53 protein-coding genes (2 of these 53 running past the window's edge) are annotated in these 56,636 nt (G+C 65.9%); 37 read left to right on the forward strand and 16 right to left on the reverse strand.

What is annotated here, in order from left to right; all coding sequences use genetic code 11:
• The 7 genes from pilQ to ACM14_RS05285 all read left to right on the forward strand — a co-directional run.
• Positions 1-224, forward strand: the final stretch of a protein-coding gene (pilQ, locus tag ACM14_RS05255) for a type IV pilus secretin PilQ (protein ID WP_084027318.1). 1,930 nt of this gene lie to the left of the window's left edge; the window shows 224 of its 2,154 coding nt (coding positions 1,931-2,154); its start codon lies off the left edge, out of view; it ends in the stop codon at positions 222-224.
• Between the two features lie 22 nt (positions 225-246).
• Positions 247-1,665: an Ig domain-containing protein gene (locus ACM14_RS05260; RefSeq protein WP_065345553.1), complete on the forward strand. Its 1,419-nt coding sequence runs from the start codon at positions 247-249 to the stop codon at positions 1,663-1,665.
• Positions 1,666-1,730: 65 nt separating this feature from the next.
• Positions 1,731-2,261, forward strand: coding sequence for a shikimate kinase (locus tag ACM14_RS05265; RefSeq protein WP_065345554.1), 531 nt, complete (start codon positions 1,731-1,733; stop codon positions 2,259-2,261).
• A 130-nt stretch (positions 2,262-2,391) separates the two neighbouring features.
• Positions 2,392-3,510 (forward strand): 3-dehydroquinate synthase, encoded by a 1,119-nt coding sequence (gene aroB, locus ACM14_RS05270; RefSeq protein ID WP_065345555.1) that lies wholly within the window; start codon positions 2,392-2,394, stop codon positions 3,508-3,510.
• Positions 3,511-3,574: 64 nt separating this feature from the next.
• Positions 3,575-4,753 (forward strand): deoxyguanosinetriphosphate triphosphohydrolase, encoded by a 1,179-nt coding sequence (locus tag ACM14_RS05275; RefSeq protein ID WP_065345556.1) that lies wholly within the window; start codon positions 3,575-3,577, stop codon positions 4,751-4,753.
• Between the two features lie 138 nt (positions 4,754-4,891).
• Positions 4,892-5,512, forward strand: coding sequence for a DUF1415 domain-containing protein (locus tag ACM14_RS05280; protein WP_012207370.1), 621 nt, complete (start codon positions 4,892-4,894; stop codon positions 5,510-5,512).
• Complete coding sequence (locus ACM14_RS05285) at positions 5,509-6,390, forward strand: SAM-dependent methyltransferase (protein WP_065345557.1); 882 nt, start codon at positions 5,509-5,511, stop codon at positions 6,388-6,390. The genes ACM14_RS05280 and ACM14_RS05285 overlap by 4 nt, the downstream gene beginning before the upstream one ends.
• Positions 6,391-6,410: 20 nt before the next feature.
• Here ACM14_RS05285 and ACM14_RS05290 read toward each other — a convergent pair whose 3' ends face one another.
• The gene (locus tag ACM14_RS05290; protein ID WP_065345558.1) at positions 6,411-7,508 is read right to left on the reverse strand and encodes an MBL fold metallo-hydrolase; all 1,098 of its coding nucleotides are present in this window, start codon (positions 7,506-7,508) and stop codon (positions 6,411-6,413) included.
• Positions 7,509-7,700: 192 nt separating this feature from the next.
• Here ACM14_RS05290 and ACM14_RS05295 point away from each other — a divergent pair, with 192 nt between their 5' ends.
• The 3 genes from ACM14_RS05295 (at position 7,701) to ACM14_RS05305 (ending at position 11,562) form a co-directional block, all read left to right on the forward strand.
• Positions 7,701-9,113 carry an alkaline phosphatase gene (locus ACM14_RS05295; RefSeq protein WP_012207366.1) on the forward strand — a complete coding sequence of 471 codons (1,413 nt, stop codon included), beginning with the start codon at positions 7,701-7,703 and terminating at the stop codon, positions 9,111-9,113.
• A 38-nt stretch (positions 9,114-9,151) separates the two neighbouring features.
• Positions 9,152-10,669 carry an alkaline phosphatase gene (locus tag ACM14_RS05300; protein WP_063328266.1) on the forward strand — a complete coding sequence of 506 codons (1,518 nt, stop codon included), beginning with the start codon at positions 9,152-9,154 and terminating at the stop codon, positions 10,667-10,669.
• Between the two features lie 95 nt (positions 10,670-10,764).
• The gene (locus tag ACM14_RS05305) at positions 10,765-11,562 is read left to right on the forward strand and encodes a hypothetical protein (protein ID WP_065345559.1); all 798 of its coding nucleotides are present in this window, start codon (positions 10,765-10,767) and stop codon (positions 11,560-11,562) included.
• Between the two features lie 186 nt (positions 11,563-11,748).
• On the opposite strand, the gene ACM14_RS05310 is transcribed toward ACM14_RS05305, so the two are convergent.
• From ACM14_RS05310 to ACM14_RS05330, 5 genes are all read right to left on the reverse strand, one after another.
• Complete coding sequence (locus ACM14_RS05310) at positions 11,749-12,756, reverse strand: tripartite tricarboxylate transporter substrate binding protein (RefSeq protein WP_012207363.1); 1,008 nt, start codon at positions 12,754-12,756, stop codon at positions 11,749-11,751.
• 163 nt (positions 12,757-12,919) lie between these two features.
• Positions 12,920-13,660, reverse strand: coding sequence for an SDR family NAD(P)-dependent oxidoreductase (locus ACM14_RS05315; protein WP_016450985.1), 741 nt, complete (start codon positions 13,658-13,660; stop codon positions 12,920-12,922).
• A gap of 7 nt (positions 13,661-13,667) precedes the next feature.
• Positions 13,668-14,879 carry a 3-oxoadipyl-CoA thiolase gene (pcaF, locus tag ACM14_RS05320; protein WP_065345560.1) on the reverse strand — a complete coding sequence of 404 codons (1,212 nt, stop codon included), beginning with the start codon at positions 14,877-14,879 and terminating at the stop codon, positions 13,668-13,670.
• 74 nt (positions 14,880-14,953) lie between these two features.
• Positions 14,954-15,613 carry a 3-oxoacid CoA-transferase subunit B gene (locus tag ACM14_RS05325; protein ID WP_026062883.1) on the reverse strand — a complete coding sequence of 220 codons (660 nt, stop codon included), beginning with the start codon at positions 15,611-15,613 and terminating at the stop codon, positions 14,954-14,956.
• 26 nt (positions 15,614-15,639) lie between these two features.
• Positions 15,640-16,341 (reverse strand): 3-oxoacid CoA-transferase subunit A, encoded by a 702-nt coding sequence (locus ACM14_RS05330; RefSeq protein ID WP_065345561.1) that lies wholly within the window; start codon positions 16,339-16,341, stop codon positions 15,640-15,642.
• An 86-nt stretch (positions 16,342-16,427) separates the two neighbouring features.
• Between ACM14_RS05330 and ACM14_RS05335 the strand changes: the two genes are divergently transcribed.
• The 4 genes from ACM14_RS05335 to ACM14_RS05350 all read left to right on the forward strand — a co-directional run bounded on the left by ACM14_RS05335 (position 16,428) and on the right by ACM14_RS05350 (position 24,497).
• A complete protein-coding gene (locus tag ACM14_RS05335; RefSeq protein WP_065345562.1) occupies positions 16,428-17,267 on the forward strand; it encodes an IclR family transcriptional regulator C-terminal domain-containing protein in 840 nt (279 codons plus the stop codon).
• Positions 17,268-17,322: 55 nt separating this feature from the next.
• Complete coding sequence (locus ACM14_RS05340) at positions 17,323-18,033, forward strand: transposase (RefSeq protein WP_043822249.1); 711 nt, start codon at positions 17,323-17,325, stop codon at positions 18,031-18,033.
• 188 nt (positions 18,034-18,221) lie between these two features.
• Positions 18,222-22,952: a glutamate synthase-related protein gene (locus tag ACM14_RS05345; protein ID WP_013800777.1), complete on the forward strand. Its 4,731-nt coding sequence runs from the start codon at positions 18,222-18,224 to the stop codon at positions 22,950-22,952.
• A 69-nt stretch (positions 22,953-23,021) separates the two neighbouring features.
• The gene (locus ACM14_RS05350) at positions 23,022-24,497 is read left to right on the forward strand and encodes a glutamate synthase subunit beta (RefSeq protein ID WP_043822251.1); all 1,476 of its coding nucleotides are present in this window, start codon (positions 23,022-23,024) and stop codon (positions 24,495-24,497) included.
• Between the two features lie 210 nt (positions 24,498-24,707).
• Here the strand turns inward: ACM14_RS05350 and tatC are convergent, their stop codons facing one another.
• The 10 genes from tatC to galE all read right to left on the reverse strand — a co-directional run bounded on the left by tatC (position 24,708) and on the right by galE (position 31,419).
• Complete coding sequence (gene tatC, locus ACM14_RS05355) at positions 24,708-25,532, reverse strand: twin-arginine translocase subunit TatC (protein ID WP_013800779.1); 825 nt, start codon at positions 25,530-25,532, stop codon at positions 24,708-24,710.
• A 150-nt stretch (positions 25,533-25,682) separates the two neighbouring features.
• The gene (gene tatB / locus ACM14_RS05360) at positions 25,683-26,180 is read right to left on the reverse strand and encodes a Sec-independent protein translocase protein TatB (RefSeq protein ID WP_012207353.1); all 498 of its coding nucleotides are present in this window, start codon (positions 26,178-26,180) and stop codon (positions 25,683-25,685) included.
• A gap of 21 nt (positions 26,181-26,201) precedes the next feature.
• On the reverse strand, positions 26,202-26,441 hold the full coding sequence (gene tatA / locus ACM14_RS05365) for a Sec-independent protein translocase subunit TatA (RefSeq protein WP_013800780.1): 240 nt from the start codon (positions 26,439-26,441) through the stop codon (positions 26,202-26,204).
• A gap of 193 nt (positions 26,442-26,634) precedes the next feature.
• Positions 26,635-26,997, reverse strand: coding sequence for a histidine triad nucleotide-binding protein (locus tag ACM14_RS05370; RefSeq protein ID WP_034396985.1), 363 nt, complete (start codon positions 26,995-26,997; stop codon positions 26,635-26,637).
• Between the two features lie 41 nt (positions 26,998-27,038).
• Positions 27,039-28,070, reverse strand: a complete 1,032-nt coding sequence (locus ACM14_RS05375) for a patatin-like phospholipase family protein (protein WP_065345563.1) — start codon at positions 28,068-28,070, stop codon at positions 27,039-27,041.
• Between the two features lie 19 nt (positions 28,071-28,089).
• Positions 28,090-28,482 (reverse strand): hypothetical protein, encoded by a 393-nt coding sequence (locus ACM14_RS05380; protein ID WP_065345564.1) that lies wholly within the window; start codon positions 28,480-28,482, stop codon positions 28,090-28,092.
• Positions 28,479-28,892 carry a phosphoribosyl-ATP diphosphatase gene (locus ACM14_RS05385; protein ID WP_016450992.1) on the reverse strand — a complete coding sequence of 138 codons (414 nt, stop codon included), beginning with the start codon at positions 28,890-28,892 and terminating at the stop codon, positions 28,479-28,481. Before ACM14_RS05385 ends, ACM14_RS05380 begins: the two co-directional genes overlap by 4 nt.
• Positions 28,889-29,287 carry a phosphoribosyl-AMP cyclohydrolase gene (gene hisI / locus ACM14_RS05390; protein WP_013800785.1) on the reverse strand — a complete coding sequence of 133 codons (399 nt, stop codon included), beginning with the start codon at positions 29,285-29,287 and terminating at the stop codon, positions 28,889-28,891. Before hisI ends, ACM14_RS05385 begins: the two co-directional genes overlap by 4 nt.
• Before the next feature lie 244 nt (positions 29,288-29,531).
• On the reverse strand, positions 29,532-30,332 hold the full coding sequence (gene hisF, locus ACM14_RS05395) for an imidazole glycerol phosphate synthase subunit HisF (RefSeq protein WP_065345565.1): 801 nt from the start codon (positions 30,330-30,332) through the stop codon (positions 29,532-29,534).
• 76 nt (positions 30,333-30,408) lie between these two features.
• A complete protein-coding gene (gene galE, locus ACM14_RS05400; protein WP_065345566.1) occupies positions 30,409-31,419 on the reverse strand; it encodes a UDP-glucose 4-epimerase GalE in 1,011 nt (336 codons plus the stop codon).
• Positions 31,420-31,654: 235 nt separating this feature from the next.
• Here galE and ACM14_RS05405 point away from each other — a divergent pair, with 235 nt between their 5' ends.
• From ACM14_RS05405 to hisD, 23 genes are all read left to right on the forward strand, one after another.
• Positions 31,655-34,468 carry a bifunctional glycoside hydrolase 114/ polysaccharide deacetylase family protein gene (locus ACM14_RS05405; protein WP_065345567.1) on the forward strand — a complete coding sequence of 938 codons (2,814 nt, stop codon included), beginning with the start codon at positions 31,655-31,657 and terminating at the stop codon, positions 34,466-34,468.
• Positions 34,434-38,270 carry a tetratricopeptide repeat protein gene (locus tag ACM14_RS05410; protein WP_065345568.1) on the forward strand — a complete coding sequence of 1,279 codons (3,837 nt, stop codon included), beginning with the start codon at positions 34,434-34,436 and terminating at the stop codon, positions 38,268-38,270. Before ACM14_RS05405 ends, ACM14_RS05410 begins: the two co-directional genes overlap by 35 nt.
• Before the next feature lie 25 nt (positions 38,271-38,295).
• Complete coding sequence (locus ACM14_RS05415) at positions 38,296-38,847, forward strand: penicillin-binding protein activator LpoB (RefSeq protein WP_065345569.1); 552 nt, start codon at positions 38,296-38,298, stop codon at positions 38,845-38,847.
• A gap of 23 nt (positions 38,848-38,870) precedes the next feature.
• The gene (locus tag ACM14_RS05420) at positions 38,871-40,250 is read left to right on the forward strand and encodes a PelD GGDEF domain-containing protein (RefSeq protein WP_065345570.1); all 1,380 of its coding nucleotides are present in this window, start codon (positions 38,871-38,873) and stop codon (positions 40,248-40,250) included.
• Positions 40,243-41,265: a hypothetical protein gene (locus ACM14_RS05425; protein ID WP_065345571.1), complete on the forward strand. Its 1,023-nt coding sequence runs from the start codon at positions 40,243-40,245 to the stop codon at positions 41,263-41,265. Before ACM14_RS05420 ends, ACM14_RS05425 begins: the two co-directional genes overlap by 8 nt.
• Complete coding sequence (pelF, locus tag ACM14_RS05430) at positions 41,262-42,818, forward strand: GT4 family glycosyltransferase PelF (protein WP_065345572.1); 1,557 nt, start codon at positions 41,262-41,264, stop codon at positions 42,816-42,818. Before ACM14_RS05425 ends, pelF begins: the two co-directional genes overlap by 4 nt.
• Positions 42,818-44,191: an exopolysaccharide Pel transporter PelG gene (gene pelG, locus ACM14_RS05435; protein ID WP_065345573.1), complete on the forward strand. Its 1,374-nt coding sequence runs from the start codon at positions 42,818-42,820 to the stop codon at positions 44,189-44,191. Before pelF ends, pelG begins: the two co-directional genes overlap by 1 nt.
• A gap of 208 nt (positions 44,192-44,399) precedes the next feature.
• Complete coding sequence (locus ACM14_RS05440) at positions 44,400-45,206, forward strand: amino acid ABC transporter substrate-binding protein (protein WP_012207337.1); 807 nt, start codon at positions 44,400-44,402, stop codon at positions 45,204-45,206.
• A gap of 131 nt (positions 45,207-45,337) precedes the next feature.
• Positions 45,338-45,991, forward strand: a complete 654-nt coding sequence (locus ACM14_RS05445) for an amino acid ABC transporter permease (protein ID WP_065345574.1) — start codon at positions 45,338-45,340, stop codon at positions 45,989-45,991.
• Positions 45,992-46,007: 16 nt separating this feature from the next.
• The gene (locus ACM14_RS05450) at positions 46,008-46,760 is read left to right on the forward strand and encodes an amino acid ABC transporter ATP-binding protein (RefSeq protein WP_034347627.1); all 753 of its coding nucleotides are present in this window, start codon (positions 46,008-46,010) and stop codon (positions 46,758-46,760) included.
• A gap of 218 nt (positions 46,761-46,978) precedes the next feature.
• Positions 46,979-47,818, forward strand: coding sequence for an ABC transporter ATP-binding protein (locus tag ACM14_RS05455; protein WP_013800794.1), 840 nt, complete (start codon positions 46,979-46,981; stop codon positions 47,816-47,818).
• Positions 47,815-48,597, forward strand: a complete 783-nt coding sequence (gene mlaE, locus ACM14_RS05460; protein WP_012207333.1) for a lipid asymmetry maintenance ABC transporter permease subunit MlaE — start codon at positions 47,815-47,817, stop codon at positions 48,595-48,597. Before ACM14_RS05455 ends, mlaE begins: the two co-directional genes overlap by 4 nt.
• A gap of 44 nt (positions 48,598-48,641) precedes the next feature.
• Positions 48,642-49,127, forward strand: coding sequence for an outer membrane lipid asymmetry maintenance protein MlaD (gene mlaD / locus ACM14_RS05465; protein ID WP_012207332.1), 486 nt, complete (start codon positions 48,642-48,644; stop codon positions 49,125-49,127).
• Positions 49,124-49,927: a VacJ family lipoprotein gene (locus ACM14_RS05470; protein WP_013800795.1), complete on the forward strand. Its 804-nt coding sequence runs from the start codon at positions 49,124-49,126 to the stop codon at positions 49,925-49,927. The genes mlaD and ACM14_RS05470 overlap by 4 nt, the downstream gene beginning before the upstream one ends.
• A 116-nt stretch (positions 49,928-50,043) precedes the next feature.
• Positions 50,044-50,685 (forward strand): phospholipid-binding protein MlaC, encoded by a 642-nt coding sequence (locus tag ACM14_RS05475; RefSeq protein ID WP_065345575.1) that lies wholly within the window; start codon positions 50,044-50,046, stop codon positions 50,683-50,685.
• A 20-nt stretch (positions 50,686-50,705) separates the two neighbouring features.
• A complete protein-coding gene (locus ACM14_RS05480; protein WP_043822279.1) occupies positions 50,706-50,987 on the forward strand; it encodes a lipid asymmetry maintenance protein MlaB in 282 nt (93 codons plus the stop codon).
• A gap of 73 nt (positions 50,988-51,060) precedes the next feature.
• Positions 51,061-51,990, forward strand: a complete 930-nt coding sequence (locus ACM14_RS05485; protein ID WP_013800798.1) for an ABC transporter ATP-binding protein — start codon at positions 51,061-51,063, stop codon at positions 51,988-51,990.
• Positions 51,987-52,742, forward strand: coding sequence for an ABC transporter permease (locus tag ACM14_RS05490; protein WP_012207327.1), 756 nt, complete (start codon positions 51,987-51,989; stop codon positions 52,740-52,742). The genes ACM14_RS05485 and ACM14_RS05490 overlap by 4 nt, the downstream gene beginning before the upstream one ends.
• A 127-nt stretch (positions 52,743-52,869) precedes the next feature.
• Positions 52,870-53,118 (forward strand): BolA family protein, encoded by a 249-nt coding sequence (locus tag ACM14_RS05495; RefSeq protein WP_012207326.1) that lies wholly within the window; start codon positions 52,870-52,872, stop codon positions 53,116-53,118.
• Between the two features lie 96 nt (positions 53,119-53,214).
• Complete coding sequence (gene murA / locus ACM14_RS05500) at positions 53,215-54,483, forward strand: UDP-N-acetylglucosamine 1-carboxyvinyltransferase (RefSeq protein WP_065345576.1); 1,269 nt, start codon at positions 53,215-53,217, stop codon at positions 54,481-54,483.
• On the forward strand, positions 54,480-55,130 hold the full coding sequence (gene hisG, locus ACM14_RS05505; protein WP_012207324.1) for an ATP phosphoribosyltransferase: 651 nt from the start codon (positions 54,480-54,482) through the stop codon (positions 55,128-55,130). Before murA ends, hisG begins: the two co-directional genes overlap by 4 nt.
• The gene (locus ACM14_RS05510) at positions 55,114-55,785 is read left to right on the forward strand and encodes a DUF6348 family protein (protein ID WP_013800799.1); all 672 of its coding nucleotides are present in this window, start codon (positions 55,114-55,116) and stop codon (positions 55,783-55,785) included. Before hisG ends, ACM14_RS05510 begins: the two co-directional genes overlap by 17 nt.
• A gap of 17 nt (positions 55,786-55,802) precedes the next feature.
• Positions 55,803-56,636, forward strand: partial view of a histidinol dehydrogenase gene (gene hisD, locus ACM14_RS05515; RefSeq protein WP_013800800.1) — the 5' portion only. The gene runs 483 nt beyond the window's last position; only the first 834 of its 1,317 coding nucleotides appear in the window; it begins with the start codon at positions 55,803-55,805; its stop codon lies beyond the right edge, outside the window.

The following is a 56,636-nucleotide window of genomic DNA, read 5'->3' on the forward strand; positions in this document are numbered from 1 at the left end:
CCAAGCATGTGCGCACCCAGGTTCTTGTCCAGAATGGAGGAACTGTTGTGATTGGCGGCATCTTCGAGATGGAGGAGACCAACACGGAAAACAAGATTCCATTGTTGGGTGATGTTCCTGTGCTGGGATACCTCTTCAAAAGTCGTGTGAGAGAGTCCCAAAAGCGGGAGATGCTGGTATTTATTACACCGAAGATGTTGGCTGACATCCGAAGTGCTCGTTGAATGTAGTAGGAGATTGATAATCATGCAAAAAATCATTTTCGGTGCCATGCTGGCACTCGGTCTGGCCGGGTGTGGTGGTGGAGGAGGGAGTGCTGGTGAGACAAATCAGCCATATACCATTTCGCTGCGCGCAGATAAGACACAGCTTCCGGTGAATATTGCAAGTGCCGGCCCTGGTATTGGTGCTAATGCGGCATATACGACAACAATGTATGTCGAGGCTCGTCAAGGGAATATGCCTATACCTGGCGGGGATGGAATTTTCCAATGTGCGTTGACTGCCGGCCTGGACTCCTCCATGCTCTTTTATCTGGATGGAACGGATAAAAAGGATGACAAGGGTAATATTATGGCGAGCCGTGCCGTCGTGCTCGGATCCAATTCCGGCAGTGCTACCTTCCATCTGCATGCGGATAACAAGGCTGGCTTAGCGACCGTGACCTGCTCGGTCACGGATCCCCGTGACAAGAGGGTTGTCAGTGCCAGTGCCAGCGTCACTATCGGTGGTGCGGCGCAAAACCTGCCTGCCAGCACGCTGACCGTTACTCAGGCCCCTGGCTATCTGGGCTCCCGGGACAACCTCAGCGATCTGCGCAACAACGTGTCCCTGGAAGTAAAGGTCGTTGATGACCGCAACCAGCCCGTCACTGGCGCCAGCCCCAATGTCCAGGTGCGTATCGTTCCCAGTTCCGCCTATGAAGGTGCTCGCTTGATCTCTGGAACAAAGGCGGGTTCTTCGCTGCAGATCAGCTCTCTCAACGGCATTGCACAGCTGTCGCTTTCCAGTGGCCCCGATAGCGGCGCCATCGTGCTGGAAACGACCGTGGACCGACGGGACAATGATGTCAGCAATGGCATTCAGGATCCCATCAGGGCCTATACCGTTGTGGGTGTCTACCATGAGATCGCCAAGACGCCTCTGGCCCTGCCTGATGGCTTGAGCATCTCGGGTGTCAAGGACCAGCCTCTGGTGTACGGCTTTGCAGCAACAGGTGGCATTCCTCCTTATCGCTGGTCGACACTGGGTGGTGTTCCAGACGGTATGCGCCTGAGCAGCGACGGCGTGCTTTCCGGTACGCCAACTGTGGTCGGAACCTTCAACATGCTGGTACGTGTGCAGGACGCACAGGGCACCGTGGTCGACAAGACCGTGACCGTGACCATTGTGGCCAAGGCACCTCTGGCCTTCACTGCACCGACCATCTCTGGCGTACGTGGTGTGGCCCTGGCGTATGCACTGTTGGCAACCGGCGGTACCGCTCCCTACACGTGGGTGAGTCTGGGTGGCACACCCGAAGGGCTGGCGTTGTCCAGCGACGGCATCTTGTCGGGTACTCCGACGGCGGATGGCACCTTCAACATAATCGTGCGCGTCACGGATGCCGACAACACGGTGATCACGAGGAACGTGACCATCACGGTGGCCAAGCCGGCGCCGTAAAGGCGATGCCGTTCGCGGCCATGGGAGATAATTTTGATTTCCCATGGCCCGTGCGGTAACAGCAAATGGATGTTTCAGGCTTGGTAACCCGGGTGGCCCTGATCGGCCTGCCCGGCTCCGGCAAATCGACCATAGGGCGCCAGCTGGCGCGCCTGTGGTCGATGCGTTTTGTGGATGCGGATCATGTGGTCGAGCAGCGCATAGGCTGCAGCATCCGGGAGTTTTTCGAGCGCGAGGGCGAGCAGGCTTTTCGAGACATGGAGTCGCAGGTCATTGATGAGCTGTCCGCCTCCACATCCAGCTTGCTGCTGTCCACGGGCGGTGGCGTGGTGCTGCGCGAGCAAAACCGCCGCCATCTGCATGCGCGCACCCAGGTCTTCTATCTGGATTGCTCGCCAGAGGCCATCGCCGCGCGGCTGCGCAACGATGTGACGCGGCCCTTGCTGCAGGTGGAAGACCCGGCGCTGCGCCTGCGGGAGCTGCTGCTGCAACGCGAGCCGCTTTATCTGGAGACGGCTCACTTCGTGATCCAGACATCGGGTCTGTCTGTGGCGCAGGCCGCCCAGCGCATACGTATGCAGGCGGAACTGGCCTGAGCGGCAGCCCGCTGGAACACCAAAGGCCTCGGCACTTGCCGGGGCCTTTTTCTTTAAGATCGGCGGTTGCCGGGCGCGCTGCCGTGTCGCGCAATTCCTTTCACTCTTTCTGCCTTGGAGCGACACCATCTTGCCCACCGCTTCCTCCTTGCCTGCCGCCCAGGTCGTGACCATCGACCTGGGTGACCGTTCCTATCCGATCACCATCGGCACCGGCCTGCTGGACCAGGCCGCGACCTATGCCGCCCTGCCTTCTGCGGCCCAGGCCGTGATCGTCAGCAATGATGTGGTCGCACCGCTCTATGAGCCCGCACTGCGCCGCGTGCTGGAACAACGCTACCGCAGCGTGCGTACCGTGGTGCTGCCCGATGGCGAGGCCCACAAGGACTGGCAGACGCTGAACCTGATCTTTGACGACCTGCTGTCCGGCGGCTGCGACCGCAAGACCGTGCTGTTCGCGCTGGGCGGTGGCGTCATCGGCGACATGACGGGCTTTGCCGCCGCCAGCTACATGCGCGGCGTGCCCTTCGTGCAGGTGCCCACCACGCTGCTGTCGCAGGTGGACTCATCGGTGGGCGGCAAGACCGCCATCAACCATCCGCTGGGCAAGAACATGATCGGCGCCTTCTACCAGCCGCAGCTGGTGGTTTGCGACCTGGCTTCGCTGGACACGCTGCCCGTGCGCGAGCTGAGCGCCGGCTTGGCCGAGGTCATCAAGTACGGGCCGATCGCCGACATGGACTTCCTGGCCTGGCTGGAAGAGAACATGGACGCCTTGCTTGCCCGTGACCGCACTGCACTGGCGCACGCGATCAAGCGCAGCGTGGAGATCAAGGCCTGGGTGGTGGGGCAGGACGAGAAAGAGGCCGGATTGCGCGCCATTCTCAATTTCGGCCACACCTTCGGGCATGCGATCGAAGCCGGCATGGGCTATGGCAACTGGCTGCACGGCGAAGGCGTGGGCGCCGGCATGGTCATGGCGGCCGAGCTGTCGCAGCGCCTTGGCCTGGTGGATGCTGCCTTCGTGCAGAGGTTGCGTGTGCTGATCGCGCGTGCGGGCCTGCCCGTGCGTGGCGCCGTCCTGGACGAAGCCGACAATGCCGGGCGCTATCTGGAACTGATGCGCGTGGACAAGAAGTCCGAGGCGGGCGAGATCCGCTTCGTGCTCATCGACGGCCCCGGCAAGGCCATCATGCGTTCGGCCCCCGACGCGCTGGTGCGCGAGGTCATCAACGCCTGCTGCGCCTGATCCGCAGCGCAGGGGGCAAGCAGGAACTGCTAGAGTGGCCTCGTCAGCATGATGAGGCGATCGAATGCAGAAACAGGCCCTGGCCCCTTATGCCTGCAACCCGGCGGTCAGCCGGGGGCGGCGTTTCCCGGAGGCGCCTGCGCCCACGCGCAGCGACTTCCAGCGCGACCGGGACCGCATCGTGCATTCCTCGGCCTTCCGGCGGCTGGTCTACAAGACCCAGGTCTTCGTCAACCATGAAGGCGACCTGTTCCGCACACGGCTGACGCACTCGCTGGAAGTCGCCCAGCTGGGCCGCTCGGTGGCCCGGTCGCTGCAACTGGACGAGGATCTGGTCGAAGCCATCTGCCTGGCCCACGATCTGGGCCACACCCCCTTCGGCCATGCGGGCCAGGACGCGCTCAATGCCTGCATGCAGCCGCACGGCGGCTTCGAGCACAACCTGCAAAGCCTGCGCGTGGTGGACCGGCTGGAGGAGCGCTATCCGGCCTTTGACGGCCTGAACCTGAGCTTCGAGACGCGCGAGGGCATTCTCAAGCACTGCTCGCGCACCAATGCCGAGCACCTGGAAGCGCGCGAGCCCGGTGGCGTGGCCCAGCGCTTTTTGCTGGGCCGGCAGCCTTCGCTGGAGGCCCAGCTGTGCAATCTGGCCGATGCCATTGCCTACAACGCCCATGACGTGGACGATGGCGTGCGCTCCGGCCTGATCACCATGGCCCAGCTGCGCGAGGCCGTTCCTTTGTTCGCGCGCTATCACGATGCAACGCTGGCCGAGCATCCCCAGCTGGGCATGCCTTTGGCCGAGCGCCGACTGCTGTACGAAAGCATCCGCCGCATGCTCAGCGACCAGGTCTATGACGTGATCGCCGCCACGCAGCAACGCATTGCTCAGGCACGGCCCTGTTCGGTCGATGAGGTGCGCGCACAGGCTGGCCCCCTGGTGGGCTTCAGCGATACCATGAGGCAGCAGTCGTTGCAGCTCAAGCAGTTCCTGTTCCGCAATCTCTATCGCCATGAACAGGTGATGAAGACCATGGACGGCGCGCAGCAGGTGGTGGCCGAGCTGTTTGCGGCCTACATGGTGGAGCCCGATCGCATGAAGCCGCGTTTCGTGCAGCGGGCCATGCTGGCCGAGGACGTATCGGCGCGTGCGCGGGTGGTGGCCGACTTCATCGCCGGGATGACGGACCGCTACGCGGCCCGGGAGCATGAGCTGCTGACAGGCCTGCGCCTGCTGGGCTGAGAAATCCGAGCACCGGCATCGTCCGGGCGGCGCGGCTAGAATGCGGACCCTGCGTGACAGGGCAGGGAAGGGTTCCTGGACGGTTTCGCAATGTCTGGGGGCGCAGTGCCCCCGTTCGCATTTTTGAAGGGCACAGCCATGACCGATACCAACCACGAGATTCGCGCGGCCGAGTTTCCGCCTGTCACCGTGATCGAGGATACGGTGCACTGGCTCGAAAAGGCCGTGATCGGCCTGAACCTGTGCCCCTTCGCCAAGGGCGTGCACATCAAGGGCCAGATCCACTACACGGTCAGCCAGGCCACCGACGCCGAGGGCGTGGCGGCGGATCTGCACCGCGAGCTGGAAGCGCTGGCCGAGGCCTCGCCCGAGAAGCGCGACACCACGCTGCTGATCCTGCCCCATGCGCTGCAGGAGTTCCTGGACTTCAACGACTTCCTCGAGGTGGCCGACGCCATGGTCGAGGAACTGGACCTGGGAGGCATCCTGCAGGTGGCCTCGTTCCATCCGCAGTTCCAGTTCGAGGGCACCGAAGCCGACGACGTCACCAACTGCACCAACCGCTCGCCCTATCCCACGCTGCACCTGCTGCGCGAGGACAGCATAGACAAGGCGGTCGAAGCATTCCCCGAGGCGGAGTCCATCTACGAGCGCAACATGGAGACGCTGGAGAAGATCGGCATCGAAGGCTGGCTGGACATGGGCGTGGGCGCGCGCTGCCCCGTGGCGCATGCAGCCAAGCCGGGCGCAGCCGAATGAAGGCGCGCCAAGGCAAGCCTGCCGCGAAACCCGAGCAGGATGTGACCGAGCAGCTGGGCCTCAAGCCCGGCCAGTCCATCGAACTGCTCAAGGCGCTGCACATCCTCACGCGCGAAGGCAAGATCAACCAGGACTCGCGGCGCAAGCTCAAGCAGGTCTACCACCTGTACCAGTTCATCGCCCCCATCCTCGAAGAACTGTCGGCCGACGACCATGCGGTCACCCTGGCCGACCACGGCGCCGGCAAGTCCTATCTGGGCTTCATCCTCTACGACCTGTATTTCAAGCCGCTGGGGCGCGGCCATATCTACGGCATAGAGACGCGCGCGCCGCTGGTGGACGCTTCGCAGAAGCTGGCTGCCGAGCTGGGCTTCGAGCGCATGGGCTTCCTCAATATGTCGGTGGCCGAATCCACGCATGCCGACTTCATGCCTGCGCAATTCGACGTGGTCACGGCCTTGCACGCCTGCGACACCGCCACCGACGATGCCATCGCCTTCGGCCTGGAGAAGAAAGCCAAGGCCATGGTGCTGGTGCCCTGCTGCCAGGCCGAGGTCGCTGCCTGCCTGCGCCAGACCAAGGCGCTGAGCCTGACGCGCACGCCGCTGGCAGAACTGTGGCGCCATCCCATACACACGCGAGAGATGGGCAGCCAGCTCACCAACGTGCTGCGCTGCCTGTACCTGGAAGCCTGCGGCTACCAGGTCACCGTGACCGAGCTGGTCGGCTGGGAACACAGCATGAAGAACGAGCTGATCATTGCGCGTTACACGGGGCAGAAAAAGCGCAGTGCGGTCGAGCGCATGCGCGCCATCTTGGCGGAGTTCGGCATGCAGGATGCGATGGCACAGCGCTATCCGCTGCTGCAGGCGGCCTGAGCCGGCTGCCTGCAGCAGTCTCAGACCCCCGCCACGGCGTGGTACCAGGCGATGCCATCGGCATCAATGCTGCGCTCCACCTGCCCTGCATGCATCAGGTGGTTGAGGCAGGCCAGGCTCTCGCCCGTGGCCATGCCCAGCAGGGCGGGGCTGGATTCGCTGATGGGGCGTGAGAACAGAGCGCCGAAGACATCGACGGCGCGACGCGGTTCGGCCAGTGCGGCCAGCAAGCGGGCGTTGGCGCGTTCCTGGCCTGCGGCCAGTGAATCGATGCGTGCATGCAGGCCGCGAAAGCAATCGCCATGCGCGGGCAGGACGAGCACATCGTCGGGCACTTCGCGCCTGACCTTTTCCAGAGAATCCATCCAGTCGGCCATGGGGTTGGCGTCTGGCTCCATGGCATGGACCGAGACGTTGGACGAGATGCGCGGCAGCACCTGGTCGCCCGAGATCAACAGCTTGAGATCGGGGCAGTAGAGGCTGGCGTGCTCGGGCGAGTGGCCGCTGCCGACCACCACGCGCCACAGGTGCTTTCCTATGCGCAGTTCCTCGCCGTCGTGCAGGCGGCGGTAGCTGTCGGGCAGGGCGTGGATGTGCTTGCCGAAGTTGCCGAAGCGGGCGCGGTAGGACTCCAGGGCGCTGTCGCTCCAGCCTGCGCGGCGGTAGAAGGCGATGGCGTCGGGCGGCGCCTCACGGCTGCAGTCTGAGACCACGACGCGGCAGTTGAGGTACTCCAGGCGCGTCATGTACAGCGGCACATGGAACTTGCGCGTCAGCCAGCCGGCCAGGCCCACATGGTCGGGGTGCATGTGGGTGACCAGCACGCGCGTCAGCGAGCGGCCGTCGGTGGATTGGGAGAACAGCGCGCGCCAGGTAGCCACGCCTTCGTCGGTGCGCGCGCCGGTATCGACGATGGCCCAGCCCTGGCCGTCATCGATGGCCCAGAGATTGATGTGATCCAGCGCATAGGGCAGGGGCATGCGTATCCAGAGCACGCCGGGTGCGACCTCCAGCGTCTGCCCGCGCTGCGGTGGCGCCTCGAACGGGTAGTCGAGCACCGGCTTGGGCGGCGCATCCGTGGCGTGCGAGGCGTTCGGGGCTTGGGCTTTCTGGTCCATGGGGTTCCTTGTTCAGTCGCGGGGGTGGCCGGGTGCTCCCCGGCTGGCAGCGCATCCCCGCAACGATACGCCTGCCGCTGCTGCCTTGCTGTCACGGGCTCGTCACAGGCCGCTCCTACAGTGCACGGGTCAATCAACAGGGGGAGGGCGCGGCCGTGCTGCGGGGTCCCCTGCCTACAGAGGGATATCCGCATGAAATTGAAGATGTTGTGCAGCGCGCTGGCTGGTGCCTCGCTGCTGTTGAGCGCCTGTGGCGGCAGCGACGGTTCGTCCGCAGCCGCTCCGACCAAGAACGTGCTGTTCTTCCTGGGTGACGGCATGGGCATCACCACCATGACGGCCGCACGCATCTACAGCGTGGGTGAAGACGGTGAGCTGACCATGGACAAGCTGCCCGAGACGGCCTTCGTCCACACCTTCTCGAACGACGCCCAGGTGACGGACAGCGCGCCCTCGATGGCCGCCTACATGACCGGCGTGAAGATGAACAACGAAGTCATCTCCATGACGCCCGACACCAAGGCCACGGACGCTGCGGGCAAGGCCTATCACACCAACTACGACAGCACCTGCCCCAGCGGCAACGGCCAGGCCGTTCCCACGCTGCTCGAGCAGATGAAGTCCGCCGGCTACGGCACGGGCGTGGTCTCCACCGCGCGCATCACGCATGCCACGCCGGCAACCACCTACTCGCACGTCTGCCACCGCGATGCGGAGAACACCATCGCCGCGGCCCTGGTGCCCGGCGGCTCCGGCTACAACAGCAAGCTCGGTGACGGCGTGGACGTGATCCTGGGTGGCGGCTCCTACTACTTCACGCCCAAGGCCGACGGCGGCCGCCGCAACGACAGCCGCAACCTGATCGCCGAGTTCAAGACGCAGAAGTACAGCTACGCCGCCAACAAGAGCGAGTTCGACAAGCTGCCCGTGGACGGCAGCAAGATCGCCGGCCTGTTCACCAAGGACCACATGGCCTATGACCTGGACCGCGATGCGACCAAGGAACCGAGCCTGGCCGAGATGACGGGCAAGGCCATCGACGCACTGTCGGCCAAGAAGAAGGGCTTCTTCCTGATGGTGGAAGGCGGCCGCATCGACCATGCGCTGCACGCCACCAACGCGCGCCGCGCGCTGCAGGACACGGTGGCCTTCGACAACGCCATCCAGACCGCGCTGGACAAGATGGCCAAGCTCGATCCGGGCCTGAAGAACACGCTGATCGTCGTCACCGCCGACCATGACCACACGCTGCACCTGAACGGCTATGCCGCGCGCACCGGCAAGACCGAGGCCGGCAAGCCCGGCGTGCTGGGCCTGGTCAAGAACTACGTGGACGGCAAGGCCTCCACCGATGTGGACGGCAATCCCTACACCATCCTGGGCTTCGGCAACGGTCCCAAGCGCCTGGCCACGCGGGGTCCCATCGACGCGGCCTCGCTGGAGAGTCCCGACTACCTGCAGGAGGCCGTGGTGCCCCTGGCCTCCGAAACCCACGGCGGCGGCGACGTGTTCCTGGGCGCGCAAGGCATGGGTGCCGATACGTTCTCGGGCGTGATCGACAACACCACCGTCTTCACGCTGATCAAGAAGAGCATCGGCTTGTGATGCCGCACGCTGCAATCAAGGCACTCAAGGAATTCCACATGCATCCGATCCTCCAAAAGACCTCCCTCGCCCTGGCTGCGGCCGGCGCGCTGGCGCTGCTGGCACCTGCCGCCCATGCGGCTGGCGAGGCCAAGAACGTCATCTTCTTCCTCGGCGACGGCATGGGCCCGGTCACCGTGACCGCCGCGCGCATCTACAAGGGTGAGAAGCAGCTGGCTGCCAATCCCACGGCACTGACCAGCAGCGAGCGCGCCACGCTGACCATGCAGTCCCTGCCTTACGCCAGCCGCGTCAAGACCTTCTCGCGCGATGGCCAGACCACGGACAGCGCGCCTTCGATGGCGGCCTACATGACCGGCGTGAAGATGAACAACGAAGTCATCTCCATGTCGGCCGAGACCCTGGCCTATGCGGCCAACGGCCAGCAGTACATCAACGGCGAGGACACCACCTGCCCGGCCGGCAACGGCCAGCCCGCCCAGACCCTGCTGGAACTGTCCAAGGCCAAGGGCCGCGCCGTGGGAGCCATCTCCACCACGCGCGTGGGCCATGCGACGCCTGCGGCCACCTACGCCCACATCTGCAACCGCAATGGCTACAACAGCATTGCCGAGCAGTCCGTGCCCGGCCATGCCAACTACAACGCCAAGCTGGGCGACGGCATCGACGTGCTCATGGGCGGCGGCCAGCGCAACTACCTGCCCAAGTCGGTCAACCCCAGCAGCAAGCGCACGGACACGGCCAACCTCGTGGACATGATGAAGGCCAAGGGCTACGCCTATGTCGCCAAGGGCAGCGAGCTGTCGGCCCTGGACGCGACCAAGGCCCCCAAGCTGCTAGGCCTGTTCACGCAAAGCGAAATGGCCTACGAGCTGGACCGCGTCAAGCAAAAGCTGGACGAGCCCAGCCTGGCCGACATGACCGGCAAGGCGCTGGACGTGCTCAGCCGCAATGACAAGGGCTTCTTCCTGATGGTGGAAGGCGGCCGCATCGACCACGCACTGCACGGCACCAATGCCAAGCGCGCGCTGGAAGACACGCTGGCCTTCGACCGCGCCATCGAGACCGCCATGGCCTATATGGAAAAGAAGGACCCGGGCCTGAAGAACACGCTGATCGTGGTCACTGCCGATCACGACCACAACATGGTGTTCAACGGCTACTCCAAGATCGGCAACCCGATCCTGGGCAAGGTGCAGGACTACCAGACCGGCCAGATGGCCAAGGCCCAGGACGGCAAGCCCTACACCACGCTGGCCTTCGGCAACGGCGGACGTCCCAACGCCACGGCCTCCAGCCAGGTCAATGCCGAAGATGGCAACAAGCCCTGGATCGCTCCCACGCGCGGCGCCTCGCGCGACGACGTGACGGCCGTGGACACCACGGACGACAACTACCTGCAGGAAGTCGGCCTGAACCTGGGCACGCCGGGCTCCGAGACCCATGGCGGCGGCGACGTGATGCTGTTCGCCGGCGGCGCGGGTGCCAAGATCTTCAAGGGCACGATGGACAACACCAAGGTGTTCTCCAAGGTCCGCGAAGCCGCTGGCCTGTAATTGTTTCTTCCTTCGTTGGCTGCTTGCCAACCCCTGGCCGGAGCCGTGGCACATGCGTGTGCCCGGCCCCGGTTTTTTCGCATTGGCTGGATTCCATGACGCTTTCCCTTCCGGCGCCGCGCGCGGCGCGCCACATCTACGCGGCCGCGCTGCTGGCCTGTTCCGTCTCCGCTGCATGGGCCGCCGAGCCGGCCAAGGCGGCGGCATCCGCACCCACGGCCGCAGTCCCCGCTGATTCCGTGGCCCGCACCACGGCCGCCGTGCAGGCCACGCCCGAGGCCGACCTGCGCATCACCTACGAAGCCATGAGCGTGGGCAGCGACGGCGTGCAGCGCAGCAGCGTCTATACCAACCGCGTCTACCGCCGCAAGGCCCAGCTGTGGATAGAGCGCGAAATGCCCGCCGCCCTGCGCCAGAGCCAGGACCACGGCCATGACCATGCCCACGGCCCGCACGCCGGCCATGCCCATGACGAGGCCCGCGCCGCGCCCCTGTCCATCCGCCGCGCCGATGACGGCAAGGTCGGCGTGGAAGTCATCCTGGCCAAGCTGCGCCGCGTCATCAGCGTGGACCTGGCCCACCACGGCAACGTCGGCTACGGCGGCTCCTTCGACAACGTGTACTGGATCGTGCCTCCCACCGCGCTGCAGGGCATGGAGCGCGTGGGCAAGCCGCACAACGGCGTGCAGCGCTACCGCGGCACCGCAGGCGAGCAGACCACCGTCATCGACTGGGACGTGGCCAACCAGTTCGCCCGCCGCGTGGAGCGCAGCGACTCTCACGGCACCGAGCGCATCGTCGTCACCGCCAGCAAGCTGCCCGCCCCGCTGGCCCAGCCCTGGAAGACCATCGAAGGCTATGACAAGGGCGACTACTCCGACTTGCTGGATTGAGCACCTGACACCCCAATGCAAAGAGCTGCCCGGAGGCAGCTCTTTTTTATTCCCCATTTCAATGCTCAAACGCATGGCGCTGGAAACCGGCGCAGCCTAACACCAGGGGCGCCGAGCAAGAGCCGCCTCGCGGCGATGGCGCCGTCCCCCTTCAGGGGGAAGCCGCGCAGCGGCTCAGGGGGTACGTCAGACTTGCGCTCCGGAGTCTTTTACGACCTTGCTCCACTTCGTCGATTCGGCCTTGATATAGGCGAGGAATTCGGCCGGCGTGTCGATCACGACGTCACCGCCCTGGTCGTTGATCTTCTTGACCACGGCCGGGTCCTTGAGCACCTTGGCAATGGCCGTGTACAGGCGCTGCTGCACGGCGGCGGGCGTCTTGGCCTGGGTCCAGAGGCCGAACCACGAAGTGGCCTCGTAGCCGGGCACGCCGGCTTCGGCCACGGTGGGCACATCGGGCAGTTCGGGCGAGCGCTTGGCCGTGGTCACGGCGATGGGACGCAGCTTGCCCGAGCGCACATGCTGGATGGCCGAGGGCATGTTGTCGAACATGATGGCGATCTGGTTGCCCAGCAGGTCGGTGATGGCCGGGGCGCTGCCCTTGTAGGGCACGTGCACCATGTCCAGGCCCGTCATGGAGCGGAACAGCTCGCCCGACAGGTGGATGGAGCTGCCGCTGCCCGAGGAGCCGTAGTTCAGCTTGCCGGGATTGGCGCGCGCGTAGGCGATCATTTCCTTGACGGTCTTGAACGGCTGGCTGGGGTGGGCCACCAGCAGGTTGGGCACGTTGGCCACGCGCGTCAGGGGCGAGAAGTCCTTGATGGGGTCGAAGCCGGGCTTGGCGTAGAGCGCTGCATTGATGGCATGCGTGCCCACGGTGCCCATGAACAGCGTGTAGCCGTCGGCCGGCGCACGCGCGGCGGCCACGGCGCCGATGTTGCCGCCCGCGCCGGGCTTGTTGTCCACGATCACGGTCTGGCCCAGTTCCTGCTGCAGCGCCTGGGCGACGATGCGCGCCAGGATGTCGGTGGTGCCGCCAGCGGCAAAGGGCACGAGGATGGTGATGGGCTTGCTGGGGAAGCCGTCCTGGGCCAGGGCGGCGGTGCCGGACAGGGCGCCGAGGGCGGTCAGGGATGCGGCGGCCAGCGCCTGCAGGCCACGGCGGCGGGTGAAGTGGGTGGTTTGATCGGACATCGAGAGGTCTCCTGATTCGGCAATAAGGTGGATGGCCGGGCCCGGCAACGCCGGGCTGGGCCAGGGCAGGGCCCTGTGTGGCGTCCGCCTGTGCAGGCGGGCGCTTCCAGTGGTTCTTCTTGAAGGGTGTTGTGCCTGGAAAGGCGTTCGGTCAGACGGGTGGTCAGACGGGCGCCACGCCCAGCGTGGTGCCGCCGCAGATATAGAGCACCTGGCCGGTGACGAAGCCGTTGTCGGGCGACAGGAAGAACAGCGCGGCACGGGCCACGTCTTCCGGTGTGCCCATGCGGCCCACGGCAATGCTGTTGAGGATGCGCTGGGTCTGCGGCGCGCCCTCGGGGTTGCTCTTGGTGAACAGCTCGGTGGCGATGGGGCCGGGGCCCAGGGCGTTGACCGTGATGCGGTCGCGGCCCAGTTCCATGGCCAGTGTGCGCGTCAGGCCGATCAGGCCCGCCTTGGTCGCCGAGTAGACGATGCGGTCAGGCTTGCCCAGCGCGGCGCGCGAGGACATGTTCACGATGCGCCCTTCGCCGCAGGCGCGCAGCGTGGGCAGGAAGGCCTGCACCAGCAGCATGGGCGCGCGGAGGTGCAGTCCCACCACGTCGTCGAGATGCTGGGTGCTGGCGTTGTCGATGGTGCCGGGGCGCGTGGCACCCGCGTTGTTGACCAGGGCCACCACGTTGTGCGCGGCGGCAATGCGGGCCGCCGCCTCGGCGGTGGCCTGCTCGCTGGTCAGGTCGGCCTGGTAGCTCACCAGCAGGGGATGGCTCCAATCGGGCAGCACGTAGTCGAGGTTGACCACGGCGCGGCCCTGAGCCAGCAGGGCCTCGGCGATGGCGCGGCCGATGCCGTTGCTGGCGCCGCTGACCACGGTGACGGGTGTCTTGTTATCCACGGTGCTCATCGCAGTCTCAGACCTTTTCCAGGATCACGGCAATGCCCTGGCCCACGCCGATGCACATGGTGCACAGCGCGTAGCGGCCGCCCAGCGTTTGCAGCTGGTTCACGGCCGTGGTGGCCAGGCGGGCACCGGAGGCACCCAGCGGATGGCCCAGCGCAATGGCGCCGCCCCATTGGTTGACGCGGCGGTCGTCGTCGGCAATGCCCAGATCGCGCAGCACGGCCAGGCCCTGCGCGGCGAAGGCTTCGTTCAGCTCGATCACGTCCATCTGCTCCAGCGTCAGGCCGGTCAGGGCCAGCACCTTGTGCACGGCGGGCGCGGGGCCGAAGCCCATGATGCGCGGCGCCACGCCGGCCACGGCCATGCCGACCACGCGGGCGCGGGGCACCAGGTTGTATTGCTTGGCGGCTTCCTCGTTGGCCAGCAGCAGGGCGCAGGCGCCGTCGTTCACGCCGCTGGCATTGCCGGCCGTCACCGTGCCATCCGGGCGCACCACGCCCTTGAGCTTGGCCAGCGCCTCGATGGTGGTGGCGCGCGGATGTTCGTCCTGGCTCACCACGATGGCGTCGCCCTTTTTCTGGGCAATGGACACGGACACGATTTCCTTGGCCAGGTAGCCGGCCGCGATGGCGGCGGCCGCCTTTTGCTGGCTGGCCAGGGCCATGCGGTCCTGGGCTTCGCGCTCGATCTTGAAGTCGTCGGCCACGTTCTCGGCCGTCTCGGGCATGGAGTCCACGCCGTACTGCTGCTTCATCAGCTTGTTGACGAAGCGCCAGCCGATGGTGGTGTCGTACACGGCGTTGCTGCGGCTGAAGGCGCTTTCGGCCTTGGGCATGACGAAGGGCGCACGGCTCATGCTTTCCACGCCGCCCGCGATCATCAGGCGGGCCTCGCCCGCCTTGATGGCGCGCGCGGCCGTGCCCACGGCGTCCAGGCCCGAACCGCACAGGCGGTTGATGGTGGCGCCCGGAACATCGATGGGCAGGCCGGCCAGCAGGGCGGACATGCGCGCCACGTTGCGGTTGTCTTCGCCGGCCTGGTTGGCGCAGCCGTAGAGCACGTCGGCCACGGCCGTCCAGTCCACGCCGGGGTTGCGCTCCATCAGCGCCTTGATCGGCACGGCGCCGAGGTCATCGGCACGCACCGGGGACAGGGCGCCGCCGTAGCGGCCGAAGGGGGTGCGGATGGCGTCGCAGATGAAGGCCTGATTGGACTGGCTCATGGTGTCTCCTGGAAAAAGAATGAAGAGGTGCCGGGGTGCGCCGCAGCGCACCCACTGGGTGGGGAGCTGAGGGATCAGGCCGTGGCCGTCGCGTCCTTGATGGGCAGGCCCACGATGGACTGCAGCTCGGCGTGCGAGAGGCCGGGCACGGTGTCGATCAGGCGCAGGCCCTCGGGCGTGCATTCCAGCGTGCACAGGTCGGTGTAGATGCGCTTGACGCAGGACAGGCCCGTGAGCGGATAGCTGCAGGCCTCGACGACCTTGCATTCGCCGGTCTTGGTCAGCAGGTCCATCATCACCCAGGTCTGGCGTGCACCCACGGCCAGGTCCATGGCGCCGCCCACGGCGGGGATGGCACCGGCCTCGCCCGTGCTCCAGTTGGCCAGGTCGCCGGTGGCCGAGACCTGGAAGGCGCCCAGCACGCAGATGTCCAGGTGGCCGCCGCGCATCATGGCGAAGCTGTCGGCATGGTGGAAGTAGCAGCCGCCCGGCAGCAGGGTGACGGGCTGCTTGCCGGCATTGGTCAGGTCATAGTCCTCCTGGCCTTCGGCGGGCGCCGGGCCCATGCCCAGGATGCCGTTCTCGCTTTGCAGGATGACCTCGCGGCCGGCCGGGATGTGGTTGGCCACCTGGGTGGGCATGCCGATGCCCAGGTTGACGTAGGCGCCGTCGAAGATGTCTTCGGCCACGCGCCGGGCCAGCTCTTGCTTGCTGCGTTTCTGGTAGCTGCTCATGCTCTTGCTTTCGGCGGTTGGGGCGCTCATGCGGTTTTCTTGAAGCCGCCGGCCTGGGTGGCCACACGGTCGATCTTCACGATCTGGCTCACGTAGATGCCGGGCGTGACCACGGCCTCGGGATCCAGCGCGCCCAGCTCCACGATCTCGTGCACGGTGGCGATCGTGTGCTTGGCCGCCGTGGCCATCACGGGCCCGAAGTTGCGGGCCGACATGCGGTAGGTCAGGTTGCCCCAGCGGTCGCCCTTCTCGGCCTTGACCAGTGCCACGTCGCCGTGGATGGGATGCTCCAGCACATAGTGCTTGCCGTTGATCTCGCGCGTTTCCTTGCCGTTGGCCAGCTCCGTGCCATAGGCCGTGGGGCAGAAGAAGCCGCCGATGCCGGCGCCGGCGGCGCGCAGGCGCTCGGCCAGGTTGCCCTGGGGCACGAGTTCCAGCTCGATCTTGCCGCTGCGGTACAGGTCGTCGAACACCCAGCTGTCCACCTGGCGGGGGAAGCTGCAGATGATCTTGCGCACCTGGCCGCTCTTGAGCAGGGCGGCCAGGCCCTGGTCTCCGTTGCCCGCGTTGTTGTTGACCACGGTCAGCTCGCGTGCGCCGTGGGCGATCAGGCCGTCGATGAGTTCGGTGGGATTGCCCGAGGTGCCGAAGCCCCCGATCAGCACGGTGGAGCCGTCCTGGACGCCCGACAACGCCTCGGCGATGGTGTCGGTGATTTTGTTGATCACTTGCTTGTCTCCGGTATGCAGGCCGCTGGCGCTGCGCTAAAATGTTCGTATGTAGAACAAAAGTTCGCAGAAAGAATTATAGAGCCATGGAAAAAAATGCCGCTTCCGTAATTTCCACAGGTGGGACAGAAGAAGAGGGCGGCACGCCGCGCCCCGGCGACAGCTATGTGCAGTCCTTTGCGCGCGGCCTGGGCGTGATCCGCTCGTTCAGCGCCGAGGCGCCCGCGCAGACGCTCAGCGAGGTGGCGGCGCGCACGGGGCTCACGCGCGCCGGGGCCCGGCGCATCCTGCTGACGCTGCAGACGCTGGGCTATGTGAAGAGCGACGGCAAGCTGTTCCAGCTCACGCCGCGCATCATGGAACTGGGCTTTGCCTATCTCAGTTCCACCCCGGTCTGGAACCTGGCCGAGCCCGTGATGGAAAACCTGGTCGACGAGGTCAAGGAGTCCTGCTCGGCCGCCGTGCTCGATGGCGGCGACATCGTCTATGTGCTGCGCGTGCACACCCACAAGATCATGAGCACCAACCTCGGCGTGGGCTCGCGCCTGCCGGCCTGCTGGACCTCGATGGGTCGCGTGCTGCTGGCCGGCGAGAGCGATGAATCCCTGCAGGCCCTGCTGGATGCGCGCGAGCGCCGGCAGTTCACGGCCCTGACCGAGCAGGATGATGACCGCCTGCGCCAGCGCATTCTGGAGGTGCGCGCCCAGGGCTGGGCCCTGGTGGACCAGGAACTGGCCGAAGGCCTGATCTCCATCGCGGCGCCCGTGAAGAACGCGGCCGGGCGCACCGTGGCCGCGCTCAACATCAGCGGCCAGGCCAACCGCAACAGCGCCGAGATGATGCGCGGGCAACTGCTGCCCCGGCTGCTGGCCGCCACGCAACTGGTGAGCCAGCTGCTGCGGGCCTCATCGCGGCTTTCCCTCTAGGGCGGCGGGCGGCGCGGCGCTCCATAATTGCCGATCCACGCCCCGCACTCGCACCATGGCCCGCCTGCCCCGACTCACCCTTGCGGATCTGCCGCACCACATCATCCAGCTCGGCAACAACGGCGGGGACATCTTCATCGATGCCCAGGACCGGGAAACCATGCTGGGGCTGCTGCGCGAGATGGCGCGCAGCTGCGAGCTGGCCGTGCATGCCTACGTGCTGCTGCCCAGCCAGTTCCACCTGCTGGCCACGCCCCGCACCAGCGATGGCCTGCCCAAGTTCATGCAGGCCGTGGGCCGGCGCTATGTGCGCTACTTCAACGACCGACACGGCCGCAGCGGCACGCTGTGGGAAGGCCGCTATCGCGGCACGGTGCTGCAGCCCAGCTGGCTGCTGCCCACCATGGTCTTCATGGACGACAGCCCCGTGCGCGCCGGCCTGGTCCAGCGGCCGGCCGACTGGCCCTGGTCCAGCTACGCGCACAACGCCGGCCTGCGCAGCGACGCGCTGATCCAGCCCCATGCCGTGTTCTGGGAGCTGGGCAACACCCCGTTTGCGCGGGATGCGGCCTATGTGGAAGCCGTGGAAGAGGGGGTTGGCGCCGACGACGCCGAGCGCATCAGCCAGTCGGCGCTGCGGGGCTGGGCGCTGGGCGATGAGCAATTCATTGCCGATTTACAACAGCGCACCGAGCGCCGTGTGACCCGCCAACGTGCCGGCCGTCCGCCCGGACGGACCAATGAGCGCACCACAACAGTGCGTTAGTGCCCACTGATGGCCTGCAAGTGCTTGATTCCTCACTGCAGGTCTTTGTGAAATAAATATGTCCCTTATTAATTTCCGATTTTTTTGTTCTGGAATTAATTGGGATCTGACCCTCATATAAATTTATTGCATGAGGTGATGCCTTGCCTTAATCTTGCGTTCCCTGCGAAAAATTTGAGGATTCCGCCATGACGACGGCTGCCGAGATCAAGCATCTCCAAGACCACGGTCTGTACTCCAAGAGCAACGAGCACGACGCCTGCGGCCTCGGCTTTGTTGCACATATCAAGGGCGTCAAGCGCCATGACATCGTCACCGGCGCGCTCAAGATCCTCGAAAACATCGACCATCGCGGCGCCGTGGGCGCCGACAAGCTCATGGGCGATGGCGCGGGCATTCTGATCCAGATTCCCGACCAGCTCTACCGCGAAGAGATGGCAAAGCAGGGCGTGGCCCTGCCGCCCGCGGGCGAGTACGGCGTGGGCATGATCTTCCTGCCCAAGGAGCATGCCTCGCGCCTGGCCTGCGAGCAGGAGATGGAACGCGCCATCAAGGCCGAAGGCCAGGTCCTGCTGGGCTGGCGCGATGTGCCCGTGAACCGCGACATGCCCATGTCGCCCACGGTCCAGGAAAAGGAGCCCATCCTGCGCCAGGTCTTCATTGGCCGCGGCGCCGACGTGATCGTGCAGGACGCGCTCGAGCGCAAGCTGTACGTGATCCGCAAGACGGCCAGCGCCGCCATCCAGAACCTCAAGCTCAAGCACAGCAAGGAATACTACGTTCCCAGCATGAGCAGCCGCACCGTGGTCTACAAGGGCCTGCTGCTGGCCGACCAGGTGGGCGTGTACTACAACGACCTGTCCGACGAGCGCTGCGTCTCGGCCATCGGCCTGGTGCACCAGCGCTTTTCCACCAACACCTTCCCCGAGTGGCCGCTGGCCCACCCCTACCGCTACGTGGCCCACAACGGTGAAATCAACACCGTGCGCGGCAACTACAACTGGATGCTGGCGCGCGAGGGCGTGATGGCCTCGCCCGTGCTGGCCGAGGACCTCAAGAAGCTCTATCCCATCAGCTTCGCAGGCCAGTCCGACACGGCTACGTTCGACAACTGCCTGGAACTGCTGACCATGGCCGGCTACCCCATCAGCCAGGCCGTGATGATGATGATTCCCGAGCCCTGGGAGCAGCACGAGTCCATGGACGAGCGCCGCCGCGCCTTCTATGAATACCACGCCGCCATGATGGAGCCCTGGGACGGCCCGGCCTCCATCGTGTTCACCGATGGCCGCCAGATCGGCGCCACGCTGGACCGCAACGGCCTGCGCCCCTCGCGCTACGTGATCACCGACGACGACCTGGTCATCCTGGCTTCCGAGGCCGGCGTGCTGCCCGTGCCCGACAGCTCCATCGTGCGCAAGTGGCGCCTGCAGCCCGGCAAGATGCTGCTGATCGACCTGGAGCAGGGCCGCCTGATCGAGGACGACGAGCTCAAGGCCAACATCGTCAACACCAAGCCCTACAAGCAGTGGATCGAGAACCTGCGCATCAAGCTGGGCAGCGTGGGCGGTGACACCCATGCCGGCCCCGAGGCCGCCAGCCTGCCGCTGCTCGAGCGCCAGCAGGCCTTCGGCTTCACGCAGGAAGACATCAAGTTCCTGCTGGCCCCCATGGCGAAGAACGGCGAGGAAGGCATCGGCTCCATGGGCAACGACAGCCCGCTGGCCGTGCTGTCGGACAAGAACAAGCCGCTGTACAACTACTTCCGCCAGATGTTCGCGCAGGTGACCAACCCGCCGATCGACCCCATCCGCGAAGCCATCGTGATGTCGCTGGTGTCCTTCATCGGACCCAAGCCCAACCTGCTGGACATCAACCAGGTCAACCCGCCCATGCGCCTCGAAGTGCACCAGCCCGTGCTGGACTTCGCCGACATGGCCAAGCTGCGCGACATCGAACGCCACACGCAGGGCAAGTTCAAGAGCGCAACGATCGACATCACCTACCCGCTGTCCTGGGGCAAGCAGGGCGTGGAAGCCAAGCTGGCATCGCTGTGCGCGCAGGCCGTGGACGCCATCAAGGGCGGCGCCAACATCCTGATCATCAGCGACCGCCATGTGAGCGCCACCCAGGTGGCCATCCCCGCGCTGCTCGCGCTGTCGGCCATCCACCAGCACCTGGTGCGCGAGGGCCTGCGCACCACGGCCGGCCTGGTCGTGGAAACGGGCACGGCGCGCGAAGTGCACCACTTCGCCGTGCTGGCAGGCTACGGCGCCGAGGCCGTGCATCCCTACCTGGCCATGGAAACCCTGGCCGACATGCACAAGGAGCTGGGCGGCGACCTGTCGGCCGACAAGGCCATCTACAACTACGTCAAGGCCATCGGCAAGGGCCTGTCCAAGATCATGTCCAAGATGGGCGTGTCCACCTACATGTCCTATTGCGGCGCCCAGCTGTTCGAGGTGATCGGCCTGAACAGCGACACCGTGGACAAGTACTTCACCGGCACGGCCAGCCGCGTCGAGGGCATCGGCGTCTTCGAGATCGCCGAGGAAACCATCCGCAACCACCGCGCGGCCTTCGGTGACGATCCCGTGCTGGAGACCATGCTGGACGCCGGTGGCGAATACGCCTGGCGCGCCCGTGGCGAAGAGCACATGTGGTCGCCCGACGCCATCGCCAAGCTGCAGCATTCCACGCGCTCCAACAACTGGAGCACGTACAAGGAATACGCCCAGCTGATCAACGACCAGAGCAAGCGCCACATGACGCTGCGCGGCCTGTTCGAGTTCAAGTTCGACCCGGCCAAGGCCATTGCGCTGGACCAGGTCGAATCGGCCAAGGACATCGTCAAGCGCTTTGCCACGGGCGCCATGTCCCTGGGCTCGATCAGCACCGAGGCCCATGCCACGCTGGCCGTGGCCATGAACCGCATCGGCGGCAAGAGCAACACCGGCGAAGGCGGGGAAGATCCCCAGCGCTACCGCAACGAGCTCAAGGGCATCCCGATCAAGAAGGGTGAGACCCTGGGCTCCATCATCGGCGCCGACAAGGTCGAGGCCGACATCGAACTGCAGGACGGCGACTCGCTGCGCTCCAGGATCAAGCAGGTGGCATCGGGCCGCTTCGGCGTCACGGCCGAGTACCTGTCGTCCTCGGACCAGGTGCAGATCAAGATGGCCCAGGGCGCCAAGCCCGGCGAAGGCGGCCAGCTGCCCGGCGGCAAGGTGTCCGACTACATCGGCAAGCTGCGCCACTCCGTGCCCGGCGTCGGCCTGATCTCGCCCCCGCCCCACCACGACATCTACTCCATCGAGGATCTGGCCCAGCTGATCCACGACCTGAAGAACGTGGCGCCGCACGCCGACATCTCGGTCAAGCTCGTGTCCGAAGTGGGCGTGGGCACCATCGCGGCCGGCGTGGCCAAGTGCAAGAGCGACCACGTGGTGATCGCGGGGCACGACGGCGGCACGGGCGCATCGCCCTGGTCGTCCATCAAGCATGCGGGCTCGCCCTGGGAAATCGGCCTGGCCGAGACCCAGCAGACCCTGGTGCTCAACCGCCTGCGCGGCCGCATCCGCGTTCAGGCCGACGGCCAGATGAAGACCGGCCGCGACGTCGTCATCGGCGCGCTGCTGGGCGCCGACGAGTTCGGCTTCGCCACGGCGCCCCTGGTCGTCGAGGGCTGCATCATGATGCGCAAGTGCCACCTGAACACCTGCCCCGTGGGCGTGGCCACGCAGGACCCGGTGCTGCGCGCCAAGTTCTCGGGCAAGCCCGAGCATGTGGTGAACTACTTCTTCTTCATCGCCGAGGAAGTGCGCCAGATCATGGCCCAGCTGGGCGTTGCCAAGTTCGACGACCTGATCGGCCGTGCCGACCTGCTGGACACCCGCAAGGGCCTGCAGCACTGGAAGGCCCAGGGCCTGGACTTCTCGCGCCTGTTCGCTCAGCCCGAAGTGCCCGCCGACGTGGCGCGCTTCCATGTCGAAAAGCAGGACCACCTGCTGGACAAGGCACTGGACGTGAAGCTCATCGAGCGCTGCAAGCCCGCCATCGAGAACGGCGAGCGCGTGCGCATCATGGAAGTGGCGCGCAACGTCAACCGCTCCGTGGGCGCCATGCTCTCCGGTGCCGTGACGCGCGTGCATCCCGAAGGCCTGCCGGATGACACCATCCGCATCCACTTCGAGGGAACCGGCGGCCAGTCCTTCGGTGCCTTCCTGTGCAACGGCATCACGCTGAACCTGCGCGGCGATGCCAACGACTACACGGGCAAGGGCCTGTCCGGCGGCCGCGTGGTGGTGCATGCCAGCCATGAATTCCGCGGCGACACGACGACCAACACCATCGTCGGCAACACCGTGATGTTCGGTGCCACCAGCGGCGAGGCCTTCTTCGGCGGCGTGGCCGGCGAGCGTTTCGCGGTGCGCCTGTCGGGCGCCACGGCCGTGGTCGAAGGCGTGGGCGACCACGGCTGCGAATACATGACCGGCGGCACCGTGGTGGTGCTGGGCAAGACGGGCCGCAACTTCGCGGCTGGCATGAGCGGCGGCGTGGCCTATGTGTATGACGAGGATGGCCGTTTCGCCGAGCGCTGCAACAAGGCGTCCGTCTCGCTGGACCAGGTGCTGCCCCACGACGAACACCTGGCCCAGGTCTCGCCCGCCGTCTGGCACCGCCGCGAAACCGACGAACGCCAGCTGCGTGCACTGATCGAGGCGCACAGCCGCTGGACCGGCTCCAAGCGCGCCCGCGACCTGCTGGACAACTGGGCGGCGGCCCGCTCCAAGTTCGTCAAGGTCTTCCCCAGCGAGTACAAGCGTGCCCTGTCCGAGATGTACGAGCGCCAGGTGATGGAAGAGCCCGCCACGCCCGAGGTCGAGGAACACGCCAAGGAAGCCGTGGCCGCCAAATAACAAGGAAGCGAAGGATGCGGGCAGCGGCCCGCATCCATCCCTGCACCCCACACATCAGGACAACGAATCATGGGAAAGACCACCGGCTTCATGGAATATGAACGCCTCGAGGAGGGCTACGCGCCCGTCGTCGAGCGCGTGAAGCACTACAAGGAATTCGTCATCGGCCTCGATGACAGCCAGGCCAAGATCCAGGGCGCGCGCTGCATGGACTGCGGCACGCCGTTCTGCAACAGCGGCTGCCCGGTCAACAACATCATTCCGGACTTCAACGACCTGGTCTTCCACGGCGGCTGGAAGAGCGCCAGCGCCGTGCTGCACAGCACCAACAACTTCCCCGAGTTCACCGGCCGCATCTGCCCCGCGCCCTGCGAGGCCGCCTGCACCCTGAACATCAACGACGACGCCGTGGGCATCAAGTCCATCGAGCACGCCATCATCGACCGTGCCTGGGCCGAAGGCTGGGTCAAGCCCCTGCCCAGCAGCCGCAAGACCGGCAAGAAGGTGGCCGTAGTCGGCGCAGGCCCCGCAGGCCTGGCCGCATCGCAGCAACTGGCGCGCGCCGGCCACGATGTCACGCTGTTCGAGAAGAACGACCGCGTGGGCGGCCTGCTGCGCTACGGCATTCCCGACTTCAAGATGGAGAAGTCGCACATCGACCGCCGCGTCGAGCAGCTCGTGGCCGAAGGCGTCAAGATCCGTACCGGCGTGCTGGTGGCGGGCAAGGACGGCCTGGGCGAAGACTCCAAGGTCACCAACTGGGCCAAGGAAACCGTCAGCCCCGAGCAGCTCATGGCCGAGTTCGACGCCGTGCTGCTGACAGGCGGTGCCGAGCAGTCGCGCGACCTGCCCGTGCCCGGCCGCGAACTCAAGGGCATCCATTTCGCCATGGAGTTCCTGCCGCAGCAAAACAAGGTCAACGCCGGCGACAAGCTCAAGGGCCAGCTGCGGGCCGATGGCAAGCACGTCATCGTCATCGGTGGCGGCGACACCGGCTCCGACTGCGTGGGCACCAGCAACCGCCACGGCGCCGTCAGCGTGACCCAGTTCGAGCTGATGCCCATGCCGCCCGAGCAGGAGAACAAGCCCCTGGTCTGGCCCTACTGGCCAATCAAGCTGCGCACCAGCTCCAGCCACGAGGAAGGCTGCGAGCGCGAGTTCGCCATCGCCACCAAGGAGTTCATCGGCGAGAAGGGCCAGGTCACGGCCGTCAAGACCGTGCGCATCGAAATGAAGGACGGCAAGATGGTCGAGGTGCCCGGCAGCGAGCAGGTGCTCAAGGCCGACCTGGTGCTGCTGGCTATGGGCTTCGTCAGCCCTGTGCAGGCCGTGCTCGACGCCTTTGGCGTGGACAAGGACACCCGCGGCAATGCCAAGGCCACCACCGACTTCACGGGCGGCTACGCCACCAGCGTGCCCAAGCTGTTCGCCGCCGGCGACGTGCGCCGCGGCCAGTCCCTGGTCGTCTGGGCCATCCGCGAAGGCCGTCAGGCCGCTCGCTCCATCGATGAATTCTTGATGGGCGCGTCCGACCTGCCTCGGTGAGATGCCAACCCCGGAAGGGGCTTGGCCATAGACAAAGAAAAAGCCCTTGGTGATGAACCAAGGGCTTTTTATTACAGATTCCTCGTGTTTCAGCGTAGGCCCTTGAAACTGGCGCGCCCTAAAGCGAGGGACACCGAGGAAGGGCCTGGGCCGGCCGCGCCGCCCCGCACCGAGGGTGTCGTCCCCCTCTGGGGGAAGGCGCGAAGCGACTCAGGGGGAGGGTTTATCCTCTGCCGGCTTGTCCACTGCGGTGCCGGGTTCGGCTTCTTCTTCCGGTGCCTTGGAGACGCGGCTGAACCAGCCGGCGCCCAGGATGCCTATTTCGTAAAGAATGCACATCGGAATGGCCAGGGCCAGTTGGGAGATCACGTCGGGCGGCGTGACCACGGCGGCGATGATGAAGGCCACCACGATGAAGTAGCCACGGAAGGACTTGAGCTTGGCGATGTCCACCAGGCCGAAGCGCACCAGCAGCATGACCACGATGGGCACCTGGAAGGCCAGGCCAAAGGCCAGGTACAGCGACAGGATGGCCTCCACATACGAGGCGATGTCCGGCGTGGCCGCCACGCTGTCCGGGGTGAAGCCCTGGATGAAGGCGAACATCTTGTCGAGCACGAAGAACTGCACGAAGGCGATGCCGATATAGGCCAGCAGGCTGCCGAAGATGATCAGCGGCAGCGCAAAGCGCTTTTCATGGCTGTACAGGCCGGGCGCCACGAAGGCCCACATCTGGTACATGATCCAGGGCAGCACGGCCAGCACGCCCACCATCATCAGCACCTTGAGCGGTACGAAGAAGGGCGTGAACACGCCCACCGCGATGAGCTTGGCATCGGGCGGCATGTGGGCCTTGATCGGATGGGCGATGAAGTCGATCAGCCCGTTGGGGCCGGGCCACACGGCCAGCACGGCGATCGCCAGACCGATGCCGTAGATGCAATAGAGCAGGCGGTCGCGCAGCTCCATCAGGTGCTGGACGAAAGGCTGCTCGGTGCCTGCCAGCTCGTCGTCTTTAGGTGGAATGTCGGACATGGTGCGAAACCGCGGCGGGCCGCAAGGGCATCCACGGACCTGGGGTGAAAAGCAGAAAGCCCGACGGATCGGGCAGGATTCGGCAATGGCGGGTGCCCGGGTGGCAGAGGCTGGGCTGGTTGCCTCGTGGCCCGCGGCGCGCCGGCATCTTCAGCGGGACTTCTGGGGGCGAAAGCGCGCCACGCGCGCCGCGCCCGACTGCGCCTTGGTGCGCACGCCGGCGCGGGCCTTGTACCACTGGGGCACGGCGGCACGCTTGAGGCGCCAGTTCTTGCCCGGGTGGCGGTAGGCCGGCGCCACGGCGCTGTAGGTATCGCTGTCGGAGCCGTAGGAAGAGGAGTCGTACGAGGAAGACGTGCCGTTGAGCGATGCCGTGGACTCGTTCCAGTCCTTCTCGAAGTTGGCGGCCGAAGTGTGTATGGATTGCTCGACGTCTCGCGCCGCGCCTTCCACCGTGTCCTTCATCTTGCGCAACTCGTCGAGTTCCATCGAACGGTTGACCTCGGCCTTCACATCGGAGACATAGCGCTGGGCCTTGCCCAGTAGGGTGCCGACGGTACGCGCCACGCGCGGCAGCTTCTCGGGACCGATGACCACGAGGGCCACGGCACCGATGAGCGCCATCTTGGAAAGGCCAATATCAAACATGGAAGCTTGGCGTGCGGGCCATCAGCTCTTTTGCTTGGCTTCGACGTCGATGGTGGTCTTGTCGGCAGCCGTCTGGCCGGCGACCTGGCCGGGAGCGGCTGCGGGAGTGTCGGTGGAGGTCGAACCGTCCTTCACGCCGTCCTTGAAGCCCTTGACGGCGCCGCCGAGGTCGGAACCGATGTTCTTCAGCTTCTTGGTGCCGAACACCAGAACCACGATGGCCAGGACGATCAGCCAATGCCAGATGGAAAACGAGCCCATGAGAATCTCTCCTAAGAATTGCAGGTCATTTTAGACGCCGGGCCATGGCGGCAGTTCGCAAGGCCCCACAAAAGCCGTTTGGCCGACGCAAGAAACAGAGGGTGCCTCAAGCAAGAGACGGGCCACCTTGTGCCGGGCGTCAGCCATCTGCCGCAGGCAGCATGGCCGCTGCGGCGTTTTCAGCCCTTGAGTTTCAGCCCTTGAGCCAGGGGCGGGGGCCGCCCATGACGTGGATATGCAGGTGGTGGACTTCCTGGCCGCCTTCGGTGCCCGTGTTGACCACCAGGCGAAAGCCGCCGTCGGGATACGGGTTGCAGCCTTGCTCGGCAGCCAGGCGGGGCGCCAGTGCCATCAGGCGGCCCAGCAGCGGGGCGTCTTCGGCCTGGACCTGGGCCATGGAGGGGATGTGCTTCTTGGGCACCATCAGGAAGTGGATGGGCGCGCCGGGATGGATGTCGTGGAAGGCGAAGACTTCTTCGTCCTCATAGACCTTGCGGGAAGGGATCTCGCCTTTGGTGATGCGGCAAAACAGGCAGTTCGGGTCGTGGTCGTGCATGGCGCTACAGGAATCCTGGGAGGCTGGCGGTAGGTTGGAAATCAGGCCGGATTGTCGTTGATGCGCAGCGTCTGGCGTACGCCGATGTCGCTGCGGTGCTGCTGGAGCCACTGCTGGCCCTGCTCGCGTCCGAGCTCGAACAGCTCGCGCACGAAGCGCATGTCGGAGCGCGTCTTGGTCGAGGCGCCATAACCCTTGAGCACAGAGCCGCCGTCCACGCGGTGCAGCAGCACCTTTTTGTAGCGTGCCGGGTCCAGCTTGCCCTGCTCTAGCAGGCGCTTGACGAACTCGATGGCGCGCAGCTCGGCCAGCAGGCCGGCGTTGAATGTGACCTCGTTCATGCGGTCCATGATGTCGGCCGCCGTGTTGGGCAGATCGGTGTGCTCAATGGGGTTGATCTGCACCAGCAGGATGTCGCTGGACGCCGTGCCGTAGATCAGCGGGTACAGCGCCGGGTTGCCCGAAAAGCCGCCATCCCAGTACGGCTCGCCATCGATTTCCACGGCCTTGAACAGCTGAGGCAGGCAGGCCGAGGCCATGACCGCGTCGGCACTGAGTTTTCTGCCCGAAAAGATGCAGCCCCGGCCCGTGCGCACATTGGTGGCGCAGACAAAGACCTTGGGCACCACGCCTTCCACGGGCGGATGCGTCAGCGCCTCGAAATCCACGACCCGTTCGAGCAGCTTGCGCAGCGGGTTGATGTCCAACGGGTTGGTCTGGTAGGGCGAGAAGAACTGGTTGAGCACGCCCATGAAGGGGCTGCCCGGCAGGGGCGCGCCCCACATCAGGCTGCCCATGGTGCCCACGCCTTCCCACAGTTCGGTCAGCGTGGCGCGGGCCAGCTCGGCCCCCAGCGCCTGGGCGGCCACCGGATCGCTTTCCTGGCGTGCAGCCTTGGCAAAGCCCTGGGCCAGGGCCACGGCATTCATGGCACCGGCGCTGGTACCGCTGATGCCGTCGAAGACAAAGCTGCCGTCTTCCAGCAGCGCATCGAGCACGCCCCAGGTCAGGGCACCGTGCGAGCCCCCGCCCTGCAGGGCGAGGTTGATCTTGCAGGTCGGGGTCGGAGTCATGGCGGTGTGCCCGGGACCTTCAGCGGTCCACGGCCTGGTTGCGGTTCATGGCGACCATGCCGCGCACGATGCGGTAGAGGAACCAGATGGAGATGACGGTCCAGGCGATCCAGCCGGGCACGAAGAACAGCAGCCACAGCGGCGCCGTGACCAGGTACAGGATGCCGGCCCAGATCACGCTGCGGATGCGCCACGAGAAGTGGTTGGCCATCCAGCTGCCTTCGGCGTCGCCGCGCTTGACCAGATCGATGATCAGGGCGATCACCAGCAGCGCAATGCTGGGCTGGGCGCCCGGCACGACGGCGGCCACGGCCACCACCAGGTGCAGCAGGTAGCTGACCCAGCCCCAGGCCTTGAGGCCTTCGATGCGGGACTGGTCCAGGGCACGGACTTCGATGTAATCGTCACTCATGGCAGCGGTCCTTTCTCGTTCACATCACGTTCCTGGGCCTTGCGCAGCGCCTTTTCCTCAATGCCGCTGGTGCCTTCGCGGCGTTCCAGTTCGGCAACGACCTGGGCGGGCGTCAGGCCATAGTGGGCCAGGGCGATCATGCTATGGAACCACAGATCGGCCACTTCGTAGAGGATTTTGCCGGCGTCTCCGCCATGGTCTGCGTCCTTGGCGGCCATGACCACTTCGGTGGCCTCTTCGCCGATCTTCTTCAAAAAGGCATCCGGGCCCTTGTGCAGCAGGCGGGCGACGTAGCTCTTGTCGGGGTCGCCGCCGTTGGCGGGCTTGCGGCTTTCGATGACGGCGGCCAGGCGCGCCAGGGCGTCCAGCGAGGAAGTGCTTGCGGTGTCGTTCATGGTCGTGGAATTCATTTGTAGATCGATTCGGGGTCTTTCAAGACCGGATCGACGGCCTGCCACTGGCCGTTCTGCAGCACGCTGTAGAAGCAGCTGTGGCGCCCCGTGTGGCAGGCAATGCCGGGCTCGTGGCCTGTCTGGGTGATCTTGAGCAGAACCACGTCGTTGTCGCAGTCGATGCGCACCTCGTGCACGGTCTGCACGTGGCCCGATTCCTCGCCCTTGAACCACAGCTTGTTGCGCGAGCGGCTGAAGTAGACGGCGCGGCCGAGCTCGGCCGTCTTGGCCAGGGCCTCGCGGTTCATCCAGGCGAACATCATCACGTCGCCCGTGTCCTTTTCCTGCGCAATCACGGGCACCAGGCCCTGCGCATCCCATTTGACTTGATCTAGCCAGTTCATTGCCTGCATTGTGAATATCCTGGGTGGGCATCCCTGTGACAGGATTGTCAGGAATTGCCTGGATTGAAAATACACCCCCTGAGTCGCTTCGCGCCTTCCCCCTCTCTCGCTGCGCGGGAGGGAGACGACAGCCTTGCTGCGGGGCGGCCCTTGCTCGCTGTCCCTGGTCCCTTGGGCCGCGCCGGTTTCATGGGTTGTGGGCGGCGCGAGCGCCATGGAAAACTGAAATGAAGGAGTCCGCCGACGCGCCGTATCAGAGGCGCACGGGCACGCCGCGCTCGGCCATGCGCTGCTTGGCCTGGCCCACGGTGAATTCGCCGTAGTGGAAGATGCTGGCGGCCAGCACGGCGTCGGCGCCGCCCAGGGTCACGCCATCGGCCAGGTCGTCCAGCGAGCCCACGCCGCCCGAGGCGATCACGGGCACGGGCACGGCGTCGCTGACGGCGCGCGTGAGCTTCAGGTCGAACCCGGACTTGGTGCCGTCGCGGTCCATGCTGGTCAGCAGGATCTCGCCCGCGCCGCGGCGCGCCATTTCGGCGGCCCACTGCACGGCGTCCAGGCCGGTGTTCTTGCGTCCGCCGTGGCTGTACACGTCCCAGCCGGGGCCGGCAGCGCGGCCATCGGTGCCCATGCGCTGCTCGTCCTCGGCCGTGCGCCGCTTGGCATCGATGGCCACGACGATGCATTGCGCGCCGTACTTGTCCGAGGCCGCGTTGATCACATCGGGGTTGGCGATGGCGGCCGAGTTGAAGCTGGTCTTGTCGGCGCCCGCGTTGAGCAGGCGGCGCACGTCCTCGACGGTGCGCACACCGCCGCCCACGGTCAGCGGAATGAAGACCTGGCTGGCCACGGACTCGATGATGGGCAGGATCAGGTCGCGCCCGTCGCTGGTGGCCGTGATGTCCAGGAAGGTCAGCTCGTCCGCGCCCTGGGCGTTGTAGCGCGCGGCGATCTCCACCGGGTCGCCCGCATCGCGCAGTTCCACGAAGTTCACGCCTTTGACGACGCGCCCTCCCGTGACGTCAAGACAGGGGATGATGCGTTTGGCAAGCATGGGCAGACTCGTGGCTAGGGCGTGAAACAAGGGCGAAAAGATACCACGCCCTCGGCGCCCGCATGCGCTGCGGGGTTCAGCGCTTGAGGCCTGCGGCCTGGCTTTGCCAACGCCATGCGTCCTCGCACATGCGATCGATATCCAGCGCAGCCTTCCAGCCCAGCAGGCGCTCGGCCTCGGCGGGGTCGGCCCAGCACTGGGCCACGTCGCCGGGGCGGCGCGCCACGATCTGGTAGGGCACGGGGCGGCCGCTGGCGCGCTCGAAGGCCTTGACCATCTCCAGCACCGAGACCGGGCGCCCCGTGCCCAGGTTCACGGTCAGCAGGCCCTGCCGCTCGCGCAGATAGCGCAGCGCCGCCAGGTGGCCGCGCGCCAGGTCGGTGACGTGGATGTAGTCGCGCACGCCCGTGCCGTCCGGCGTCGCATAGTCATCGCCATAGACACTGAGCTGCTGGCGCTGGCCGATGGCGACCTGCGACACATAGGGCATGAGGTTGTTGGGGATGTCGCGCGGGTCCTCGCCGATCAGGCCGCTTTCATGGGCGCCCACGGGGTTGAAGTAGCGCAGCCGTGCCAGGCTCCACTGGCCGGGCTCGGCCCGGTCCAGGTCGGCCAGCATTTCCTCGATCCACAGCTTGCTGCGGCCGTAGGGGTTGGTGGCGGACAGCGGAAAGTCTTCGCGGATCGGCAGGCTGGCCGGATTGCCGTAGACCGTGGCCGAGGAGGAGAACACCAGGCTGCGCACGCCCGCCGTCCGCATGGCCTGCAGCAGGGCCACCGTGCCGCCCACGTTGTGTTCGTAGTAGCGCAGCGGCTGGGCCACGGACTCGCCCACGGCCTTGAGCGCGGCGAAGTGGATCACCTCGCGGATGGAGTGCTCGGCAAACAGCCGCTCCAGCGCGGCGCGGTCGCGCACGTCGCCCTCGACGCACAGCGGGCGCCGGCCCGTGATGCGTTCCATGCGTTCGAGCACATCGGGGCTGCTGTTGCTGAAGTTGTCGTAGATCAGGTAGGGCTCGCCCGCAGCGGCGAGTTCCACGCAGGTATGCGAGCCGATGAAGCCGGCGCCGCCTGTGACCAGAATCATGAATACCTTTCATTGGTGATTTTTCTGCCTGCCTAGTATCGCCATAACCCAGCTTCCCCCAGGCTTCAAGGGCGCCGAGCACAAAAGTAGGGAGAAGACACGTTTGCAGACAAAAACCGGTATGCTCGCGCCCGCATTTCGTCGGACTGACGATAGCTTTTATCAAATCGACTAGAAATTTGATGTACAAAAACTATGAATTGACCGTGCGTGGCCACACCCCAAGGAGAAGGCCGTGAACGCTTTCCTGCGAACCTGCCTGTTTTGCTGGGGGGTGCTGTGCGGCTGGGCGGTGCAGGCCGCCGAGCCAGCGGTTGCCGTCTATTACGGGAACAAGGCCTCGCTCAGTGAACTGAGCCTCTACGACATCGCCGTCGTGGAGCCGGGCCACGGCTACGACCCCATTCAATTCCGCAAGCAGGCTCCGGGCAGCGAACTCTACGCATATGCCTCCGTGGCCGAGGTGCTGCCCGAGCGCGCCTACTTCAGCAAGATTCCCGAGGCCTGGAAGATGGCGCGCAACGGCGCCTGGCAGTCCATCGTCCTGGACCAGACGCCTGCCCAGTGGCCCGCCTTCTTTGCCGACGAGGTGATCGCGCCGCTGTGGAAGCAGGGCTTTCGCGGCTTCTTCCTGGACACGCTGGACTCCTACCGCCTGGCCGCGAATTTCGACGAAAAGGCCCAGCAGGACGGCCTGGTGCGTGTCATCGAGACGCTGCACCAGCGCTACCCCGGCATCCGCCTGATCCTGAACCGGGGCTTCGAGATCGTGCCGCGCGTGAGGGACAAGGTACAGATGGTGGCGGCCGAGTCGCTGTTGCGGGGCTGGGATGCCAGCCTCAAGCGCTATGTGAACGTGCCCGAGAAAGACCGCGAATGGCTGCTGCAGCAACTGCAGACCATCCGTGAGCGTGACCGCCTGCCGGTGCTGTCCATCGACTACGTGGCCCCGCACGACCGCGATGCCACGCGCGAGACCGCCCGCCGCATTGCGCAGCTGGGCGTCATTCCGTGGGTGTCGGATGCAGGCCTGCAGACCCTGGGCATAGGCCAGGTGGAGGCGGTGGCGCGCAGGGTGTTGATTCTCTACAACGGCGGAGAGTACTCGTCGATCAACAGCGCCTCGGCTCACCGTTTTCTGGAGATGCCGCTCAACTACATGGGCTATATCGCCGACTATGTCGATATGCGCGATGCGCTGCCGCAGGATGTGGTGCGCGACCGTTACGCAGGCGTGATCAGCTGGTTTGGCGGAGCCGTGCCCGGCTCCAGGGCCGGCGCCCTGCGCCAATGGCTGGGCAATCAGGTGCAGCAGGGAATGCCTTTGCTGGTGGTCAATACCCTGGGCGCAACCCAGGACCGCACGCTGTCCCAGTTGCTGGGCACACGCAGCACGGAGGCCACGCCCGCACTCCCCCTGAAACGCGCCGAACTGGCTCCCATGATGGGCTTCGAGTCCAAGGTCGCCGAGCCTGCGCACGATTACGAAGGCTGGGAGCTGACCCCGCAGATGGCCCAGCAAAGCCGCCAGCTTCTCTCGTTTGACGACAGGCAGGGCCGCCGCTTCGTGTCTGCCGCCATCACGCCCTGGGGAGGCTTTGCGCTCATGCCCTATGTGGTGGTGGGTGTGCCAGGAACTGACCAGTCCCGCTGGGTCATCGATCCGTTTGCGCTGTTGCGTGAATCCCTGCGCTTGCCGGATTTTCCGATTCCCGATGTCACGACCGAGAACGGCCGGCGCCTGCTGCTGGCCCATGTGGACGGCGACGGCTTTCCTTCCAAGGCGGAATTGCCGGGGACACCGTTTGCTGGCGAGGTGCTGCGCCGCGACATCCTGGAGCGTTACCGCATTCCGCACACCATCTCGGTGATCGAGGCAGAGGTCTCCCCGCAGGGCCTGTATCCGCAATGGGCTGGCGAGCTTGAGGGCATCGCCAAGCGCATCTTCGCCATGCCCCATGTGGAGGTGGCCAGCCACTCCTACTCCCATCCCTTTATCTGGGACCCCAGCGTGCCCCGGGATCCGGATGACAACAACGAGGTGGATCTGAACCTGCACATTCCCGGCTACACGATGGACCTGAACCGGGAGATCGGCGGTTCTGTCGACTACATCCGCACGCGCCTTGCGCCTGCGGGCAAGCCGGTCAGCGTGTTTCTCTGGTCGGGCAACACCTCGCCCAGCGTCGAGGCCCTGTCGATTTCCGACAGAGCCGGGCTGTTGAACATGAATGGTGGCGATACCTCGATCACCCGCGCCAGCCCCACGTTGACCAAGGTGCGCAGCTGGGGGCTGCGCAAGGGCGGGCGGTTGCAGATCTATGCCCCCATCACCAACGAGAACATCTACACCAATCTCTGGCACGGGCCGTTCTACGGCTTCGAGCGTGTCATCGAAACCTTCGAGATGACCGATGCGCCTCGCCGCCTGAAGGCCGTGGACATCTACTACCACTCCTACTCCACCAGCAAGCAGGCCAGCATCAAGGCATTGCACAAGGTGTACGGATGGGCGCTTTCCCACCAGTTGCACCCGGTGTACAGCTCGGAGTACATCCGCAAGGTCCAGGACTTCTATGACTTTGCCGTGGGCAAGGACGAGCAGGGCTGGCGCCTGGGCGGACCCGGCCGTTTGCGCACGCTGCGCATGCCGCCCTCCCTCGGCGTTCCTGTGCTGTCCGGCAGCAGCGGCATTGCCGGTTATGCCAAGGGCGTGGATGGCCACTATCTGCACTTGGCCACGGGCGCAGCCCGGCTGGCCGCCCGCGATGCGGGCACGCAACCCGCGAGCCGCCCGTATCTGATCGATAGCAACGCCCGCATCACCTCCTGGCAGGAACAGGCCGATGGCAGCGTGCGCTTTGCCCTGCAGGGGCATGTGCCACTGGAGCTGCGCATGTTCCTGCCGCAAGGCTGCACGCTCGGCGCGGTGAAGCCTTCCCAACCCCTTGCCAATGGCGCCGTGGCCAGTTCGGACCTGCCCGGCGTTCGCTCCTACAGAAGTACCCAGACCAGTGCCCAACTACAAGCGCAATGCGGCGCGCGTTGAACGCCCCACCACGGTTCCTGCATGGTTGATCGCACTGCTGGCAGTGCTGATCGGTGGTGCTCTGTGGATGCTGTTTCCCAAGCGCGACCTGGAGCGCCGACTCTCCGATACCAAGGACGATTCAGAGCTTTCGCTCAACTACTTGAACAACCTGCTCAAGAGCGATCCCGGCAATGAGCACCTGCATGACCTGCTCAAGGCCAAGCAGCAGCGCATAGCCGCCATCCGTGAGGCCGAGGAAGAGGCGCGCAAGCAGGCCATCCCCAGTCCGGCCATGCTGGCCTGGGAGCATTGGGAAACGCTGTACCAGCGCTACATGGAAGCCGAAAAGCAAGGCCATCGCTCCTCGAGCGACGCTCAGCAGTTGTCGGCACAAGTCATGGAGGCACTCAAGAGCGTTCCGCGCGACGGACTGAGCAGTGCGCAATCGCTGTACCTTGCCTCCGCAGCGATGGTGCTGGACGACAAAAACCTGGCGCTTTCCATCTACGAGGAGGTCGCGCGACGGCAGGCCGCAGCTGGCCTGAAGTCCGGCGTCTACGAGGCCGCCGCCCGTCAGGCTTTGGGACTGGCCATGTACGAGGATGCAGCCGAGCTTCTGCGCAAGGCCAGTGCCTCGACGGACGATGTTCAGAAGTCGCGTGACTACCTGTGGCAGGCGCTGCAGGTTCTGCAGTCCGGCAATCTCGCCAAGCAGGCGTTGGTACTGGCGCGCGAGCAGCAGGACCTGCTGGGCAGCGACCCCGAAACTCTGCGCCGGCTCATAGGCCTGGCGCGAGCCGCGGGTGATCACGGCGAGGCGGAACGCTACGCCAAGCAACTGCTCAAGCTGTCTTTGCTACAGCAACTGCAGCACATGCAGACGGCTGGCATGGCGGGCCTGCCAGGCGCAGTCGATGACGGCGCCTGGGCGCTGCAGCCCGTGGCCTTCTCCGCACCCGGCTGGCATTGGGTCCGAACGGCCAGTTCCGGCGCAAAGACACCGCCGGGCCTGCCGTTCGACGACAAGACATATCAGCTGGGCTACGAGGTGTTTCTGGAAAGCCGCAATCTGGAAGATGCCTGGCGCGTGGCCTCGGCTGCGGTGCAGCAGTCGCCCCAGGACATGGCCTGGCGCGAACGCCTGGCCAAGGTATCGGAATGGTCAGGCCGCCAGCAATTGGCGCTGGACAACTGGTTGGTGCTGGCCCACACCACAGGGCGCGAGGATGCCTGGCAGACCGTGATGCGATTGGCGCCCGGCCTGTTCGATGACCGTGCGCTGATCGCGGGTCTGCGCCATCAACTGGTCAAACGCCCGCAGGACTTCGCGTTGCAGCAGGCCTTGGTCCAGGCCTATGAACGCCAGGCGGAACCTGCTGCTGCCATCGAGTATCTGCAGGCCCGTGGCATGACGGCCGAATCGCAGATCCTGCTGGCGCAGCTGGCCGAGCGTGCAGGCCGGCCCAAGGATGCGCTCGCCGCCTGGAAGCGCGTGCTGCGCGATCCCGAGCAACGCACCCCCGCCCATGCCATGCCTGCTGCGGTACTTGCGCTGCTGGAGGGTGAGCCCGATCTGGGTCTGCGCTGGCTGGACGATGCGCAGACCCGCGTGCCTGCAGGCATGCAGGATGAAGGTGACTACTGGCGGTTGCTGGGTGACCTGGCCCTGGAGCAGCGCAACGAGGCACTGATGCTTCAGGCGTATCGCCGCTTGCTGCAGACTCCTCATGCAGGCCTGCGTGACTATGACGAACTGATCCAGATGCTGCAGCGCACCAACAAGCGCGAGGCTGCGCAGATGTCGCTGCGCGCCTGGGAGCAGTTCCACGAGGTGCGCCACTTCACACTCGCCTTCTATCTTCTGGAAGACCAGGGTGACTGGTCGCAGATCGGTCGCCAGATCGAGCGCGCTGCCGCAGATCCGGCCCTGATCAAACGCCTGCAACGCGAGCCCACCTTCTACCAGGTGGCGGGCTCGTATTTCCAGCGAACCGGCCAGCCGAAAAAGGCCATGGAAGCCTTTGAAAAGGGCCTTGCGCTGGACCCCACATCCACGGCATTGCGCCAAGCCATGATCTGGCTGTTGATCGATGTGCAGAACGTCTCGGCACTCAAGCTGCTGCTGGCCACGGTGGAGCCGATCTGGGCGCGGGACGCCGACATGCACAGCGCGCTGGCCGCGGCCTACATGACCCTGTCACGTCCTGCCATCGCGCTGCAGCGCTATCTGCAGCCGCATCGTCCGGAGCACAACGACGACTTTCTCTGGCTGATGTTGTATGCCGATGCGCTGGAGCAGAACCAGCAGGCCGATCTGGCCTGGAGCCTGCGCCAGCAGGTATGGCAGCGCCAGGTCGCCCAGACCAGGGCGCGTGAGGGCAGGGCGGCTCTGGCGGCACGCCGCTGGTTGACGGATGAGGGACTGGACGAAGTGCAGCGCCAGGCACGCAATCGGCTGATGCTGTTCCAGACGCAGGGTGACGAGGAACTGGCCTTGCTGCGAGAACTGCTGCGCATGGATCTGGCGGGCGGGCGCCGCGAGCATTCGACGGCGGCGGCCGAACTGGCCATTGCCTGGCTGCAGGAGCGCGGCGAGTACCAGGCCGAGCGTGGCTACCTGTGGCAGCAGTACGCGCGCAGCCGCAGCAAGAGCGCCAGCGCGCCTTTGTGGGCCGAGATCACGGTGGCGCTGGCGGAAAAGGATGTGGCCCAGGCCGGGCAATTGCTGCAGCGCCATGACGAGGCGCTGCCGCGCTATGACCGCGTCAATGCAGCAGCCTTGGTGGGCGACGTGCGGCGCGCCCAGTCGGCGGCTTTCGAGACCCAGGACGACCAGCAGGACGACGATCCCCTGCACCTGGCGCTGACCGAGCAGTTGCTGGCTTTCAGCGACTTCGGGGGGCTGCGCCTGCGCAGCCTGCATCTGGACAGCATCGACGAGCAGCAAAAGCGGATCAGCTGGCATCTGGCCTTGAATCCGCGCTGGGCTCTGGATGTGGATGCAGAGCAGTTCAGCCGCTCCACCCACCAGGGGGCTGCCGTGCGCTCGCCATCGTCCGAGCGTGGCGTGGGCCTGCGCCTGACGCGCAAGACTCAGGCAGCCACCAGCGAATTCATGCTGGGCCGACGTGAAAGCCTGAACGGATACACGCCAATGCAGTTTTCGCAAACCTATCGGCTGGACAACCGCCTGAGCCTGCAGGCCTCGCTGGGCCGCGATCTGGTCACCCAGGAAACGCTGGCCATGCGCATGGGCGGCATGAAGGACCGTGCATCGTTTGGCGCGAGCTATCAGCTCTCGCGGCTGGATCAGATCACCGTGGAATTTGCCGCCGAGCGCTACCGTGTACAGACCGGCGCACGCGTGGGCTCGGGCAACCACACGCAGCTGCAATACCTTCATACATATCGCAGCGAGGCACCGTTGCTGCAGTTCGGTGCCTTCACCTCCTGGCACAGCTACCGCCGTGACGATCCGGCTTTGCTGGAGGGCGCCGACGCGGCCATCCTGCGCTATCTGGCCCCGGGCGAGGTGCCCAGCATCGACTACCTTCTGCCGCGCAGCTTCCGCTACTCGGGCCTGCAGGTCATGGCCAACATGGCGTATGAGCAGCAGTATTCGCGGGCCCTGCGGCCCTTCGCCCGGCTGGCGCTGACTCATCACAGCCTCAACGGCGCGGGTTATGACCTGGGCTTCGGGCTGGCCACCAGCGTGTTCGGTGCCGACCACCTGATGCTGGGCCTGAATTTCTCCAAATCGGGACTGAACACTGCAGGCAACACCCGCGAACTGCAGCTCAACTACCGCCTCCACTACTGATCCGAAGACTTCAAGGAGCCTCTCCATGACACACCGCACCACTTTCGCCTCCCGCCTTCGCGTGCTCACGGGTATTGCCCTTGTCGGCCTGCTGTCTGCCTGCTCGACCATCGACCGGGGCACGGCGCCCGCGCTGGAGACGAATGCCAGCTGGGCGGTGCTGCCCTTCGAGAACCACACCGAAACGCCCATGGCCGGCAACCGCGCCGCCGCCATTGCCACGGCGCTGATCAATGCGCGTGGCGTGGGCCAGGTCAAGCGCTACACGGGCGATGCACTGCAGGAAACCCTGTTCAACGGCCGCGAAGCCAAGCGCCGCGACGACGCCCTGGCCTGGGCGCGCGGCGAAGGCGTGCGCTATGCGCTGACGGGCGCGGTGGACGAATGGCGCTACAAGGTGGGCGTGGATGGCGAGCCGGCCGTGGGCGTGACCTTGGAGATCGTGGACGTGGGCACCGGCGCCACCGTGTGGAGCGGCGCGGGCGCGCAAAGCGGCTGGAGCCGCGAGGCCCTGGCCGCCGTGGGCCAGAAGCTGATCCGCAACCTGCTGGGCACAGGCCTGGCCAACGCCCGATAAGCGCATCCAGGGAACGACTCTTCATGCCAGACCAAGCCAGCACGCCCAAGGCGGCACCGCATTCCGCTGCACCGCGCCGCGCCGGCATTGCCGCGGAATTCAGAGGCTCGCCGCTGGGCCTGCTCGTGCAGACGAGCGCCAAGCCCTGGGTGGTGGTGGGCGAGACGCTGCTGCTGCCGGTGCTGGCCGTTTTGATCGGCATGTGGGCCAACCCGGACAATCCCCTGTGGGTGGAGTCCGAGTTCCCCTGGGCCTGGCTGGCGCCCGTGGTGGTGGCCCTGCGCTACGGGCCGGTGGCCGGCCTGTCGGCGGCCGGCGTGCTGCTGCTGGCTTGGCTGGGCGTCAACCAGCGCGATCTGTCGCTGTTCCCGGAACAGTACTTTCTGGGCGGCCTGATCCTGGTCATGGTCGTGGGCGAGATCTCCAGCCTCTGGCGCGCACGCATACGCCGCGCGCGCACGGCGCAGAACTACATGGACCAGCGCACCGAGCAGCTGATCCGCCAGCATTACCTGCTGCGCCTGTCGCATGACCGGCTGGAGCAGGAGCTCATAGGCCGTCCCGTGTCCATGCGCGATGCCATCAACGTGCTCAGCGGCCTCAGTGGCGCCGAGGGCGATGCGCAAAGCCTGCTCAACCTGCTGTCGCGCTTCAGCCAGATCAGCGTGGCCAGCCTGGTGCCCGTGCGCAATGAGGTGCTGGACCCCACGCCCATTGCCCAGCTGGGGGGCGAGCGGCCCATCCATGTCCACGATCCGCTGGTGCGCCAGGCGCTGGACAGCCATGTGCTGTGCCATGTCTCGCAAAGCATGGCGGAGGGCCAGCAGACGCAGTACATCGTCGTGGCGCCCATGCTGGACCTGGAGGGCGAGATCTACGGCCTGCTGCTGGTCGAGGAAATGCCTTTCTTCGCACTGCAGGAAGAGGCGCTGCAGACCATCAACCTGCTGCTGGGCTACTACACGGACAGCGTGGCCGCCAACAGCCTGGCTGCGCCGCTGCTGAAGGCCTATCCCGATTGCCCGCCGCACTTCGCGTTCGAGCTGCAGCGCATGGAGCATGTGAACCGCAGCGCGCGCCTGAGCAGCGTGGTGGTGGCGCTGGAGCTGTCGCCCTCGGCTGTGCAGGCCCAGATGGCCCAGCAGATCATGCGGCTGGAGCGCATGCTGGACCGCTCCTGGCTGCAGGAAAGCGATGGCCGGCAACTGCTGGCCATCTTCATGCCGCTGGGCACCAACGCCACGGCCGAGGGCTACCTGAACCGCATCGAGGGCTGGCTGGCCCAGCGCGGCGTGGCCTCGCTGGCCGATGCGGGCATCTTCCCGCGCACCATCTTGCTGGACCGCTGCTCGGCCAGCAGCGTGCTGGAGCGGCTCCATCAGATGGGGCAGGGCCATGCTTAACCTCAAGCTGGCCCTGGGCGCGCTGGCCGCGGAAATTGCCTCCTGGAGCAGCCTGTGGCTGCTGCGCAGCCAGTCGGACGCGGCCCTGCTGGGCTATCTCACGGCCCACGGGCTGGCCAGCGGCCTGCTGGCGCTGTGCCTGGCGCCTTTCCTGGCCACCTCGGCCAAGTCGGTGCGCCAGCGCCTGGCCCTGGTGGCGCTGATGGGGCTGTTTGCCTATGCCGTGCCGGTGGCCGGCATCCTGGGCGCCGTGGTCGCCACCATTGCGCTGCACACCCAGCGCGGCCCGCGTGGCGGCCCGCGTTTCCCGGTGATGCCCCTGCCCGATTTCGACCCGCACCAGCAGGCCAGCACCAGCCGCCGCCAGGCGGGCCTGCAGTCCTTCCTGGCCAATCCCAATGTGCCGGTCGCCTCGCGCATGCGGGCCATGGTGGCGCTGGGCAGCGTGCCGGGGCGCATTGCCTCGCCCATGCTGCGCACGGCGCTGGGCGATTCCAGCGAAGACCTGCGCCTGCTGGCCTACAGCATGCTGGACGCCAAGGAGCGCGAGATCAGCAAGACCATCCACCAGGAGCTGCAGCTGTTCGAGCATGCCCGCCAGTCCGAGGGCGATGCGCCCTACGGGCCGCGTGGCCTGCAGGCGGCGCGGGCGCTGACCGACCTGTACGCGGAGCTGGTCTACCAGGGCGTGGCGCAGGGCGATGTGCGCGACCACGCCATCAAGCAATCCCTGCACTACTGCGACTTGGTGCTCGCACAGCGGCCCGACAACGCCTTGCTGCTGCTGCGCCGTGGCCGGCTGCTGCACATGCAGGGCAGGGCGGTGGAGTCGCTGGCCTGCTATGAGCGCTCGCTGGCGCTGGGCATGGAGCCGGCACGCGTCGTGCCCTACCAGGCCGAGCTGCTGTTCGATCGGCGCGAATTCTCCAAGGCGCAGGCCCTGATGCGTTCGCTGGACATCGAGCAAGCCCTGCCGCGCCTGAAGCCCAGCATCCGCTACTGGAGTGCCTCATGAGCCGTGCGAGCCAGTTCCCCACGGCGGCCAATGCGGACATCGCGCTGCTGCTGGAAGGCACTTTCCCCTATGTCAGCGGTGGTGTGTCCAGCTGGGTCAACCAGATCCTGCAGGCCTATCCCGAGCACCGCTTTGCCATCGTCTTCCTGGGCAGCCGGCGCGAGGACTATGGCGATTTTCGCTACGCACTGCCGCCCAACGTGGTGCACTTCGAGCAGCACTACCTGTTTGACGCGCTGCACTCCAATATCCAGCCCGCCCCTTCGCGCGGCCATCCCGAAGCCTTGGCCAAGGCCCAGGAATTCCTGGGTGCGCTGGAGGCGCATGACGGCAGTGCCGAAAGCCGGGCCAAGGTGCTGGCGGCCATGCGCTCCATTGCGCTGGAGCTGCAGCCCGGCGGCAGCCTGCCGCTGGAGGATTTCCTGCACAGCGAATTCGCCTGGGACCTGATCCGCGACAGCTACCGGCGCCACTGCACCGACCCGTCGTTCGTGGACTTCTTCTGGACCGTGCGCATCATGCTGCAGCCGCTGTGGCTGATGGCGCGCATCGCCCACGGGCTGATCCCGGTACGCGTGCTGCATACGGTCTCCACGGGCTACGCGGGCTTTCTGGGGGGGCTGCTGCACCATTCGCGCGGCCTGCCGCTGGTGCTGTCCGAGCATGGCATCTACACGAAAGAGCGCCAGATCGACCTGCTGCAAAGCTCCTGGATCCGCGACAACCGCAACATCTTCCAGCGCGACCCCATGGAGGTGTCGTTCTTCCGGCAGATGTGGATACGGTTTTTCGACTGGATGGGGCGCTTTTGCTATGGCGCGGCCGATCCCATCATTGCGCTGTACGAGAACAACCGCCTGCGCCAGGTGGCCGATGGCGCGGCCGCCGAGCGCACGGTCAGCATCCCCAACGGCATCCGCATAGAGCGCTTTGCGCCGCTGCGCACCCAGCGGCCCGCCGAGGTGCCGCCCGTGCTGTGCCTGATCGGCCGCGTGGTGCCCATCAAGGACATCAAGACCTTCATCCGCGCCATGCGCCGCGTGGTCAACCGGATGCCCCAGGCCCAGGCCTGGGTGGCCGGCCCCACGGCCGAGGACCCGGCCTATGCCGAGGAATGCCAGAACCTTGTGGACAGCCTGGGCCTGCAGGCCAACGTCCGCTTTCTGGGCATGCAGAAGGTGGAGGAGCTGCTGCCCAAGGTGGGCGTGGTCGTGCTGTCTTCCATCAGCGAGGCGCTGCCCCTGGTGATTCTCGAAGCCCAGGCCGCAGGCGTGCCCGTGGTCAGCACCGACGTGGGCTCCTGCCGCCAGCTCATCGACGGGCTGGAGCCGCAAGACCAGGCCCTGGGCTCTTGCGGGCGCGTGGTCGGCATTGCCAACCCCGAGGCGCTGGCCGACGCCTGCCTGGAGCTGCTGAGCTCGCCCGCGCAGTGGCAGGCCGCCAGCGCGGCCGGGATTGCGCGCGTGGAGCGCTACTACTCCGACCGGCTGCTGTTCGAGCGCTACAGGCAGGTCTACGACAGTGCGCTGCAACAGTCCGAGGAAAAACACTGATGGCCGGCATTGGATTCGAACTGCGCCACCTGCTGCGCAAGAACACGCTGACCAGCGTGCTCCAGGCCTACGCCTATGCGGGCGTCATCGGCTCGGGGCCGTGGGTGTTCTCCATCATCGGCATCCTGCTGGTGGGGGTGTTCAGCGTGAGCGTGGTGGCGCCGCCGCTGCTGGTCACGCAGTTCCAGACCTCGGTGACCTATCTGGTGGCCAGCAGCCTGATCCTGACCGGGGCGGCGCAGCTGGCCTTCACGCGCTTTGTGTCGGACCAGCTGTTCCTCAAGAAGGACGAGAGCATCCTGCCCAACCTGCATGGCCTGCTGCTGGTGGTCGTGGCCACTGCCAGCGCGCTGGGCACGCTGGCGCTGTTCGTGGTGCTGCCGGGCCAGGGCCTGCTGTACCGCGTGCTGATGCTGGCCGGCTTCACGCTGATGTGCGTGGTCTGGGTCATGACCGTGCTGCTGTCGGGCCTCAAGCACTACCGGGCCATTGCCGGGCTGTTCGGCGCCACCTACCTGCTCATCGTGCTGCTGGCGCTGCCGCTGCGCTACTGGGGGCTGGAAGGGCTGCTGGCCAGCTTCGTGATCGGCCATGTGCTGCTGCTGGCCGGCATGTGGATGATCGTGCTGCGCAGCTTTCCGCTGCAGCAGCGCTGGATCGCCTTCGACTTCACGCAGCGCTCGCTGATCTTTCCGGCGCTGATCGGCATCGGCGTGCTCTACAACCTGGGCATTTGGATCGACAAGTTCATGTTCTGGTACTACCCGCCGACCTCGCAGCAGATCATCGGCGGACTCAGGGCCTCGCTGATCTACGACCTGCCGGTGTTCCTGTCGTACCTGTCCATCATTCCGGGCATGGCGGTCTTCCTGGTGCGCATCGAGACTGACTTCGTCGAGTACTACGACAAGTTCTTCGACGCCGTGCGCGGCGGCGGATCGCTGGAATACATCGAGTCCATGCGCAACGAGATGGTCTACGCCATCCAGGCGGGCCTGGGCGAGATCGCCAAGGTGCAGACGCTGGCCGTCCTCGTCACCCTGGTGGCCGGGCCGGCCATCCTGCAGTTGCTGGGCATCTCCCTGCTGTACCTGCCGCTGCTGCACGTGCAGGTGGTGGGCGCCGGCTTGCAGGTGGGTGTGATGGCCGTGCTCAACGTGTTCTTCTACCTGGACGAGCGGCGCATCGTGTTCATGCTCTGCCTGCTGCTGGTGGCGCTGAACATTGCCTTCACGGGCATCTCGCTGGCGCTGGGCGCCGCGTTCTATGGCTACGGCTTTTGCCTGGCCATGCTGGTGACGCTGTGCGTGGGGCTGTACCTGCTCTCGCGCGAGCTCAACCGGCTCGAATACAAGACCTTCATGCTGCAGTGACCGGCAGGCATCTCTCGCCATTTGCCGATTTGCACGGTCTTGATCCAGCGTGTTGGCGGGGGGCGCCGGTCTGCGCGACAATACGGGATTCGGCGCCGGCACCCAACCGAGACAAAGGTTCCGTCGAGGAACCATTCATTACAACGATTGCGCACCTTGCGTGCAGCGGCCGCCGCCTTTCGCTTTTTCCACTCCAAAGCTTTAAGCCATGAAAAAACGCACCCTCTTGGCCATGGTGGCCCTGTCTGCACTGCTGGCAGCCTGCGGCAAGAACGAGTCCGCATCGACCGCCGCCGCGCCGGTTGCCGCCCCCGTGCCGGCAGCCATGACCAAGTTGGTGATCGGCCTGGACGACAACTTCCCGCCCATGGGCTTTCGTGACGACAAGAACGAGATCGTCGGCTTCGACATCGACATGGCGCGTGAAGCCGCCAAGCGCATGAACGTGGAAGTGGACTTCAAGCCCATCGACTGGAGCGCCAAGGAAGCCGAGCTGGTCGGCAAGCGCGTCGACGCGCTGTGGAACGGCCTGACCATCACCGAAGAGCGCAAGAAGAACATCGCCTTCACCGCGCCGTACATGGAGAACCACCAGATCATCATCGTGCGCGCCAACTCCGACATCAAGGACAAGGCTGGCCTGGCCGGCAAGGTCGTGGGCGCTCAGGATGGCAGCTCGGCCGTGGACGCCATCAAGAAGGACGCCGCCGTGGCCGCCAGCTTCAAGGACCTGAAGACCTTCGGCGACAACATCACCGCGCTGATGGACCTGTCGGCCGGCCGCCTGGACGCCGTCGTGGTCGACGAGGTCGTGGGCCGCTTCCACGTGGCCAAGAAGGCTGGCGAGTACCTGGTGCTCGAGGACAACTTCGGCACCGAGGACTACGGCGTGGGCCTGCGCAAGGAAGACACCGAAGTTCTGGGCAAGCTCGAAGCCGCGCTGGCCGAGATGAAGAAGGACGGCAAGGCCGCCGAAATCGCCTCCAAGTGGTTCGGCAAGGACATCATCAAGTAAATCCGGCACACCATGCGACCGGCAAGGCCAGCCTGGCATTGCCGGTCTTTTGCGTTCTGGGACGCACGCGCCCGTGGCTGCCCGGATCCTGCCGATGCCGGCGGGGCCGCGCACCGCACTGAGGCCATTCGATGGAATATGTAATCTCGCTCATGGGGCCGCTGTCCGCCGGCGCCCTGGTCACCCTCAAGCTCTTCGTCATCACCCTGGCGCTGTCCTTCCCCCTGGGACTGTCGCTGGCGCTGATGCGCATCTCCCGCTTTCCCGCCCTGAGCCGGCTGGTAGGCGGCTACATCTGGCTGATGCGCGGCACGCCGCTGATGCTGCAGATGCTGTTCATCTACTTCGCGCTGCCCTTCGTGCCCGTGATCGGCGTGCGCCTGCCCGATTTCCCCGCCGCCGTCGTCGCCTTCGCGCTGAACTACGCCGCCTACTTCGCCGAAATCTTCCGCGCGGGCATCCAGTCCGTGGACCGCGGCCAGTACGAGGGCGCCAAGGTGCTGGGCATGAGCTACGGCCAGACCATGCGCCGCATCATCCTGCCGCAGATGTGGGCGCGCATCATCCCGCCTGTGAGCAACGAGACCATCACCCTGGTCAAGGACACCTCGCTCATCTACGTGCTGGCCCTGAATGACCTGCTGCGCGCCGCGCGCGGCATCGTGCAGCGCGACTTCACCATCACGCCCTTCGTGGTGGCCGCAGGCTTCTATCTGGTCATGACGCTGGTGCTGACCTGGATCTTCCAATACCTAGAAAAACGCCATGCCAAATACGACGCGTGATAACGCGCCCGAGACCATGATCTCGGCGCAGAACATCTGCAAGGGCTTTGGCGGTGTGCCGGTGCTGCGCGGCGTTTCGCTGGAGCTGGCGCGCGGCGAGGTGGTGGCCGTCATCGGTCCTTCGGGATCGGGCAAGAGCACGTTCCTGCGCTGCCTCAACCACCTGGAAACCATTGACAGCGGCCGTGTCGCCGTCGAGGGCGAGGTGCTTGTGGACAGCGGCGCGGACGGCCGCGCCCACTACGTGCCCGAGGCGCAGATCCGCCAGATCGGCCGCAAGATGGGCATGGTGTTCCAGTCCTTCAACCTGTTTCCGCACCTCACGGTGCTGGAGAACATCATCGAGGCGCCGATCGTCGTCAAGGGCCTCAAGCGCGAGCAGATCGTGCCCAAGGCCGAGGCGCTGCTCCACAAGGTGGGCCTGCTGGAAAAGCGCGATGCCTATCCCAACCGGCTGTCGGGCGGGCAAAAGCAGCGCGTGGCCATCGCCCGGGCACTGGCGATGGAGCCGGACATCCTGCTGTTCGACGAGCCCACCTCCGCGCTGGACCCGGAGCTGACCGGTGAAGTGCTGCGCACCATGCGCGAGCTGGCCCAGGAGCACATGACCATGCTGGTCGTGACCCACGAGATGGGCTTTGCCCGCGAAGTGGCCAATCGCGTGATCTTCATGGACAAGGGCGAGATCGTCGAGCAAGGCCCGGCGGAAGCCTTTTTTGCAGCGCCGCAGCACGCCCGGACCCAGGCATTTCTGCAGAACATGTTGTAAAAAAACATCTGTCCAGTCCGGACTTTCCCCAGGTCCAGAGAGCGTGCAACGCTTGTGTAGCAAGCGAAGCATGCTCTTTTTTTTATGGCGTTTTCTGCCATGACTTTTTGAGAAACATACACGGATGTATGTTTATCTCGGGGGGTGATGAGCAGGCATCGGCACCTGTCTGCACAATAGCGGGCTTGCCTGCGAACATTTATCGACCGCACCACAGCATGATCCCAACCGCCTCTTTCGTGGAGTTGCGCAACGTCACCTTCGGCTATGGCGAACGTGTGATCCTGCGCGACCTGTCGCTGCAGGTGCCGCGCGGCAAGGTCACGGCCCTGATGGGGGCATCGGGCGGCGGCAAGACCACGGTGCTTCGCCTGATCGGCGGCCAGCAGCATGCCCAGCAGGGGCAGGTATTGTTCGATGGCAAGGACGTCACCACCATGGACGCCGCAGGCCTGTACGCCGCGCGCCGGCGCATGGGCATGCTGTTCCAGTTCGGTGCGCTGTTCACCGACATGAGCGTGTTCGACAACGTGGCCTTCCCGCTGCGCGAGCACACCGATCTTCCCGACGAACTGGTCCGCGACATCGTGCTCATGAAGCTGCATGCCGTGGGCCTGCGCGGTGCGCGCGACCTCATGCCCAGCGAGATCTCGGGCGGCATGGCCCGCCGCGTGGCGCTGGCGCGGGCCATTGCGCTGGACCCCGAACTGATCATGTACGACGAGCCCTTCGCCGGGCTGGACCCCATCTCCCTGGGCACGGCCGCCCAGCTGATCCGCGAGCTCAACGACGCCATGGGCCTGACTTCCATCCTGGTGTCCCATGACGTGGAGGAAACCTTCCACGTGGCCGACCATGTGGTCATCCTGGGCAACGGCGGCGTCGCCGCCCAGGGCTCGCCAGATGAGGTGCGGGCCAATCCCGACCCGTTGGTGCAGCAGTTCATCCACGCACGGGCCACCGGCCCCGTGCCTTTCCACTACCCCGGCGTGAGCGCCGAGGAAGATTTCGGCAACCCCGCAAGCTCCGGCAAGAGCAACGGCAGGAGGCACGCATGAACCGGCTGCATCCTGCGCGCATTGGCGCGGCGGTTCGCCAACAGCTGACGCAGCTGGGCATGGGCACGCGCCTGTTCGGCCGCCTGCTCGCCCTCATGGGGCCTGCGCTGGGCCGCCCGCGGCTGATCGGCGACCAGATCCATTTCCTGGGCAACTATTCGCTGGCCATCATTGGCGTGTCCGGCCTGTTCGTCGGTTTCGTGCTGGGCCTGCAGGGCTACTACACGCTGCAGCGCTATGGCTCGGCCGAGGCGCTAGGCCTTCTGGTGGCGCTGTCGCTGGTGCGCGAACTCGGCCCCGTCGTCACGGCGCTGCTGTTTGCCGGCCGTGCCGGCACGGCGCTGACGGCCGAGATCGGCCTGATGAAGGCCGGCGAGCAGTTGTCGGCCATGGAGATGATGGCCGTGGACCCGGTGCGCCGCATCCTGGCGCCGCGCTTCGTGGCGGGCCTGATCGCCATGCCGCTGCTGGCGGCCGTTTTCAGTGCCGTCGGCGTGATCGGCGGCTGGCTGGTGGGCGTGGTCATGATCGGCGTCGATGGCGGCGCCTTCTGGGGCCAGATGCAAAACGGCGTGGACTGGTGGTATGACCTGGGCAACGGCGTTCTCAAGAGCCTGGTGTTCGGCGTGGCGGTGACCTTCATCGCGCTGCTGCAGGGCTATGCAGCCAAGCCCACGCCCGAAGGCGTGTCCCGCGCGACCACGCGCACGGTGGTGATGGCCTCGCTGGCCGTGCTGGGGCTGGACTTCCTGCTCACGGCCACGATGTTCAGCCTTTGACCCGGCACCGGTGCCACCTCTCGCAAATCAAGGAAAAACAAACCATGCAGCAATCCAAGAGTGATGTCTGGGTCGGACTGTTCGTGCTGATCGGCGCTGCGGCGCTGGTGTTCCTGGCGCTGCAGTCGGCCAACCTGCTGAGCCTGAACTTCCAGAAGACCTATACGCTGACCGCGCGCTTCGACAACATCGGCGGACTCAAGCCCAAGGCAGCCGTGCGCAGCGCGGGCGTTGTCGTGGGCCGCGTGGAATCCATCACCTTCGACGACAAGGTCTTTCAGGCCAGCGTGACCATGGCCCTGGAAAACCGCTATGCGTTTCCCAAGGACAGCTCCCTGAAGATCCTGACCAGCGGCCTGCTCGGCGACCAGTACATCGGCATCGAAGCCGGTGCAGATGACCACAATCTCAAGGATGGCGACCGCGTCGTCGCAACCCAGTCGGCCGTTGTGCTGGAAAATCTGATCGGACAGTTCCTCTACGGCAAGGCCGAGCAGGGTGGCAGCTCCGGTGCAGGAGGCAAAGAATGACAACCAACCACCATGAACAGGCGACCGCGGGTCGCCCTGCCGCCCAGGCAGCCTCCTGGCAGCGCGCCGCCATGCTCGGCACGCTGGCTGCCGCTTCGCTGCTCGCCGGCTGCGCCACCGCCCCGGGCGAGGCACGCAACCCCCAGGATCCGTTCGAGCCGTTCAACCGCAGCATGTACTCGTTCAATGACGGGCTGGACCGCGCCGTCCTGAAGCCGGTGGCCACGGCCTACCGCGATGTCACGCCGCGCCTGGCGCGCGATGGGGTGAGCAACTTCTTCTCCAACCTGAGCGATGCCTGGTCGTTCGTGAACAACGCGCTGCAGGGCCAGGCCGAGGGTGCCTACAACTCCATGGTGCGCTTCTCGGTGAACACGGTCTTCGGCCTGGGAGGCCTGCTCGACATCGCCAGCGAGGCCGGCATCGAGCGCCAAAAGCAGGACTTCGGCCAGACGCTGGGCCGCTGGGGCGTGCCCACGGGACCGTACCTGGTGCTGCCGCTGCTCGGCCCGTCCACGGTGCGTGACACGGCGGCTCTGCCTGTGGATGCCTGGGGCAACCCCCTGACGGCGATCAACGACATCCCCGTGCGCAACAGCCTGTATGTGCTGCGACTGGTGGATACGCGTGCACGCCTGCTCAATGCCTCGGACACGCTGGACTCCGTCGCCCTTGACCGCTACAGCCTGACGCGTGACGTCTACCTGAACCTGCGGCGTGGCAAGTCCGGCGATGACGGCCGCATCGAGGACTACGACGAAGATGCCGGCAAACTGCCGCCCGAAGACGGCGCAAAGTAAGCAGTTCGTAACATCCCGAGATGAAAAACGGTCCGCGCCTGACACGGCGCGGCCGGAAAAATGTGCAATATCAACCCGGTCCGGGGCATTGAGGCCCTGCTGGGAAAGGAAAAGTGATGATCAATCGACGTGCCTGGAGCGCTGCCGCGGCAGCCGTGCTGGCCATGGGAACCTGGGGCGCTGCGCTGCCCGTCCACGCGGCCGACGAAACCCCTGATGCGCTGATCAAGCGTGTCTCCACCGACGTGCTGGAAACCATCAAGAAGGACCCCTCGCTGCGCGAGGGCGATGTCTCCAAGGTCAATGCGCTGGTCAATGACAAGGTCATGCCCTATGTGAATTTCCGCCGCATGACCTCGGCTTCGGTGGGCCCGGCCTGGCGCCAGGCCACGCCTGCACAGCGCGAGAAGCTGGAGACCGAGTTCAAGGCCCTGCTGATCCGCACCTATTCGGGCGCGCTGACCCAGGTCAGCAACCAGACCATCAATGTCAAGCCGGTGCGTGCTGCGCCCGGCGACATCGATGTGCTGGTACGCACCGAAGTGCTGGGCCGCGGCGAGCCCGTGCAGCTGGACTACCGCCTTGAAAAGTCCGGCGACGGCTGGAAGATCTACAACCTGAACGTACTGGGCGTGTGGCTGGTGGAAACCTACCGCAACCAGTTCAGCCAGGAAATCAATGCCCGCGGCATCGACGGCCTGATCGAGACCCTGGCCACGCGCAGCAAGATGCCGGCCACGCCGCCCTCCAAGGGCTGACAGCCGCTGACGCACGCGCCATGTTGCAGCTCCCCCGTGAACTGACCTACCGCCAGGCGCGCAGCTGCCTTGTGCAGCTGCAGCCCCAGGTGCAGGCCTTCGATGGCGCCCAGGTGCGCGTCGATGCCAGCGGCATCGAAGTCTTCGACTCGGCCGCCCTGGCCGTGCTGCTGGCCTGCCGCCGCACCGCGAAGGCGGCCGACAAGCAATTGGTGGTCGTGGGCCTGCCGCAGGGCCTGCAGTCCATGGCGGCGCTGTACGGCGTCGACGGGCTGCTGACCGACGCATCCTCCCCCTCCTGAGCCGGCGCAGCGCGCCGCTGCAAAGAGCCCTGCAAGGCAGGTTTGGCTGCAAGGGCCTAGAATCGCGCCTCGCATGTCTGCCGTCTCATTCCAATCCATCTCCAAGACCTACCAGACCCCCAAGGGGGCCTTCCAGGCGCTCAACCACGTGAGTCTGGACATCGAGGAGGGCGAATTCTTCGGCCTGCTCGGTCCCAATGGCGCTGGCAAGACCACGATGATCAGCATCCTGGCCGGCCTGTCGCGCGCCACCAGCGGCCGCGTGCTGGTCCAGGGCAGCGACGTGCATGCCGACTACTCGGCTGCCCGGCGCAAGCTGGGCATCGTGCCGCAGGAGCTGGTCTTCGATCCCTTCTTCAATGTGCGCGAGGCGCTGCGCTTTCAGTCCGGCTATTTCGGCGTCAGGAACAATGACGACTGGATCGACGAGCTGCTGCACAGCCTGGGGCTGACCGACAAGGCCAACTCCAACATGCGCCAGCTGTCCGGCGGCATGAAGCGCCGCGTGCTGGTGGCCCAGGCCCTGGTGCACAAGCCGCCCATCATCGTGCTGGACGAGCCCACGGCCGGCGTGGACGTGGAGCTGCGCCAGACGCTGTGGCATTTCATCGCGCGCCTGAACCGCGAAGGCCATACCGTGCTGCTCACCACCCATTACCTGGAAGAGGCTGAGGCGCTGTGCAGCCGCGTGGCCATGCTCAAGCAGGGCAACATCGTCAAGCTCTCGACCATGTCGGATCTGCTCAAGTCCGCCTCCTCCAACGTGCTGCAGTTCAAGACCGATACCGCCTTGCCGCCGGCCCTCGCCGCGCGGGCGCGGGTGACCGGCCGCATCGTGCAGATACCCGCCAACGACGCCAGCGATGTGGAGCGCCTGCTCGCCGCGCTGCGCGAGGGCTCCGTCGTCCCCGAGGACGTGGAAATCCGCCGTGCCGATCTGGAGGATGTCTTCATCCACGTGATGAACGAGCAAGGCCAGACCTCGCAGGGAGCTTCGGCATGAACGGCTGGCAGACCCTGCTCAAGAAGGAAGTGCTGCGTTTCTGGAAGGTCAGCTTCCAGACCGTGGCCGCACCCGTGCTCACGGCTGTGCTCTATCTGCTGATCTTCGGCCATGTGCTCGAAGGCCGGGTGCTGGTCTACGACCGCATCAGCTACACGGCCTTCCTGATCCCCGGCCTGGTGATGATGAGCGTGCTGCAGAACGCCTTCGCCAACAGCTCCTCCAGCCTGGTGCAGAGCAAGATCATGGGCTCCATGGTCTTCGTGCTGCTCACGCCGCTGTCGCACTGGGCGTGGTTTGGCGCCTACGTGGGCGCTTCGGTGCTGCGCGGGCTGCTGGTGGGCGTGGGCGTTTTCATCGTCACGCTGTACTTCGCCATTCCTGAATTCACGGCGCCGCTGTGGATTCTGGTCTTCGGCCTGCTGGGCGCGGCGCTGCTGGGCACGCTGGGCGTGATCGCCGGCCTGTGGGCGGACAAGTTCGACCAGATGGCGGCCTTCCAGAACTTCCTGATCATGCCCATGACGTTCCTGTCGGGCGTGTTCTATTCCATCCAGTCGCTGCCGCCTTTTTGGCAAAAAGTCAGCCATCTGAACCCGTTTTTCTACATGATTGACGGCTTTCGCTACGGCTTCTTCGGCCAGAGCGACGTGTCGCCCTGGGTCAGCCTGGCCATCGTCGGCTCGGCCTGGCTGGCGGTGAGCGCCCTGGCCGTGCACCTGCTGCGCATCGGCTACAAGATCCGCGGCTGAGGTTTTCCACAGGCTGCGGCGGGCGCTGTGCCCGCATTGTTGAATCCACCCATGAACAGGCGGCCGGCGCCCGGCGCCGCCGCCAACCAAGGCCATGCCACGATGCATGGCAGGAAAGCTTCCCCCCATGACTGCAGACCAACTCAAGGAACTGATCGCCACCGGCCTGCCTTGCGAACACATTGCGCTGGAAGGTGATGGACGGCACTGGTTTGCCACCATCGTCTCGGCCCAATTCGAGGGCCAGCGACTGCTGCAGCGCCAGCGCCTGGTCTACGCCACGCTGGGCCAGCGCATGCACACCGACGAGGTCCACGCGCTGTCCATGAAGACCTATACGCCCGCCGAGTGGGCTGCCCAGGCCGGCCAGGCCTGAGCCGGCGGTCAGGCACTTCAGACTCCTGCTGCACCGGTCGCCACGGCCCGTGCGGCATCTTCTTTTCCCCGATTTCCAGATTCAAGGCTGTCAGCCATGGACAAACTCCTGATTCGCGGTGGCCGAGCGCTGCATGGCGAGGTGACGGTCTCCGGCGCCAAGAATGCCGCCTTGCCCGAGCTGTGCGCCGCGCTGCTGTCGTCCGAGCCCGTCACCCTGCGCAATGTGCCGCGCCTGCAGGACGTGGCCACCATGCTCAAGCTCATCCGCAACATGGGTGTCAGCGCCGAGCACGATGACAGCGGCACCGTGCGCATCAACGCCGGCTCTCTGTCCAACCCCGAGGCACCCTACGAACTGGTCAAGACCATGCGCGCCTCGGTCCTGGCCCTGGGCCCGCTGCTGGCCCGATTCGGCCAGGCCCGCGTGTCGCTGCCCGGCGGCTGCGCCATCGGCTCGCGCCCCGTGGACCAGCACATCAAGGGCCTGCAGGCCATGGGCGCCGAGATCGTTGTCGAGAACGGCTACATGAACGCGTGCCTGCCCAGGCATCTCAAGCGCCTGCAGGGCGCCCGCATCACCACCGACATGGTGACCGTCACGGGCACCGAGAACTTCCTGATGGCCGCCGTGCTGGCCGAAGGCGAGACCGTGCTGGAAAACGCCGCCATGGAGCCAGAGATCGGCGACCTGGCCGAAATGCTCATCAAGATGGGCGCAAGAATCGAAGGCCATGGCACCGGCCGCATCGTCATCCAGGGCGTGGAACGCCTGGGCGGCTGCGAGCACCAGGTGGTGGCCGACCGCATCGAGGCCGGCACCTTTTTGTGCGCCGTGGCCGCCACGGGCGGCAATGCGCTGCTGCGCAATGGCCGCGCCGACCACCTGGGCGCCGTCATCGACAAGCTCAAGGATGCGGGCGCCGAGGTGTCCGCCGAGGACGGCGGCATTCGCGTGCGCGCGGCCGGCAAGCTCAAGGCCCAGAGCTTTCGCACCACCGAATACCCGGGCTTTCCCACCGACATGCAGGCGCAGTTCATGGCGCTGAACCTGGTGGCCGAAGGCTGCAGCATGGTCACCGAGACCATCTTCGAGAACCGCTTCATGCACGTGGATGAAATGCTGCGCCTGGGCGCGCAGATCACCACCGACGGGCGCGTTGCCACCATCACCGGCAGCCAGTCGCTGTCGGGCGCGGCCGTCATGGCCACCGACCTGCGCGCTTCGGCCAGCCTGGTCATCGCCGGCCTCGTGGCCAAGGGCGAGACCCTGGTCGATCGCATCTATCATCTGGACCGCGGCTACGATCGCATGGAAGACAAGCTGCGCGGCCTGGGTGCCGACATCGAAAGAGTTTCCCAATGACCATCACGATTGCCCTGTCCAAGGGCCGCATCTACGACGAAACCGTGCCGTTGCTGGCCGCTGCCGGCATCTCGGTCAGCGAAGACATTGAAAAGTCGCGCAAGCTGATCTTCGAGACCAACAAGAGCGACGTGCGCGTGGTGCTGGTGCGCGCCTCCGACGTGCCGGTCTATGTGCAGTACGGCGGCGCCGATCTCGGCGTGGCCGGCCTGGACTCGCTGATCGAGCATGGCGCCCAGGGCCTGTACCAGCCCCTGGACCTGAAGATCGCGCGCTGCCGCGTTAGCGTGGCCGTGCGCAACGGCTTCGACTATGCGCTGGCCGTCAAGCAGGGCGCCCGCCTGCGCATCGCCACCAAGTACCCCGAGATCGCGCGCAACTTCTTCGCCACCAAGGGCGTGCACGTGGACATGGTCAAGCTCTACGGCTCCATGGAGCTGGCCCCGCTGACCGGCATGGCCGACGCCATCGTCGACTTGGTGTCCACCGGCAACACGCTCAAGGCCAATGACCTGGTCGAGGTCGAGCCCATCATGGAGATCAGCTCGCGCCTGGTGGTCAACCAGGCGGCGCTCAAGCTCAAGCGCGAGCCGCTGCGCCACATCATCGATGCCTTCGCCGAGGCGGTAAATGGCCCCAGGGGCTGAGCCCGGCGATCCGGCGAAGGAGGCGCTTGCGCTGTGTTTCGCCGCGCATGGCCTGCCCTGCGAGGAATACAACGGCTGGCTGCTGCCTGGCGGCCAGGCACCAGGCGTGCTGGCTGATTGGCGCGGTGCCTACCTCGGCCATCCCCTGGTCGGTTCCCTGGCCGTGGTGGTCCGCCTGCCGGACGGGTACGAGATCATCGAGAATTTCACGGGCCTGGGTGAAGGCCTGCAGGGAATGCACGACGCATTCGGCCACTTCGCTGTCAGCGACCTGCATGTGATGCTCTCCGCCCTGTGGACGGCGCGCGATGAGGATGCCGTGCCAGCCGAGGCCTGGCAGGCCCATGGCCGACAATGGCAGGCCTATCCGGGCCCCTGGCATCTTCGCAACGATGCCCCGCTGCCCGAAGGCATCACTGAGCGCCTGCGGGCCTTGATCGAGGCCGAGGCGCTGGACAAGGACGAGGACCTGCACTGGTTCCGCTTCTTTGTCGGGCAGAACAATGGTGATTTCACCATTGAAGCGCTCAAGGACAATCAGAAGTGGCCCAGCGCTGAAGCCCTGCTGCGCGACCAGGACTGGCCCCTGCGCGACGGCTACTACGGCGCGCGCCTGTTCTTGATACTGAAGCACGGCTGCGAGACGGCCTGCTAGACCCCAAGGAAACCACAATGGAATATGTAGCTGCCCCTGCCCGCCTGTCGACTGCGGACGCCAACTTCGAACACGATTTTGCGCAGCGCCTGCATTGGTCGGCAGACACGGACGCGGCCATCGAGCAGCGCGTGGCCGACATCCTGGCCGATGTGCAAAAGCGTGGCGATGCGGCCGTGCTGGAGTACACGGCGCGCTTCGACGGATTGCAGGTGGACGGCATGGCAGCGCTGGAGCTAACGCAGGCCGAGCTCAAGGCCGCCTTCGACAGCCTGGGCGACGAGCAGCGCGATGCGCTGACGGCCGCCGCCCAGCGCGTGCGCACCTACCACGAGGCACAAAAGCGCGCCAGCGGCGAAAGCTGGAGCTACCGTGACGCCGATGGCACCCTGCTGGGCCAGAAGGTCACGCCGCTGGACCGCGTGGGCATCTATGTGCCCGGCGGCAAGGCGGCCTATCCGTCCAGCGTGCTGATGAATGCCATTCCCGCCCACGTGGCTGGCGTGCAGGAAATCATCATGGTCGTGCCCACGCCGCGCGGCGAGAAGAATGCCCTGGTGCTGGCTGCCGCCTATGTGGCCGGCGTCACGCGCGGTTTCACCATCGGCGGCGCCCAGGCCGTGGCGGCCCTGGCCTACGGCACAGCCACCATCCCCAAGGTGGACAAGATCACCGGTCCCGGCAATGCCTATGTGGCCAGCGCCAAGAAGCGGGTGTTCGGCACCGTGGGCATCGACATGATTGCCGGCCCCAGCGAAATCCTGGTGCTGGCCGACGGCAGCACGCCGCCCGACTGGGTGGCCATGGACCTGTTCAGCCAGGCCGAGCATGACGAGCTGGCGCAAAGCATC

It is taken from the genome of Delftia sp. JD2 (genome assembly GCF_001682645.1).
In the GTDB taxonomy this organism is placed as follows: domain Bacteria; phylum Pseudomonadota; class Gammaproteobacteria; order Burkholderiales; family Burkholderiaceae_C; genus Comamonas; species Comamonas acidovorans.

Bases quoted from the DNA above. Each gene is read 5' to 3' on its own strand.
- ACM14_RS05470 (WP_013800795.1), top strand. From the start codon at position 49,124: ATGACAACCAACCACCATGAACAGGCGACCGCGGGTCGCCCTGCCGCC.
- ACM14_RS05310 (WP_012207363.1), bottom strand. From the start codon at position 12,756: ATGTCCGATCAAACCACCCACTTCACCCGCCGCCGTGGCCTGCAGGCG.
- tatB (WP_012207353.1), bottom strand. From the start codon at position 26,180: ATGTTTGATATTGGCCTTTCCAAGATGGCGCTCATCGGTGCCGTGGCC.
- ACM14_RS05300 (WP_063328266.1), top strand. From the start codon at position 9,152: ATGCATCCGATCCTCCAAAAGACCTCCCTCGCCCTGGCTGCGGCCGGC.
- ACM14_RS05415 (WP_065345569.1), top strand. From the start codon at position 38,296: ATGACACACCGCACCACTTTCGCCTCCCGCCTTCGCGTGCTCACGGGT.
- hisI (WP_013800785.1), bottom strand. From the start codon at position 29,287: ATGCAGGCAATGAACTGGCTAGATCAAGTCAAATGGGATGCGCAGGGC.
- murA (WP_065345576.1), top strand. From the start codon at position 53,215: ATGGACAAACTCCTGATTCGCGGTGGCCGAGCGCTGCATGGCGAGGTG.
- ACM14_RS05480 (WP_043822279.1), top strand. From the start codon at position 50,706: ATGTTGCAGCTCCCCCGTGAACTGACCTACCGCCAGGCGCGCAGCTGC.
- ACM14_RS05305 (WP_065345559.1), top strand. From the start codon at position 10,765: ATGACGCTTTCCCTTCCGGCGCCGCGCGCGGCGCGCCACATCTACGCG.
- ACM14_RS05265 (WP_065345554.1), top strand. From the start codon at position 1,731: ATGGATGTTTCAGGCTTGGTAACCCGGGTGGCCCTGATCGGCCTGCCC.
- hisF (WP_065345565.1), bottom strand. From the start codon at position 30,332: ATGCTTGCCAAACGCATCATCCCCTGTCTTGACGTCACGGGAGGGCGC.
- ACM14_RS05315 (WP_016450985.1), bottom strand. From the start codon at position 13,660: ATGAGCACCGTGGATAACAAGACACCCGTCACCGTGGTCAGCGGCGCC.
- ACM14_RS05490 (WP_012207327.1), top strand. From the start codon at position 51,987: ATGAACGGCTGGCAGACCCTGCTCAAGAAGGAAGTGCTGCGTTTCTGG.
- ACM14_RS05350 (WP_043822251.1), top strand. From the start codon at position 23,022: ATGGGAAAGACCACCGGCTTCATGGAATATGAACGCCTCGAGGAGGGC.
- ACM14_RS05325 (WP_026062883.1), bottom strand. From the start codon at position 15,613: ATGAGCAGCTACCAGAAACGCAGCAAGCAAGAGCTGGCCCGGCGCGTG.
- ACM14_RS05285 (WP_065345557.1), top strand. From the start codon at position 5,509: ATGAAGGCGCGCCAAGGCAAGCCTGCCGCGAAACCCGAGCAGGATGTG.
- hisG (WP_012207324.1), top strand. From the start codon at position 54,480: ATGACCATCACGATTGCCCTGTCCAAGGGCCGCATCTACGACGAAACC.
- ACM14_RS05475 (WP_065345575.1), top strand. From the start codon at position 50,044: ATGATCAATCGACGTGCCTGGAGCGCTGCCGCGGCAGCCGTGCTGGCC.
- galE (WP_065345566.1), bottom strand. From the start codon at position 31,419: ATGATTCTGGTCACAGGCGGCGCCGGCTTCATCGGCTCGCATACCTGC.
- ACM14_RS05495 (WP_012207326.1), top strand. From the start codon at position 52,870: ATGACTGCAGACCAACTCAAGGAACTGATCGCCACCGGCCTGCCTTGC.
- ACM14_RS05450 (WP_034347627.1), top strand. From the start codon at position 46,008: ATGATCTCGGCGCAGAACATCTGCAAGGGCTTTGGCGGTGTGCCGGTG.
- ACM14_RS05275 (WP_065345556.1), top strand. From the start codon at position 3,575: ATGCAGAAACAGGCCCTGGCCCCTTATGCCTGCAACCCGGCGGTCAGC.
- ACM14_RS05290 (WP_065345558.1), bottom strand. From the start codon at position 7,508: ATGGACCAGAAAGCCCAAGCCCCGAACGCCTCGCACGCCACGGATGCG.
- tatC (WP_013800779.1), bottom strand. From the start codon at position 25,532: ATGTCCGACATTCCACCTAAAGACGACGAGCTGGCAGGCACCGAGCAG.
- pcaF (WP_065345560.1), bottom strand. From the start codon at position 14,879: ATGAGCCAGTCCAATCAGGCCTTCATCTGCGACGCCATCCGCACCCCC.
- ACM14_RS05455 (WP_013800794.1), top strand. From the start codon at position 46,979: ATGATCCCAACCGCCTCTTTCGTGGAGTTGCGCAACGTCACCTTCGGC.
- ACM14_RS05425 (WP_065345571.1), top strand. From the start codon at position 40,243: ATGCTTAACCTCAAGCTGGCCCTGGGCGCGCTGGCCGCGGAAATTGCC.
- pelG (WP_065345573.1), top strand. From the start codon at position 42,818: ATGGCCGGCATTGGATTCGAACTGCGCCACCTGCTGCGCAAGAACACG.
- ACM14_RS05260 (WP_065345553.1), top strand. From the start codon at position 247: ATGCAAAAAATCATTTTCGGTGCCATGCTGGCACTCGGTCTGGCCGGG.
- ACM14_RS05385 (WP_016450992.1), bottom strand. From the start codon at position 28,892: ATGAATTCCACGACCATGAACGACACCGCAAGCACTTCCTCGCTGGAC.
- ACM14_RS05510 (WP_013800799.1), top strand. From the start codon at position 55,114: ATGGCCCCAGGGGCTGAGCCCGGCGATCCGGCGAAGGAGGCGCTTGCG.
- ACM14_RS05445 (WP_065345574.1), top strand. From the start codon at position 45,338: ATGGAATATGTAATCTCGCTCATGGGGCCGCTGTCCGCCGGCGCCCTG.
- ACM14_RS05335 (WP_065345562.1), top strand. From the start codon at position 16,428: ATGGAAAAAAATGCCGCTTCCGTAATTTCCACAGGTGGGACAGAAGAA.
- pelF (WP_065345572.1), top strand. From the start codon at position 41,262: ATGAGCCGTGCGAGCCAGTTCCCCACGGCGGCCAATGCGGACATCGCG.
- ACM14_RS05295 (WP_012207366.1), top strand. From the start codon at position 7,701: ATGAAATTGAAGATGTTGTGCAGCGCGCTGGCTGGTGCCTCGCTGCTG.
- ACM14_RS05340 (WP_043822249.1), top strand. From the start codon at position 17,323: ATGGCCCGCCTGCCCCGACTCACCCTTGCGGATCTGCCGCACCACATC.
- ACM14_RS05485 (WP_013800798.1), top strand. From the start codon at position 51,061: ATGTCTGCCGTCTCATTCCAATCCATCTCCAAGACCTACCAGACCCCC.
- mlaE (WP_012207333.1), top strand. From the start codon at position 47,815: ATGAACCGGCTGCATCCTGCGCGCATTGGCGCGGCGGTTCGCCAACAG.
- ACM14_RS05370 (WP_034396985.1), bottom strand. From the start codon at position 26,997: ATGCACGACCACGACCCGAACTGCCTGTTTTGCCGCATCACCAAAGGC.
- ACM14_RS05380 (WP_065345564.1), bottom strand. From the start codon at position 28,482: ATGAGTGACGATTACATCGAAGTCCGTGCCCTGGACCAGTCCCGCATC.
- ACM14_RS05345 (WP_013800777.1), top strand. From the start codon at position 18,222: ATGACGACGGCTGCCGAGATCAAGCATCTCCAAGACCACGGTCTGTAC.
- mlaD (WP_012207332.1), top strand. From the start codon at position 48,642: ATGCAGCAATCCAAGAGTGATGTCTGGGTCGGACTGTTCGTGCTGATC.
- tatA (WP_013800780.1), bottom strand. From the start codon at position 26,441: ATGGGCTCGTTTTCCATCTGGCATTGGCTGATCGTCCTGGCCATCGTG.
- ACM14_RS05420 (WP_065345570.1), top strand. From the start codon at position 38,871: ATGCCAGACCAAGCCAGCACGCCCAAGGCGGCACCGCATTCCGCTGCA.
- ACM14_RS05280 (WP_012207370.1), top strand. From the start codon at position 4,892: ATGACCGATACCAACCACGAGATTCGCGCGGCCGAGTTTCCGCCTGTC.
- ACM14_RS05375 (WP_065345563.1), bottom strand. From the start codon at position 28,070: ATGACTCCGACCCCGACCTGCAAGATCAACCTCGCCCTGCAGGGCGGG.
- ACM14_RS05440 (WP_012207337.1), top strand. From the start codon at position 44,400: ATGAAAAAACGCACCCTCTTGGCCATGGTGGCCCTGTCTGCACTGCTG.